39 protein-coding genes and 10 pseudogenes are annotated in these 54,199 nt (G+C 71.2%); 19 read left to right on the top strand and 30 right to left on the bottom strand.

Going from position 1 to position 54,199, the window contains the following annotated elements; translation table 11 throughout:
- Positions 1-93: 93 nt before the first annotated feature.
- From ACFRKB_RS23590 to ACFRKB_RS23580, 3 pseudogenes are all read right to left on the bottom strand, one after another.
- Positions 94-402, bottom strand: a pseudogene (locus ACFRKB_RS23590) (transposase); the annotation flags it as partial.
- A gap of 177 nt (positions 403-579) precedes the next feature.
- Positions 580-1,576, bottom strand: a pseudogene (locus tag ACFRKB_RS23585) (tyrosine-type recombinase/integrase); the annotation flags it as partial.
- Positions 1,577-1,684: 108 nt separating this feature from the next.
- Positions 1,685-2,038, bottom strand: a pseudogene (locus ACFRKB_RS23580) (NAD(P)-binding domain-containing protein); the annotation flags it as partial.
- A 330-nt stretch (positions 2,039-2,368) separates the two neighbouring features.
- On the opposite strand from ACFRKB_RS23580, the gene ACFRKB_RS23575 reads away from it, so the two are divergent.
- The 5 genes from ACFRKB_RS23575 to ACFRKB_RS23555 all read left to right on the top strand — a co-directional run bounded on the left by ACFRKB_RS23575 (position 2,369) and on the right by ACFRKB_RS23555 (position 7,509).
- On the top strand, positions 2,369-3,598 hold the full coding sequence (locus ACFRKB_RS23575) for a helix-turn-helix domain-containing protein (RefSeq protein ID WP_383108339.1): 1,230 nt from the start codon (positions 2,369-2,371) through the stop codon (positions 3,596-3,598).
- Positions 3,599-3,776: 178 nt separating this feature from the next.
- Positions 3,777-4,100 carry a hypothetical protein gene (locus ACFRKB_RS23570; RefSeq protein ID WP_383108338.1) on the top strand — a complete coding sequence of 108 codons (324 nt, stop codon included), beginning with the start codon at positions 3,777-3,779 and terminating at the stop codon, positions 4,098-4,100.
- Positions 4,101-4,490: 390 nt separating this feature from the next.
- Entirely contained in the window at positions 4,491-5,711 is a 1,221-nt protein-coding gene (locus ACFRKB_RS23565; protein ID WP_383108352.1) for a hypothetical protein, read from the top strand.
- Positions 5,712-5,830: 119 nt separating this feature from the next.
- Positions 5,831-7,153: a UDP-glucose dehydrogenase family protein gene (locus tag ACFRKB_RS23560; RefSeq protein WP_383108336.1), complete on the top strand. Its 1,323-nt coding sequence runs from the start codon at positions 5,831-5,833 to the stop codon at positions 7,151-7,153.
- A 26-nt stretch (positions 7,154-7,179) separates the two neighbouring features.
- A complete protein-coding gene (locus tag ACFRKB_RS23555; RefSeq protein ID WP_383108335.1) occupies positions 7,180-7,509 on the top strand; it encodes a MazG-like family protein in 330 nt (109 codons plus the stop codon).
- Positions 7,510-8,206: 697 nt separating this feature from the next.
- Here ACFRKB_RS23555 and ACFRKB_RS38965 read toward each other — a convergent pair.
- The 3 genes and pseudogenes from ACFRKB_RS38965 to ACFRKB_RS23540 all read right to left on the bottom strand — a co-directional run.
- Positions 8,207-8,538, bottom strand: a pseudogene (locus tag ACFRKB_RS38965) (tyrosine-type recombinase/integrase); the annotation flags it as partial.
- A 313-nt stretch (positions 8,539-8,851) separates the two neighbouring features.
- The gene (locus tag ACFRKB_RS23545) at positions 8,852-9,190 is read right to left on the bottom strand and encodes a thioredoxin family protein (RefSeq protein WP_383108333.1); all 339 of its coding nucleotides are present in this window, start codon (positions 9,188-9,190) and stop codon (positions 8,852-8,854) included.
- A gap of 80 nt (positions 9,191-9,270) precedes the next feature.
- Positions 9,271-10,689, bottom strand: coding sequence for a DEAD/DEAH box helicase (locus ACFRKB_RS23540; RefSeq protein ID WP_383108331.1), 1,419 nt, complete (start codon positions 10,687-10,689; stop codon positions 9,271-9,273).
- Between the two features lie 190 nt (positions 10,690-10,879).
- Between ACFRKB_RS23540 and ACFRKB_RS23535 the strand changes: the two genes are divergently transcribed.
- A complete protein-coding gene (locus ACFRKB_RS23535) occupies positions 10,880-11,098 on the top strand; it encodes a hypothetical protein (RefSeq protein ID WP_383108330.1) in 219 nt (72 codons plus the stop codon).
- Between the two features lie 87 nt (positions 11,099-11,185).
- The gene (locus ACFRKB_RS23530) at positions 11,186-11,401 is read left to right on the top strand and encodes a DUF6243 family protein (RefSeq protein ID WP_383035962.1); all 216 of its coding nucleotides are present in this window, start codon (positions 11,186-11,188) and stop codon (positions 11,399-11,401) included.
- Positions 11,402-11,821: 420 nt separating this feature from the next.
- Here the strand turns inward: ACFRKB_RS23530 and ACFRKB_RS23525 are convergent.
- Positions 11,822-11,946, bottom strand: a pseudogene (locus ACFRKB_RS23525) (IS5/IS1182 family transposase); the annotation flags it as partial.
- 169 nt (positions 11,947-12,115) lie between these two features.
- On the opposite strand from ACFRKB_RS23525, the gene ACFRKB_RS23520 reads away from it, so the two are divergent.
- Entirely contained in the window at positions 12,116-13,234 is a 1,119-nt protein-coding gene (locus ACFRKB_RS23520; protein WP_383108329.1) for an SMI1/KNR4 family protein, read from the top strand.
- Positions 13,235-13,875: 641 nt separating this feature from the next.
- Positions 13,876-15,885 carry a zinc ribbon domain-containing protein gene (locus ACFRKB_RS23515; protein WP_383108328.1) on the top strand — a complete coding sequence of 670 codons (2,010 nt, stop codon included), beginning with the start codon at positions 13,876-13,878 and terminating at the stop codon, positions 15,883-15,885.
- A 30-nt stretch (positions 15,886-15,915) separates the two neighbouring features.
- Here ACFRKB_RS23515 and ACFRKB_RS23510 read toward each other — a convergent pair whose 3' ends face one another.
- The 14 genes from ACFRKB_RS23510 to ACFRKB_RS23445 form a co-directional block, all read right to left on the bottom strand.
- Positions 15,916-16,629, bottom strand: a complete 714-nt coding sequence (locus ACFRKB_RS23510; RefSeq protein ID WP_383108327.1) for an NADase-type glycan-binding domain-containing protein — start codon at positions 16,627-16,629, stop codon at positions 15,916-15,918.
- Between the two features lie 670 nt (positions 16,630-17,299).
- On the bottom strand, positions 17,300-17,863 hold the full coding sequence (locus ACFRKB_RS23505; RefSeq protein WP_383108325.1) for a phage tail protein: 564 nt from the start codon (positions 17,861-17,863) through the stop codon (positions 17,300-17,302).
- Complete coding sequence (locus ACFRKB_RS23500; RefSeq protein ID WP_383108324.1) at positions 17,860-19,821, bottom strand: putative baseplate assembly protein; 1,962 nt, start codon at positions 19,819-19,821, stop codon at positions 17,860-17,862. The genes ACFRKB_RS23505 and ACFRKB_RS23500 overlap by 4 nt, the downstream gene beginning before the upstream one ends.
- The gene (locus ACFRKB_RS23495; RefSeq protein WP_086168218.1) at positions 19,821-20,243 is read right to left on the bottom strand and encodes a GPW/gp25 family protein; all 423 of its coding nucleotides are present in this window, start codon (positions 20,241-20,243) and stop codon (positions 19,821-19,823) included. Before ACFRKB_RS23495 ends, ACFRKB_RS23500 begins: the two co-directional genes overlap by 1 nt.
- Positions 20,243-20,560 (bottom strand): PAAR domain-containing protein, encoded by a 318-nt coding sequence (locus ACFRKB_RS23490; protein ID WP_383108323.1) that lies wholly within the window; start codon positions 20,558-20,560, stop codon positions 20,243-20,245. The genes ACFRKB_RS23495 and ACFRKB_RS23490 overlap by 1 nt, the downstream gene beginning before the upstream one ends.
- Positions 20,561-20,586: 26 nt before the next feature.
- Positions 20,587-22,410 carry a VgrG-related protein gene (locus ACFRKB_RS23485; RefSeq protein WP_383108322.1) on the bottom strand — a complete coding sequence of 608 codons (1,824 nt, stop codon included), beginning with the start codon at positions 22,408-22,410 and terminating at the stop codon, positions 20,587-20,589.
- On the bottom strand, positions 22,407-23,129 hold the full coding sequence (locus ACFRKB_RS23480; protein WP_383108320.1) for a CIS tube protein: 723 nt from the start codon (positions 23,127-23,129) through the stop codon (positions 22,407-22,409). The genes ACFRKB_RS23485 and ACFRKB_RS23480 overlap by 4 nt, the downstream gene beginning before the upstream one ends.
- Positions 23,130-23,196: 67 nt before the next feature.
- Positions 23,197-23,622: a phage tail protein gene (locus tag ACFRKB_RS23475; RefSeq protein ID WP_383108319.1), complete on the bottom strand. Its 426-nt coding sequence runs from the start codon at positions 23,620-23,622 to the stop codon at positions 23,197-23,199.
- Between the two features lie 41 nt (positions 23,623-23,663).
- A complete protein-coding gene (locus ACFRKB_RS23470; protein WP_383108317.1) occupies positions 23,664-26,579 on the bottom strand; it encodes a hypothetical protein in 2,916 nt (971 codons plus the stop codon).
- Positions 26,580-26,583: 4 nt separating this feature from the next.
- Positions 26,584-26,742 carry a DUF6760 family protein gene (locus ACFRKB_RS23465; protein WP_330289746.1) on the bottom strand — a complete coding sequence of 53 codons (159 nt, stop codon included), beginning with the start codon at positions 26,740-26,742 and terminating at the stop codon, positions 26,584-26,586.
- Positions 26,739-27,230 carry a hypothetical protein gene (locus tag ACFRKB_RS23460; protein WP_383108316.1) on the bottom strand — a complete coding sequence of 164 codons (492 nt, stop codon included), beginning with the start codon at positions 27,228-27,230 and terminating at the stop codon, positions 26,739-26,741. Before ACFRKB_RS23460 ends, ACFRKB_RS23465 begins: the two co-directional genes overlap by 4 nt.
- The gene (locus ACFRKB_RS23455; RefSeq protein ID WP_383108315.1) at positions 27,227-27,667 is read right to left on the bottom strand and encodes a phage tail protein; all 441 of its coding nucleotides are present in this window, start codon (positions 27,665-27,667) and stop codon (positions 27,227-27,229) included. The genes ACFRKB_RS23460 and ACFRKB_RS23455 overlap by 4 nt, the downstream gene beginning before the upstream one ends.
- A gap of 59 nt (positions 27,668-27,726) precedes the next feature.
- The gene (locus ACFRKB_RS23450) at positions 27,727-29,286 is read right to left on the bottom strand and encodes a phage tail sheath family protein (RefSeq protein ID WP_383108313.1); all 1,560 of its coding nucleotides are present in this window, start codon (positions 29,284-29,286) and stop codon (positions 27,727-27,729) included.
- Positions 29,287-29,761: 475 nt separating this feature from the next.
- A complete protein-coding gene (locus tag ACFRKB_RS23445) occupies positions 29,762-31,702 on the bottom strand; it encodes an eCIS core domain-containing protein (protein ID WP_383108312.1) in 1,941 nt (646 codons plus the stop codon).
- A gap of 536 nt (positions 31,703-32,238) precedes the next feature.
- On the opposite strand from ACFRKB_RS23445, the gene ACFRKB_RS23440 reads away from it, so the two are divergent.
- Positions 32,239-34,443 carry an eCIS core domain-containing protein gene (locus ACFRKB_RS23440; protein WP_383108311.1) on the top strand — a complete coding sequence of 735 codons (2,205 nt, stop codon included), beginning with the start codon at positions 32,239-32,241 and terminating at the stop codon, positions 34,441-34,443.
- Between the two features lie 199 nt (positions 34,444-34,642).
- Here ACFRKB_RS23440 and ACFRKB_RS23435 read toward each other — a convergent pair whose 3' ends face one another.
- The 4 genes from ACFRKB_RS23435 to ACFRKB_RS23420 form a co-directional block, all read right to left on the bottom strand.
- Positions 34,643-36,694: an AAA family ATPase gene (locus ACFRKB_RS23435; RefSeq protein WP_383108310.1), complete on the bottom strand. Its 2,052-nt coding sequence runs from the start codon at positions 36,692-36,694 to the stop codon at positions 34,643-34,645.
- A 203-nt stretch (positions 36,695-36,897) separates the two neighbouring features.
- On the bottom strand, positions 36,898-37,605 hold the full coding sequence (locus tag ACFRKB_RS23430) for a Pvc16 family protein (RefSeq protein WP_383108308.1): 708 nt from the start codon (positions 37,603-37,605) through the stop codon (positions 36,898-36,900).
- Positions 37,602-40,820 (bottom strand): hypothetical protein, encoded by a 3,219-nt coding sequence (locus ACFRKB_RS23425; RefSeq protein ID WP_383108307.1) that lies wholly within the window; start codon positions 40,818-40,820, stop codon positions 37,602-37,604. The genes ACFRKB_RS23430 and ACFRKB_RS23425 overlap by 4 nt, the downstream gene beginning before the upstream one ends.
- A gap of 146 nt (positions 40,821-40,966) precedes the next feature.
- On the bottom strand, positions 40,967-41,659 hold the full coding sequence (locus ACFRKB_RS23420; protein WP_383108306.1) for a helix-turn-helix transcriptional regulator: 693 nt from the start codon (positions 41,657-41,659) through the stop codon (positions 40,967-40,969).
- A 234-nt stretch (positions 41,660-41,893) separates the two neighbouring features.
- On the opposite strand from ACFRKB_RS23420, the gene ACFRKB_RS23415 reads away from it, so the two are divergent.
- Positions 41,894-43,216: a COG1470 family protein gene (locus ACFRKB_RS23415; RefSeq protein ID WP_383108305.1), complete on the top strand. Its 1,323-nt coding sequence runs from the start codon at positions 41,894-41,896 to the stop codon at positions 43,214-43,216.
- Positions 43,217-43,931: 715 nt separating this feature from the next.
- Here ACFRKB_RS23415 and ACFRKB_RS23410 read toward each other — a convergent pair.
- Positions 43,932-44,374 (bottom strand): annotated as a pseudogene (locus tag ACFRKB_RS23410) (PIN domain-containing protein).
- Positions 44,375-44,582: 208 nt separating this feature from the next.
- Between ACFRKB_RS23410 and ACFRKB_RS23405 the strand changes: the two are divergent.
- The 3 genes and pseudogenes from ACFRKB_RS23405 to ACFRKB_RS23395 all read left to right on the top strand — a co-directional run.
- Positions 44,583-45,050, top strand: a complete 468-nt coding sequence (locus ACFRKB_RS23405) for a DUF5990 family protein (protein WP_383108304.1) — start codon at positions 44,583-44,585, stop codon at positions 45,048-45,050.
- A gap of 642 nt (positions 45,051-45,692) precedes the next feature.
- The gene (locus tag ACFRKB_RS23400; protein ID WP_004986771.1) at positions 45,693-45,896 is read left to right on the top strand and encodes a cold-shock protein; all 204 of its coding nucleotides are present in this window, start codon (positions 45,693-45,695) and stop codon (positions 45,894-45,896) included.
- A gap of 241 nt (positions 45,897-46,137) precedes the next feature.
- Positions 46,138-46,812 (top strand): annotated as a pseudogene (locus tag ACFRKB_RS23395) (DEAD/DEAH box helicase); the annotation flags it as partial.
- Here ACFRKB_RS23395 and ACFRKB_RS23390 read toward each other — a convergent pair.
- Positions 46,811-46,981, bottom strand: a pseudogene (locus tag ACFRKB_RS23390) (DEAD/DEAH box helicase); the annotation flags it as partial. The pseudogenes ACFRKB_RS23395 and ACFRKB_RS23390 overlap by 2 nt on opposite strands.
- A 195-nt stretch (positions 46,982-47,176) precedes the next feature.
- On the opposite strand from ACFRKB_RS23390, the pseudogene ACFRKB_RS23385 reads away from it, so the two are divergent.
- The 3 genes and pseudogenes from ACFRKB_RS23385 to ACFRKB_RS23375 form a co-directional block, all read left to right on the top strand.
- Positions 47,177-47,489, top strand: a pseudogene (locus ACFRKB_RS23385) (SCO5918 family protein).
- A 641-nt stretch (positions 47,490-48,130) separates the two neighbouring features.
- Entirely contained in the window at positions 48,131-48,484 is a 354-nt protein-coding gene (locus ACFRKB_RS23380) for a MerR family transcriptional regulator (RefSeq protein ID WP_350960020.1), read from the top strand.
- 190 nt (positions 48,485-48,674) lie between these two features.
- A pseudogene (locus tag ACFRKB_RS23375) lies at positions 48,675-49,010 on the top strand (restriction endonuclease); the annotation flags it as partial.
- A 17-nt stretch (positions 49,011-49,027) separates the two neighbouring features.
- Here the strand turns inward: ACFRKB_RS23375 and ACFRKB_RS23370 are convergent.
- Positions 49,028-49,717 (bottom strand): TetR/AcrR family transcriptional regulator, encoded by a 690-nt coding sequence (locus ACFRKB_RS23370; protein WP_383108302.1) that lies wholly within the window; start codon positions 49,715-49,717, stop codon positions 49,028-49,030.
- Positions 49,718-49,826: 109 nt separating this feature from the next.
- Here ACFRKB_RS23370 and ACFRKB_RS23365 point away from each other — a divergent pair, with 109 nt between their 5' ends.
- Entirely contained in the window at positions 49,827-50,390 is a 564-nt protein-coding gene (locus ACFRKB_RS23365; RefSeq protein WP_383108301.1) for a hypothetical protein, read from the top strand.
- 318 nt (positions 50,391-50,708) lie between these two features.
- On the opposite strand, the gene ACFRKB_RS23360 is transcribed toward ACFRKB_RS23365, so the two are convergent.
- Positions 50,709-51,845 (bottom strand): NHL repeat-containing protein, encoded by a 1,137-nt coding sequence (locus ACFRKB_RS23360; protein ID WP_383108300.1) that lies wholly within the window; start codon positions 51,843-51,845, stop codon positions 50,709-50,711.
- Positions 51,846-52,175: 330 nt separating this feature from the next.
- Positions 52,176-53,216 carry a helix-turn-helix transcriptional regulator gene (locus ACFRKB_RS23355; RefSeq protein WP_383108298.1) on the bottom strand — a complete coding sequence of 347 codons (1,041 nt, stop codon included), beginning with the start codon at positions 53,214-53,216 and terminating at the stop codon, positions 52,176-52,178.
- Positions 53,217-53,327: 111 nt separating this feature from the next.
- Here ACFRKB_RS23355 and ACFRKB_RS23350 point away from each other — a divergent pair, with 111 nt between their 5' ends.
- A complete protein-coding gene (locus ACFRKB_RS23350) occupies positions 53,328-54,068 on the top strand; it encodes an NIPSNAP family protein (RefSeq protein ID WP_383108297.1) in 741 nt (246 codons plus the stop codon).
- The last annotated feature ends 131 nt before the right edge of the window (positions 54,069-54,199 follow it).

Below are 54,199 nucleotides of genomic sequence, written 5' to 3'. Positions count from 1 at the left end.
GTCAGACCCCCACCCTGCGGATACCTCATACAACCGGCATACCGCGACGATCAACAACAGTCAGCCCCTACGACAACCCGCCTTCAAGGTCAGTAATCGCCGGGCCCTCTCCCGGACCTGGCAGCGCATGAGTTCATGGATGACCCGGTCGGTCCCATCGTCCCGCCAGGCGGCGAAGTAGTAGTAGGTCGCGCTCTTCTGCGGCAGGTCGTGCGGGAGATAGGCCCACTGGCAGCCGGTCCGCCCCTGGTAGAGGATCGCGTTCACGATCTCCCGCATGTCGTAGGCGCCCTGGTGGCCGCTGACTGAGCGGTGCCGGTCCTTCCATGCGGTGATCACCGGCTCGATCAACGACCACTGCTCGGCCGACAAGTCACTCGGGTACGGCTTGCGTTCACTCACCCGGTCACATCACCAGATCAACAACCCCGGACCGGCAAGTTCCGCCCCACCGCCACACCATCAGGCGACAGCAGATCCACTCAAAGAATCACGAACCGCCCACTTAGAGCCATCTCGCTTCATACACTCGGGCGCGGGCGGTGCGACAGCGCACCGCACCGCCGCTGTCAGATCCCCTCAGACTTCATGCACCTGCGATGCCTCAGCTACCGCCTTCTGCCTGACGGCACAAACCTTGGCATCAATACCTTTCGCAACCTCCTGCTGCCGCTCCCCATCGGAGTGCTGGTAAATCAGCGCAGCCTTCTCCGAGGACTGGCCGGCGCGGACCATCGTGTCCTTGAGCGTGGCGCCCGACTGGGTGGACAGGGTATGGCCGGTGTGCCAGAGGTCGTAGAAGCGGAAGCCCTCCGGCAGGCCGACCTTGGCCCGAGCCCTGCGCCACTTGCGGCCGAAGGTGGATCGGCGGAAGAGGGCTCCCCTCTCCCCGACGAACAGGAGCCCGTCGGGTTCCTTCTCGGCGTATCAGTCGAGGTGACGCTTCACTTCGATGCGCAGGAAGGCGGGGAGGAAGACGGTTCGCCTTCCTGCGGCCGACTTTGTGTCGCCTTCGACGCGGCGACCGGTAGTCAGCTCGGGTGCGGCGTCACGGAACTTGACCGCGAGGGGTTCGAGCGTGACGTCGGGGCGCCGAAGGGCGGCCTGCTCCTCCGGGCGCATGGGCCCGTAGGCACCGAAGTAGACCATCAGCCGCCACCTCGGTCCCATGGCGTCGGCGAGCGCGTCGACCTGTTCGACAGTGGCCGTCGGGCGTTCCTTGGCTTTCTCGCTGCCGGCGCCCCTGATCCGGCAGGGGTTGCGACGGATCAGCTCGTCGTCGGTCGCCGTCTCCATGATGGCCTTGAGGAGACGGTAGGACTTGGCGACGGTCGTCGCACCGGTAGCCCCCAACCGCTCGGCCCGCCAGGTGCGCACACCTGCCGGCGTGATGGCGTCCAGGTTCGCCGTGGCGAATGCGGGCAGCAGGCGCAGGCGCAGGAGCCTTCGGTACAGCTCCTCCGTGGTGGCGGAGAGCCCGCGCTCCTCTAACCCACTTCATGGCGTACGTCTCGAAGTTGATCGAGCCGGCGTCGGGATCAACCCAGTGCTTGCGCTCGATGTCGGCCATCTTCAGGGCGGAAGCGGAACCGATGGCCTCGCCTGCCCGGCACACATCCAGCGAGGAGTCCGTGAACAGCGGCTCCACCAGGTCGACGGCGGAGCCGGCCCCTGCGAGATAGAGCCGTGCCGTACGCCCTCCACCCGGCGGCGGACCGAAGACGGCACCATCGACGACCTCGGAGCCGGGGCGGATCTCCTCCACGATGCGCTGCACGCGCTGGGGACTGATGGCATTGACATCGACGTACACCCCAGCGAAGGCGTGCGCAGCCACGGCCGCTGCCACGTCCTCCGCCGCCTGCGGTGGGCAGACCGAGAGAACGACCGCGCTACGGGACAGCGCTTCCGCAAGCGAGTCGCAGGCCGTGGCGCCGGCCTCCCTCGCGCGTCGCCACGTGTTCTCGCTGCGGCCCTTGGAAACCCACAGCACGTCGTGGCCGCCGGCGACTACCTCGGCGGTGACCGCCGCGCCCATGGATCCCGGTGCAAGACGGTCACGACGGTCACTGGCTACCTCCGGCGAAATGCAACGCGGTGTGTTCCTCATCAACATGATCCGCTGCCGTAGAGCAGCAACGGCGGAGGACTCAGCACCTGGCTCGGCCGAGCCAGTCGCCGATTAGGCAAAAGTTCCTCCTGCCTCGTGTCGGCCCTTCATGGCGAAGCAGAAAACACAGCTGTGGCACCCCTGTCCCGGCAGCTCGTCTCACGCGCAAGCCGCGTCATGGGTACCGTGCTGGAGACGAACTCTGTACGGACAGACCGGCGATCGCGCCGGATCGTCCGGCGGCCGGGAGGTGTCCTGATGCTGGAGGAAGCCGAGGAGATCGGCAAGCGCGTCCGCAGGGCGAGGCTGCGGTTGGGTATGCCGCAGGCCGACCTGGCGACGGCCCTGGGGAAGTCGCAGGGCTGGGTGTCGAAGATGGAGCGTGGCTTGATCGAGCTGGACCGGGTCGGGCTGCTCAACCAGGTGGCCGCGGAGCTGCACGTCCATCCGAATGACCTGATCGGGCGCCCGTACAGCAGCTCCCCCGACGACAACCAGTGGCAGGTTGCCGCCTCGTCGATCCTGCGCGAGCTGCGCCGCTACGACCTCGTCCCCGTCTTCGACGGGGCTCCGCGGCCCGCGTCACATCTGTGGCGTGAGGTGACCCGGCTGCACCGCCTGCGGGACACCGCCTCCAACGTGGCGATTCTCCGGGTTCTCCCGGACCTGTTCCGCGAGGCGCGTGCCCTGGCGGAGGAGTCGGAGGGGCACGAGCGGGAGGAGGCGTATGCCGTCTACGCCGTGTGCTGCAAGTTCGCACACACCGCCGCCCACTCCCTCGGGCACCCCGAACTGGTCGCCATGGCGTGCGAGCGGGCCGCATGGTCGGCCAGGTTGTCGGGAGATCCGGTGCTGCCTGCCGTCGCCGACTGGATGAGGGTCTGGGACATGTGGGCGACGGCTGACTGGGCCGACGCTCTGACGCTCTCGGACAAGGCGATCACCTCGGTGGAGCAGGAGTACGACCGTGGCGAGCCGCTGGCCGTGCGGGCCTGGGGCACGCTGCAGCTTCGGGCCGCGGTCTCTGCCGCCCGAGCCAGCCGCGCCTCGGAGGCCGAGGACCGGATCGGACACGCGAAGGCTGCTGCCGAGCGCATGGACGCGTATGTCGGGGCACCGGTGTACGACCGGCATTCGCTGACGTTCTCCGCCGGGAACGTGCAGATCCACGCGATCAGCGTGGCCCTGGAAATGGGCAAGCAGGGCAAGGCACTGGAGATAAACCGCCGTACCAGCCCAGTACTGGTCGGGTCACTGCCCAACTCCCGGCAGGGTCACCACCACATGGACGTCGCGCGCGCCTGGCTGTGGGACGGGAACCGGGGCAAGGCCCTGGCCGAGTTGGAGACGGCTGAGCGGATCGCGCCCCAGCTCGTACGGAACCACCCCATCGCCCGTTCGACGCTTCGCAGCATCGTCCACGCGGAACGAGCAGCCACGCGGGAGAAGCTGCGGCGCATGTCCGACCGCTTTCACCTGGACGGATAGGGGTCGTATTCCTCCGGCTCATATTCGAGGGTTGCCCTGTCCCTAACTTCAGGGCATGACGCGACGACGTTCTCCCCACCTTTCCTCGCAGGGATCCGGGTTAGGTACCGCAGCTCCCTTCGTTCCCCGGCTTGGCGACCTCGCCACCGACAGCGCCCGCGAGGACCGTGTGGGGGTCGTGGTCGCTCTCCCTGGTGAGGGCTCCGCCACGACCTACCACCTGCGCCCGCCCGGGGGCGGGGCCCAGTGGTCCGCGCCCGCCGACGGGACAACGCTCAGGCCCGTGCCGGTGAAGGCCACCCACGCCACGCTGCTGGCCGGCCGGGACGCGGTCTACGACCCGAGGGCCCGGCAAGGGTCGGTTCCCGTCGAGTTCCACTTCGATGACGGCTCGACCCTCAATGGCGCCCTCATCCTCACCACGGCGGAGCTGGAGCGGTTGTACGCGCAGACCAGCCGCCTCTTGGATGCACACGAACGCGCCCTCGGCGGCACCTCGTGACCGGGGCGCGGCGCCGCCATGCCCGAATCGCCGCGTCCAGAACCGCACGGGCCGACCACGAAGGTCGAATCGCGCTCACGTTCCTGGCCGTCGCCGGCCTGGTCGGCCCGGCCTGGGCACTGCGTGAGCACGCCGGCCCGCTCCTTGAAGGAGCTGGCCATCGGCCCACGCCGTCGCACCGGACGCGAGCCTCCCCTCCGACCGCTGAGGCCGCTCCTGGCACCGACGCCGTCTGCCCGCGCTTGACCGCCGGAGCCTCCCACGCTGCTCTCTCGTCGAGCGGCGCTGAAGAACCGCCCGGCTCAGCGCGGCTTCGGCTGCCCGGAGCGGGACGGCCTGCACCCCGTCAGCCATCTGGAACATCCACGCGTGATTCTCCAGGGAGGGATCGTGGACATCCCGTACATCGTCATCGACCAGCTCGTCCCCGACCAGCAGCAGGTCTGGAAGACGTACTTCGGCGACGCCGACCGCCCCCGCTACATCGAGGAAGGCATCTGGCGCCGCACCCAGGAGAAGGCCACTGCCGGCCAGTCCGGCTGGGCGGCCTCCGACGACGCACGGCGGCGGATCATCCACTACCGGTACCGGTACGGCCTGGTGCCCACCACGGCTGCGCCGGCCATCGGCTTGACCGACCTGTACCTCTATCACTCCGCATCCGCCCCGGCCGACGAGATCGACACGCACCACGACGCCCTGTGGGATTCGCTCGCCACTGGCGGCTGGAAGGAGGCTCCCGGTGGATTCTTATGGACACGGCGGGATCTGAAGTGCCGGATCACCGAGCACGACGTCCACCCCCAGGACGCCGCTGCGGGCCGCACCCTCCCAGCTGGCTACCGGAGCCTGGACGTGCAGATCGCCTCTGTGTCCTACGCGCCGCCGCCCGCTGTCCGGCAACTGCCGTGGAACGTGCTCTCCACCGGAATCCGGTTCAAAGACCGCCCCGGCACGCCGACCCGCGTACCGGACCTATCCGTCCTCGCGGACCTACGACCGTTCCAGGTGGAGATCGGATGCGGTACGTCGGTCGAGGCGGGCATCCCGCTCCTGCACCGGCTCCACGAGATCTACCGGGTCACCGACCGCCAGGGCCACGAGCCGCGGGAGCACCGCTTCACCCTCTCCCCGACAGCGGACACACTCCTCCATGAGGTGCTGACGGAGCCGGAGGAGAAGACGGCGGAATTCGTGGAGATGTTCCGTGCCTGCTTCCTGGCCGAGCCGACCCCAGCCATGTGGGCACTGAAGGAACTGAAGGACGCCGGGCACCTCGTCGGTCCGGTCATCACCAACAACTTCGACGTGCTCGCCGCGCGGGCCGGGCTCGACGAGTGCTTCATGCGCCGCTACGACCAAGCCGTACCCGACGTCGAGTGGGTCGACGGCGCCAAGGCACTCCTCGTCGTCGGCCTGCACGCCGACCGACGCAAGGTCCAGGCTCGCGCCCGTGCTCGCGGCATGCAGATCGTCTACCTGGACCCGGAGGGCTTCTGGCACGACGGCCAGTTCATGCCGTACCCGCTGGAGGGGCCCCAGGACGGTGACCTGGTGTGCCGGGCAACCGCCGCTGAGGCGTTGCCCGCACTGGTCAATCTCCTGAAGTAGCACGCTGGTTGATTTACCTGCACGAAGAGGGCCGCGCCGGGTGGTGACGCTAGCGTGACGCACCCGGCCGGCCCGGACTCACCGGGCGGGCGAGAGGCAAGGAAAGGAGCGTCGACCCCATGCGCGTATCCGTCATCGGCTGCGGTCACCTGGGCATCCCCCACGCCGCTGCCATGGCCGAGATCGGCCACGAGGTCATCGGCGTGGACCTGGACCAGGCGAAGATCGACCGCCTCAACGCCGGCGAGTGCCCCATCTACGAGGAGGGCCTCCCGGAACTCCTCGCCACCCACACCGCATCCGGGCGACTGCGGTTCACCACCAGCCTCACCGAGGCGGCCGAGTTCGCCGACATCCACTTCCTCGCCGTAGGCACGCCCATCGACGCGGACGGACGGAGCTACGACACCGGCCAGGTCTTCGGGGCCGCCCGCGCCCTGGCCCCGCACCTGACCCGCCCGACCGTGATCATCGGTAAGTCCACGGTCACCGTCGGCACCTCACGCGACCTCGGCGCTCTCCTCGCGCGTCTCTCCCCGGCCGGTGAGGACGTAGAGGTCGTCTGGAACCCGGAGTTCCTCCGCGAGGGCCACGCCATCGACGACACCCTGCGACCCGACCGGATCGTCGTCGGCGTCCCCTCGGCCCGCGCGGAGGACGCCGTACGCCAGGTCTACGCACCTCTCCTGGCGAACGGGATCCCGCTGTTCGTCACCAACCCCGCCACCGCCGAACTCATCAAGGGCGCCGCCAACGCCTACCTCGGCATGAAGATCTCCTTCATCAACGGCGTCGCCGACATGTGTACCGCCGCCGGAGCCGACGTCCAGCAGCTCACCGAGGCCATCGGCCTCGACCCCCGTATCGGCCGCGGCGGCCTCAACGCTGGACCCGGCTACGGCGGCGGCTGCCTCCCCAAGGACGTCCGCGCCTTCACAGCCTCAGCCAGCACCCTCGGAGCCACCGAGGCAGCAACCCTCCTGCGGGCGGCAGAGCAGGTCAACGAATCCCGCCCCACCGCTGCGCTGAAGCTCATCGAGCAGACCCTCGGCCACCCCGTCGACGGCGTACGCGTCACCGTCTGGGGAGCTTCCTTCAAGGCTGGCACCGACGATGTCCGCGAATCCCCGGCCCTGGCGATCGCCGCCCTCATGCACCAGCGCGGTGCGACCGTCACCGTCCACGACCCGCACTCCGTGCCCACGGCACTGCACCGGCACCCGGAGCTCGACTACGCCGAAGCCCTCGACAACTCCGTCCAGGGCGCCCAACTGATCGTCCTGGCCACCGAGTGGCCCCACTTCCGAGAGGCCGACCCCAAGGCCCTCGCCCCACTGGTCGCGGACCCGATCCTTGTCGACCTCCGCAACCTCATCGACGCCGACGCCTGGCGCATGGCCGGATGGACCGTACGCCAGCTCGGACGACCCGCACAGGAATAGCCGAACCCATCGATCGGAGGTCCAACGTGGACACCCTGTGGGACAACATCGAGAAACTCTCCGCCGTCTGCCGAGCGGCGGGCGCCCATCTTCCCGACGAGGAGCTCAAGGCACTCCAGGTCGGCAAGGTGGCCGAAGAGGCTGGCGAGGCCATGCACGCCCTCCACGGCCTGAAGGGCCTCACCACCTGCGGCGACGACCACACCTGGTCCGAGGTCCAGAACGACCTCGTCGGCGCCGTCATCGCCGCCCTCCTGGCCATGCACTACATCGACCCCACCAGCGCCCGCGCCACCATCGATGAAATCCTCCACCACTGCACTCGCAGAGGACGGGAAACCCCTGCTGCGGCCTGAGAATGGAACGCCGTCGGCCGCGCGCGCCCACAAGACGCGGTCGGCGGCCATGCCGGGCACAAGGTTGCGCCAGGTGCCTGAGCCCGGGCTGCCTGCGCCCGGGCACTCCTGCGGTCGCCCCGTTCTGGCCCGGCTCCACCGGCCGCGAAGCTGGAGCGAGCATCGTGATCGGGAGGAAGCCTCTGCGACTGGGCGACCACTTTCGGCTTCTCCAGCCAAACATGCAGGCCAGAGCCACTACAGCCGTTCAAGAACCGTTGATTCCCAAGCTCAGAGCGCGAGTTCGATTCTCGTCACCCGCTCCATGAAAAAGCCCCAGGTCAACGACCCGGGGGTTGTTTGTTGTCTCGTCCAATTCGAGGGCCGCACACCACTTGTGCACCACATCTGGCGGTCAATTGGCGCAACGAAGCGAGCCTCGGAGATCTGTCGAATATCCATTCGGGCATGTTCTCGAATCCTGAGACCGACTTTGTGTGGCATACACCATATCTCTGGCCGTCCTGAGCTACTGAACGTTGCGACTGTCGATCACGGCATAAGCGTTCCTGTGCAGCCAACACTGCTGCTGGGAAGCTCATTTGGGGGCGGACCAGGGCCGCCTGGCAGACAGAACCGGGCACTCTACGTAGCGGTACGCAGGTTCGGGGGCTGACGCCGCGTCACGTCAGCCCCCGAGCGGTCGGTCAATCCAGCGTCAGGCCCGGCGTACCGCTTTCGCACCACTTGCCTCGTCGACGGCCATGTCATGCCGTTCCGCGCGCACGCGGGCGTCGAGTCCGGCCGCGACCTCCTTCTGCCGCTCCAGCGTCGAGTGCTGGCAGATCAGGGCCGCCTTCTCCAAGGACTGGCCGGCGCGGACCATGGCGTCCTTCAATGTGCCGCCCGACTGGGGGACCAGGGTGTTCCCGGTGTGGCGGAGGTCGTAGAAGCGGAAGCCCTCGGGCAGGCCGAGTTCGCGCGGGCCTTCCGCCCCTTCGTCCGGCAGTTCCGCCCCGCTGTGCTCAACACTGTCGGCTGGCTTCGCTCTGGCCAGGGCTCTCCGCTACCGTTCGACGGCCTGTCTCCTGAGGCAACACACCGCCGTCTCATGCTCCGTGCCGGAGATGCCGACGAGACCCAAGCCGAGTACGAGTTCCGTCGCCGGTTCCGGGTCCTGGATTGGGGCCCCGACCGACAACGTGACGGCCCACCTCTTGTGTGGCCGGGGCCGTTCCTGCTCACGCTGCAGTTCCGGCGTGGGGAACACCTGATCAAGCACCCCAAGGACGCGGGCTGCGGCCACGATGGTGCCCGGGCCGGCCGCTGCGGGCACAACCTCGCCGGCCGGTATGCGGCCTGCTCACAGGTGGGCGTCCAGGACCTCCCCGAGCGCTGCCCTGGACATCGGACCACTCCCGGCCGCCATCGCCTCGCCCCGATCGATCAGCACGAAGGAGGGCGCGCCGGTGACGCCGTACCGCCGTACCGGGCCGGGGCACCTTGCGATGTCGGCCCGCACGACGATCAGTCGGCCCTGGTAGACGTCGGCCACCTCCCGCACCAGGGCATCCATTTCCTTGCATTCTGCTGCGGCCTTGGGCCACACCCCGTGGAAGTACGCGAGCACAGGCACGTCCGCCCTCGCCAGGATGAACTCGAACTCGGCTTCCTCACGGGGTTGTTGGACCCTGTTCGCCATCGGCACTCCTTGACGCTCCACTCGATGCGAGGCAGTGGATGCCTCCTTGTGTCTCCCGACCGCGACGGCCGTACCGCTCGTCAGTGGGCCCTGCGCGCTCGGGCGGCCTTGCGGGCCTCCGCCATCGTGCGCGCCTCCACGGCCTTGCGGGATTCCTTCGGCGGGCGGCCCGCGCGGGTACCCAGACCCCGGAACGCCGCGTTGCCGGTCTTCGCCCCGTCCTGCACCGGCGGGCGCTTCGCGCCTGTGATGCTGGTCAGCCTCTCCTCGCCGGAGCGAACCTGAGCGACCGTGGGCCGGATCCCGGCATCCGACATCATCCGGTTCACGTCCCGGCGCTGGCCGGGCGTGACCAGCGTGACCACGCTGCCGGACTCCCCGGCACGCGCGGTGCGCCCGCCGCGGTGGAGGTAGTCCTTGGGGTCGGAGGGCGGATCCACGTTGACGACGAGGTCCAGGTGCTCGACGTGGATGCCACGGGCAGCGACGTTGGTGGCCACCAGCACCGTGATCTCGCCGTCCTTGAACTGGGCCAGCGTGTGCGTGCGCTGCGGCTGCGACTTCCCGCTGTGCAGAGCACCCGCCTGTATGCCGCTGCTCCGCAAGTGGCGGGTGAACTGGTCCACACCGTGCTTGGTGTCCAGGAACATCAGCACCCGCCCGTCCCGGGCCGCGATCTCGGTGGCTGTCGCGTACTTGTCGGCGGGATGGACGTTCAGTACGTGGTGCTCCATCGTCGCTACCGAGCCCTCCGCCCGGTCGACCGTGGCCAACACCGGCTCACTCAGATATTGCCTGACCAGTTGATCGACGTTGCGGTCGAGCGTCGCGGAGAACAGCATCCGCTGCCCGCCGGGGGGCATCCGGTCCAGGGTCTCCGAGACCTGCGGCAGGAAACCCATGTCGCACATCTGGTCCGCCTCGTCCAGCACCGCGATGCGCACCTGGTCCAGGTGACAGTCCCGCCGGGCGACGAGATCGGCCAGCCGTCCCGGCGTCGCCACCACGACCTCGGCACCCGCCCGGAGCGCCGCCACCTGCCGGCCGATCGCCAGCCCGCCGACCACAGTCACCGAGCGTAGCCCGAGCGCCTCCGCGTAGGGAGCCAGCGCCTCGCTCACCTGCTGCGCGAGTTCCCTTGTCGGCACCAGGACCAGCGCGAGAGGGCGCTTCGGTTCGGCGCGCCGGCCCGCCGTACGTGCGAGGAGCGCAAGCCCGAAGGCGAGGGTCTTTCCCGAGCCGGTCCGCGCGCGGCCGAGGACATCCCGGCCGGCCAGCGCGCTCGGCAGAGTGGCCGCCTGGATCGGGAATGGCTCCCGAACCCCGAGCCCCGCCAGCACCCCCATCAGCTCGGCCGGCAGTTCCAGCTCCGCGAAGGAGCCGGCCGGTGGGAGGCCAGGCGCCAGTGTCCCCGGCACCGAGAGCTCGCCCCGCAGGGCCCTCCCCCGGTCGGACCTGCCGGGTCCGGAGCGACCGGAGGCCGACTGCTTCGGCTTCATTAGGGGTTCCTCGTTTCGGCGCCCTGAACGGACCTGGGCCCGTACCTTGTCCGGCACGGGCCCAGGCTCTCTGCAAGCGTGGCCCAACCTTACCAGTGCGGGCCTCGCGCCAGCCGTCCCGCGGCCTGGCCGGGCACCCGCCCCGGGGATCGTCACGCGCCGAAGGCCGGTAAGCCCCTCGACATCCGGGATGCTCTTGCGGAGCGGTACAAGGGTTCCTGCCGTAGGTGGCCGGGCGCTGGACGCGATCGCCCCGCGGCTGGAGACCGTCGCGGGCACGGTCGGAGCGCGGGCGATCGGGGAGTTCGGGATCGATGTCTCGCGCTTGCACTGGGACATGGCCAGCATGTCCGTGCACGGCGCATACTCGGCCGAAGGCCAGGACGCCGATTTACGAGTGAGAGCGTGATGGGCCCCTGCTGACGTCCCTCGACGTCGCCGCGCCCGTCCCCACCGATGAATCCGTAGATCACTTCACATCATTCCGGGAGAACCCATGACCGTGAGCAAGAACATCAACAACCCGGTGGGCATGGGCGGCGGCCAGCGCAAGAGGCTGTCCCGCGCCGAACGGCAGAACAACGGTCCGCACCGCAACCTCGACCGCAAGGGCGCCGCCGACCAGAAGGCAGAGCTGGTACGCAAGATGCGCGAGAAGACAGGCGCAGCCGAGGGCGCCGAGCAGACGGGCGACGACACCGCACAGAGCTGACGCACCACTGTCGCAGGGCGGCACCGCACGGGGCAGGGCCAGGGCCGCGACGCACGGTTCGGGCCCCGCTGCCGTACCGGGGTCTGCGGCCGTACCGAACGCGGCCGCTCCCGCTCAGCTCTCGGCCGACCGCCCCCACCGTCATCTACGGAACCTGATAGCTACCTACCTCGGCCGCGCAGACGAACCGGGCATGACCGTCTCCAACTGAACACGGCTGTGGACGTCACCCGACCCTCGCAGCCCTCCACGCTCGGGTGCGCCTACGCCGGAGCGGGATCGCTCGTGGAACGGGGTCAACGGTGCGGCTGCGCGGGGCAGTTACGGCCGGTTCGGAACAATCACCAAAGCCTATGAATCAGTAGCTGTTCACGTTGCCTCGCGGTGCAGCTGGATGAGTCCTTCGATGAAGCCCATGCGGGCCCGCCGACCGGCGCTCGGACGCCGCCGGCGAGAGCCGATCGCGCAACGTGCTGCCGCAGACGGGTGGACAGGAAGCGTAGGGCAGAACTGGACACGTCGACACCCGACGGGTAGACAAGCACGCGAAGCCTCCGGCGGAGACGGTTCTCTTGGTCGAAAACCCATCTACCAGGGGTTTCACCACATTGTCAGCCCAACCACCCTGTCCTTGCGGCAGGTTGGAAGTAACTCACGTGCTTCCTCGCCCTCCCGGTCAACACCCGTTCGTTCCCGGTAAAGGTCCATAGACCCGTGAATGCCTCAGACCCGCACGTCAACGCCTTCGCCGAGATCTTCGGCGATCCGCCGGCCGACTACGCCGTACCTGTCGACTGGGCGGCAGTCGAGTCCTGGTTGGGGACGAGCCTGCCCGCCGACTACAAGGCCATCGCCGCCGCGTACGGCCCACTCGACATCGGCGCCTGGCTCTGGCTTCACATGCCATGCGTCAACCGCGGTTGGTTCGACTACGGGGCCTGGGTCCAGCAGACTCGGCGTAACGCCCCCGGCGTCCTTCCCTTCGGCGCCACCCGTACCGCCGATACCCTCTACTGGGACACCACAGCATCCGACGACCCCGACCAGTGGCCGGTCGTCATGCACTGGCAGGACGACGAGAACGCGGGCCGCGACCCCTGGCGGCGCTTCGCGTCCGCCCTCGTGCCGACGCTGGCCCGGCTCGTGGCCAACGGCATGCGCCCGGTGGCCGCCCGAAGTGGCATGCAAACCGACCTGGAGCGCACCCCGTGGACACCGCCGCCTCGGCGACCGGAGCCAACCGCTCAGCAGCGGGCGGCGCTCACCGCAGGCAGCGGGCTGGAGACTTTGATCGCACTCGTCCCGCCGCCGGAGACACCCGCGCTCGGTAAGCACAACTGGGACTGGCTGTACGAACGGCTGGGGACACGTCTGCCCGGCGAGTACGTACGACTGATGGAGCGGTACGGGGCCGGCTCCTGGTGCGGCTGGCTGCGCTTCAACATCCCCTTCGACGAGGACCAGTACGCGCTCGCACCGTGGGCCGAGTGGTACACGGAGACCTACCAGGAGCAACGAGCCGAGTTCCCTCAATATCATCCCCTGGCTGTCCATCCCGAGCCCGGGGGATTTCTGCCCTTCGCCGACTCCATCGACGGCGACCATCTGTGCTGGCTGACCGAAGGTGCCACACCGGACGACTGGCCATTGATCGTTGTACCGCGCCATGCCGACCAAGGCCCACCGCTCAACACCGACCTGACCAAAACCCTGCTGGAGTGGCTGCGCGGCCGGTTTGCCACCGAGGGCCTGCCCCCGCTCGGACGCCGCGACGAGGACCCCCTCGACTACATCGAATTCGAGCCCTACGACACAGAACCAGCCGCTGTCTGAGCGGCGGCCCCGTCGGCATGCCTCTCGCAAGAGAGACCGCCACACGCGGGCCTGTACGGGTGCCGCGTGCCACAACGTGCCATTCGTAGGGGTAAACAGCGGTCACTACGGACATCATCCGGCAGTCGGCCAGGAGCACATCCGCACAGCGTTTTGGCTGGTCAGAGGCATCTGCAGGGATCAAGTGCTGGGTGATTCCCAAGCTCAGAGCGCGAGTTCGATTCTCGTCACCCGCTCCAGATTGAAACCCCAGGTCAGCGACCTGGGGTTTATTTTTTGTCTAGTCCAATGTGGGGGTGGCGTGCCCTCTGCTTGCCCTAAGCGGAAGCCTCCGTATCGGTGCCCAACTGGCTGGCTGGCCAGGCGTGGCGCGCGCCTCGCGGCCCGGGAAGAGCCACAAGTGCAGCTCTGGGGTAGGTCTCCTGCCCGACGCTGCATCCGCCCTACTCCCCCCGCCGCATCTCGCGCAGGTCCAGGGTCCGTCAACAGTGGATCGATTGGCCTGGGTTTCCTGGGTCTTCCTGGTTTTCGTGGTTCGGCGGAAGCGTCGTACGGGGGTGCGTAGCCCGGACAGGAGTTTGGTCGTTGATGTGATCGTCGGGCCAGGAGCAGGGCGAGGTGTGTAAGGGGGGTGGGTGGGGATGCGGCGCAGGGTTGTGGTGGGTGAGGGGGAGGTGCAGCAGGTCGCGGCGGCCTGTGCCCGCGCGCTGCGGGGTGTAGATGCGGTCAGTGGCGAGCAGCTCGACCAGGCGGCTTTGGTGGAGCGGGCGGGCTGGCTGACCGCTCTGGTCGGATCACTGGCTTCAGGTGTGGTCCGGGAGCACTGGAGCGGTGACGATCTGGCCCAACTCGCCTCTGGTATCGACCGGTCGGGCGCATCGCTGCCGTCGCAGGGGCGGATGGCGTTGCGGCGTCTGGGCTGGACAGTGACGGTGCCGGAGAGTGTGTACGTTCCCGACCGGGTGGTGCGCATCGCGCAGGAGCAAGCGGGGCTGCGTTCGGCCTGGTGGCGCGCCGAGATCACCACCGCGCTGCCGGCGACCTGGCCTGCCGGTCCGGCCCGGCGTACCGAGGCGGAGTGGGAGGCACTGCGCGCCGCGCTGCCCGAGGGCGGGGTGGCGACCAGTGTGCTGCGGGCCCGTACCCGGCAGATCGCCACGTTCCACGCCCGCTACGGGCGGCTGCCTGTGGATGTGACCGAGTGCGAGCAGGCGCCGGGCGCGGGCGGGCAGGTGGGGCTCGCGGCAGTCGACAAGCAGCTCGCCACTCCGGAACGCTGCTCGGAAGACTCAGCTCGGTACGCGGTGTTGACACTGCGCCTGCCCGTGCGGCCCGCGCCCGCCTGCCGGGGCGACTGGCACCCGGTCCGCATCCGGTTCCGGCTGCCGCCCCACGTGCCCCACACCGCGGTGCTGTGCGCGCCCACCCTGCGCATCCGCCAGGGTCGACTCCTTCTCGACGTGCCCTACGCCCAGGCGGTTCCGAAGCCGGAGCGTGCCGGGCACCGGACCGCGGTGGCGTTCGACTGGGGACTGAACACCCTGCTCACCGGAGGCACCCTCCACCTCACCGACGAAGCCCAGCCCCGCGTGCTCACCGACGGGCACCCTGTCGTCCTCCGCGCGGCCGGAGTCCTGGCCAAGGCCGACCGGCTGCGCACCCTGAGCGAGCACATCAGCGCCCGCATCGACCGGCTGCGCACCCTGATCACCTCCCGGCAGGAGCCCGGTGAGCGTCCGAGTCCGCATCTGGTGGCGAAACTCGCCGTCCTGGAGAGGGAGCGGGAGCGCGTCGCGAGGCGCCGTACCCGGCTGAACGCTGCGCTGGCCCGGGCGGCAGCCCGCTTCGTCGTCGATCACGCGAGCGCCGCCGGAGCGAGCGTCATCTACCTCGAAGTCCTCCGCGACATGGAGGCGCGCGGCAAGGGCCGCACGCTGAACACCCGCCTGTCGCAGACGGTGCGCGGCGCGATCGTCACCCACGTCCGCCACCAGGCCGCTGCCTTGGGGATCGCGGTGGTCATCGTCCCGCCCCGGGGCACGTCGAAGCACTGCCCCCGGTGCCTGACCCCGTTCCGTCACCACAGAGCCCCCAACGACCGGGCGGCGGGCTGGGCCTGGGCATCGTGCCCGAACCCGGCGTGCGGCTACAGCACTGGGCGAGACAACGCCGCTTGGCAGCGCATCGGCGCCCGCGGCCTCACCCACCAGCACAAGACCAGCCTCGACCGCAGCAGCGGCACCTTCGTGATCCGCACGGTGGTTGAGGCCTTGGACCGTGCCAGAGCGGTCCAGCAGCAGACGCAGGACCGCACCAAGAGCGGCCGCACGAACAGACGCCCTGCGCCCGGGAAGCGGCGCAGGGGCCCCGCCCCACCCGGTAACCGTGCCTCAACAGCGCGTCCGGGTGGCAAGCGTCCGGCGGGGCGGACCCCCACGCACCCGACCCACCGCAGCCGGCGGTGTTCACGCCAGCAGGGACCGATCAGGATCGGCATCCCCACCTGGCCACACCGGCCGGACGGGGCCAGACTCGGGGCAGGCTTCCACCGCCACGCCCACACCACCCCCGTCCGAAGGCGACCGTGGCCGAGTCACCCTCCCAAGCGATCCCGAACACCCGGGATCACCCAGGAAACCCAAGCCGATTAGAGACGCTCCGGATCGCGGGGTGGCGCTGAGTCAGCTTCGCTGGAAGAACTCCACCTCCGCCAGGGCCAGGTGACGGCCCGGGGCCAGGCCGACGGCCGAGCGCAGGACCAGGCGTATCGTCTTCGCGTCGCTGATCCCGGTGGGGACCGTCTGCGGGCCTGGTTTGTCGCTGAGGGTGAGCTCCTTGCGGTGCTTCTCGCCGTCCTGCGTCGTCACCTCCAGGTCCAGTCGGAGCGCGCGTGCCTGGCGGGCGTAGTCCTCCGGAGACGCGGACGCGCCGTTGGTGATGAGCAGCTCGAACAACCGGAACGGCTTGCGGAAGGTGTAGGTCACCGAAGTGCCCGGCGCGGGCGCGCCCCAGTATTCATTGCTCACCCCGTCCGTGGTGTTCGTCGCCGGGTGCCCGGGTACCTCGGCGCTCGCCTTGATGTCCACCGGGGTCACGGGCTTGGGCTTGCTCAATTTGTCCCGGGTGTCCTCGTACAAGGCGCGTCCGGCCGGCAGCAGCAGGAAGCCACCCGCGCACAGCGCCACCACCACGGCCAGGATCACCAGGAGCCGCACCGCCCGGCCCGAGCTCGCCCGCACCCGGCGGCGCAGCGGCCACACGGTCCGCCACCACGGCAACGGGGCGGGTTTCGCGGCGGGGTTCAGCGCAGTCGCGCAGCGTCGGCAGAACCGGCGCTCCGGCGAGTTGAGCGTGCCGCAGGCGGGGCAGGGCACCCCCGCTGCTTCGTCCGGCACCGCCGCGGGTCGTACGACGGGACGTGGTGCCACCGGCTTCGCAGGGCGTACGGGCACGGGGTCGGGCGTCGGCACGGCCGGGGCTTGCGGTGGCCGGGGCGCCGTTCCGGATGCGGCGGGTCCGGACCCGGCCGCCGTTCCGGATGCTCGCGCTCCGGACCCGGAAGGCCCTGGTGTCGCCGCCGACGCGGGTGTCGTGGTGGCGGGGGCTTCGTCGGTGCGGGGGGTTTCGTCGTCGCTGGTGGTCGAGGCGGGCTCGGTGCGGACGTCGTCGGGTCCGGCCTGGGGCGGAGGGCTCGTGGGCCCCTCCTGGCCGGGGTCGGTGCCAAGACCCTCGCCGACGCCGGAGCGCGAGCCCGCGGCAGGCGTGGCGCCCGCCTCGCTCGCCTCGCCGCGGCCCGTCAGCCGAGCGCGCAACGACGAGGTGCGAGGAGGCACAGCGGCCGCGGGTTCGTCCGCCGGGGACGCTGAGGGCGCCGGGGACGGTGACGGTGACGGTGACGCGTCCGGCGGGGTGGGGTCCGGTGAGGCCGGTGGTGCCGAGGGGGCGCTCGGGGGCGTGGGCGGGGCCGGCGTGGTGTCCGACCAGCCCAGGTACGCGCCGCAGTTGCCGCAGAAGTCGTCCGCGGAGCCGTTGGACGCCCCGCACGCGGGACACACGCGCATGGCGTCACCTCCCTTCGTCGGCGGGCGGGCCGGGCAGGACCTCCACCCGGCAGACGGTGTGCGCCGGGCACATGGCCCGGACGGTCTCGCGGACCCGGTCCGGGTCCACCCGCGCCTCGCGGCCCGGCCACACCCGGACCAGGGTCCCGGAGGGGGACTCCGGCGGCAGGTCGGCACCGGCGGTGCTCGACCACGCCGCGCCGCCGTCCCCGGTCACCTCGACGTGCACGCCGAGCGCGAGCCGCAGGGCCTCGACCAGGCCGCGCTTGGTGCCGCGCCACCGGTGCAGCTCCACCGCGCGGACGACCGCCTCGCGGCGCAGCTCCACGGGCCACCGCGGGTCGTCGGCGGCGCCCACCCACGACGCCAGCCAGGTCAGGAAGTCGGTCGGAGTCACCCGGGGGTCGAGGTAGGCGGGCAGGTTGTCGAGGGTCGCGAACACCGGGGCGAGGACGGTGTCGAGACCGGCGGTGAACCGCTGCGCGAAGTCGTCGTCGGCGTACAGGGCGGGCAGTTGCTCGCCGATCGGGTACCTGCTCGGCAGGCCGGGTACGGCGGCGCGGCTCATCCCCGTGCCTCCGACTCGACGGCCGTGACGATCACCTGGTGCTGGTAGGAGAAGACCAGCGCGCCCGCGGCCACGTCGATGCGGTCCGACGGCGCGCCGCGCCGCCCGGTGATCGGGTCGGCGGCGAGCAGCCGGATCTCCTCCACCAGCGCGTTGCCGGTGGCGCGTTGCAGCACGCCGAACACCTCCCCGTACTGCACCGGCCGCCCGAACGGCCACCCGGTGCCGTCCGGACCACCGTGCAGCGGGTTGAGGTGCCGGAACAGCGCGGCGAGCGCCGCGTCGCGCACCCGGTCGGTGTCGCCCGGCGCCGCCGCGAGCCGGGCCACCACGGTGACGCCCTGGTAGACCGGCGGCTCCACCACCAGGCGGGTGCCGATCAGGCGTCGCTCGTCGAGGCTCGCGGTGATCGCTTCGAGTACCTGGTCCGCGGGGATCAGCTGCTCGAAGCGGAGCCGGTCGTCGCCCTCGTCGGCCACCGCGTCCGGCACCACCAGGATCCGCACCGCGCCCGCACCGTCCGCGGCGGGCAGACAGCGAACCCGGCGTACCGAGGGCGCCGCCTGGCGGCTGATGATCTCGTAGTCCTCGGCGGTCACCGCGCGCTCCTGCATCCGCAGCACGTCCGGCGCCCGCAGCTTGGCGTTGGCGACCGTCTCACCGGCGACGCCGCCGCGCGCCGCCTCCCGGTTGGTGACCCGGGCGACGTACGGAACGGAGCTGCGCAGCACGGAGATCGCGCCGCGGGCGACGTTGCCCGCCGGGCCGCCGCCGGTACGGTAACGGGCCACCCGCACCTGGGCACCCTTGGGCGGCACGGCACCGCGCTGCCGCAGCGTGCCGTCCGGCTCGCGCAGCGCCGGGGGGAAGCTGAACTCGCCGGTGGTGGCGTCCACGCGGACGTGCCGGTCGGCGGGCCCGGAGCGGCCGAAGTGCTCCACAACCTCCCAGCGGCGCCACCCCTCGGCCGAGGACACCTCCACCACCGGGGGCTCGCCGTCGAGGAGCACCGGCGGGCGGCCGAGCCGGAATGTCTGCCCGGCGACCCCCTCCGAGGCGCCGAGCGGCACGTCGGTCACCGTCTCCGCGTGCTCGACGGACATGGTGCCGCCCACGGTGAACACCGCCGCCTCGCGCACCGTCGGGGACTCCGAGTAGAACGGCTGGCCCGACTCCGCCTCGGTGACGCGGCAGCGCAGCCAGCCGGCCCGTGACCCGCCGATCACCGACGCCGTGTGCCCGGCCGGTACGTACACGATGACCTCGCCGGGCTTGTTCAGCCCGCCGGTGGTGTCCGTGCCGGTCTCGCACACCTGCCAGCGGCCGCCGTCCCACGCCTCCCACACCAGCGGGGGCTGGCGCGGGTCCACGCCGATGCCCTCCACGCGGCTGTCCAGGCGCACCGCGACCACGCAGCGCGGCACCGCCGTCGGCAGGCCGAACAGCAGCGCGTCGCCCGGCTCCGGTGCCGTCTGGAAGCAGGGCACGTCGCGGCCCTCGGCGAGCGTCCTGGTCCGGTCGGTCTGGTCACCGGTCCGGGGCGCGGTCACCAGGCGCGTCAACTCGCTGGGAAAGATGCGCAGTTCGTCCGTGGTCGTGAACACCACGGCCTCCTCGGTCTCGCCGCGCGCGGTGGTCACCTCGGTGCCCGCGGGCAGCGCCACCGTGTCGGGCTGCGGCGCCGACAGCCAGAAGTCGACCTCGGCCCCGGCCGCGGCCGGCGGGAACAGGCGGATGCCCAACAGGTCGAGGAACGCGGTGTAGTTCTTGTCCGGGACCCGGTTCAGCCGGTACAGCAGCTGGTCCACGAGATGGGCGAACGTCTCGATCAGGGTGACGCCCGGGTCGGAGACGTTGTGGTCGGTCCACTCCGGGGCGCGCTGCTGCACGTACCGCTTCGCCTCGTCGACGAGTTGCTGGAACCGCCGGTCATCCAGGTTCGGGGAGGGCAGGGCCATCAGTCCGCGACCAAATCCTCGGCCCCCTCCTCGGAGGGGATCGTGTAGAAGGGAAAGACCAGGTTGCGCCGGTCGTTGGTGGAACGCACGGTGTAGTGCACGTCGATGTAGAGGGTGCCGTCCTCGACGGCGTCGAAGGCGACCACCACGTCGTCCACCGCGACGCGCGGCTCCCACCGTTCGAGGGCCTCGCGCACCTGCTGCGCGACGCGTCCGGCGGTGGCGCCGTCGCCGGGGGCGAAGACGTAGTCGTGGATGCCGCAGCCGAACTCGGGGCGCATGGGGCGCTCGCCGGGCGCGGTGCCGAGCACGAGGCGGATCGCCTCCTCGATCTCCCGCTCCCGTTCGACCATGGCGATCCCGCCGGTCGGCCCGACCCGCATCGGGAACGCCCAGCCGCGCCCGATGAACCGCTCGCTCATCACTCGCCCCCGATCAGGACGTTCGGGGCGCCGGTCTTGATCTTCGCCCTGCACGCGGTCTGGTCGTCGACCCGCGCGGCCGGCGCCCCGCCGATGAGTACGGTGCCCGCGGCGAGCGCGGTCGGGTCGGGCGCGATGACATTGGCCGGTCCCATGGCCGCGTGCTGCGGGATCGGGCAGGTGTGCAGGCTGCCCACGACGGCGGCGGGACGGCCGCCGATCAGTACGCGTGCCACCGCGGCGGCGACGCCGGGCGGCGGGGTGGCGATCACACCGCCGTGGTCGGTGAGGTCACCGGTACGGGCTGCGCGGGGCATGTGGTGCTCCAAGAGGCTAGGAACGGTCAGTTGATCCGGATGAGGTTGGCCTTCAGGACGCCGAGCCGACCGCCGTCGACGGTGACGTCCGAGCTGCCGGTGACGCTCACCGAACGGCCGCCGATCTTCACCCCGGCCGTGCCCTGGATGTCCACGTTCCGGCCCGACACGCTCACGTCGCCCCGTCCCGCGTCCAGGGTGATGCCCGTCTCGTCGAGCAGGACGGAGGTGAGGGGTTGTCGACCCCTGCCGTACACCGTCAGCTCGATCCGGTCCCGCCGGTCGTCCAGGAACACTTCGAGGCGCTCGTCACCGGTCATCAGCCGCACCCCGGAGCGACCCGGTGCCCGCGCGTCCAGCAGCTCCACCCGGTGCCCCGAACGCGACACGACGGAGCGGCGGTTGACCTTCCCGGTGGTCCTGTCGATCAGCGGGACGTCGTGGGGCGACGGCTTGTCGATGCCGTTGTAGAGCCCTCCGATGACGTACGGGCTGTCCAGCAGGCCCTGTTCGAAGCCCACCAGGACCTCGTCGTTGACCTCGGGGCTCACCACGCCTCCGCCGCCCCTGCCGCCCCACTGCACGGTGCGCACCCAGTCGGTGGTGTACTTGTCGTCCAGCCAGGGGAACTTCAGCTTCACCGCGCCGCTCTCGGCGCCGCCCGGCTCGCGTACGTCCGTCACCACGCCGATCGCAAGGCCCGGTATGCGCGGCCCGCGGCTCGGCGCGTTGGCGCCGGTCACCAGGCCTGCCAGGGAGCGGTCCGGGCTGGCGCTCACCCACACCGTCGTCCGGTACCCGCCGTGCGGCTCCAGGACGTGCTGCACGGCCGTCGCCGTGTACTTGCCCGTAAACGCCTGCCCGACGTTGCCGAGCGCCACCGGCTTGCCCGCCCGCAGCCGGGGGTTGCCCTCGGCCACCGCTTCCAGCTCCCCGAAACCCGCGCTCACTTGGGCGGCCGTCGCGTCCGCGACCGCCGTCGTCTCCGCCAGGGTGCGGTACGGGGTGTCCGTGACGGTCAGCTTCGCCGACTTGCCGAACCGGGCGGCGAACGCCGGGGGAGTGCCCGGCACCACCGTGTCACTGTCCACCGACGCCTGCCGGGACACCAGCGGCTGCTTCGTGGTGACGTTCCAGCCGCGCACCTCCACCTGCGACGCGCCGTCCGCGGCCGACAGAGAGGCCCGCAGCGCCAGCAGGTTCCGCCCGTACTCCAGCACCATCGGGTTCCGGGTGGCCGAGGTCGACGGCGCGGGCGCCCCGGACGCCTTCTGCGGCTTGGTGAACTGGAGCAGCCCCTTGTCGTCGACGCTCACCTGCGCGCCGCTCTCGGCCGCCAGGTACTGCAGGAAGTCCCAGTCGGACACGTTCGCCTGCGAGAGCTGTTGGTAGGTGATCGGCGCGGCCTGCACGGTTCCGCAGGTCAGCCCGGCCCCGGCGGCCACCTGGCGGACGATGTCCGCCGCCGTCATGTTCCGGTACGCCACCACCTTCCGGCCCCGCTGGAGGCGGTGCGCCTTGGAGTAGCCGCGTACCACCGTGAACGAGCCCGTGCGGTCCCGGTCCACCTCCAGGGCGGTCACCTCGCCGTTGAACAGCCGCTCGCGCGCCTGCCCGGACACGGTCACCACCGACACCCTGAGCGGGGTGCCGATGGTGATGCCGGTCGCCTTCAGGAACTCGTGGTCGGGGTCGCGGAAGGTGAGCACCGCCGCGCCCGGCAGCCCCACGTTCTCGTCCACCACGCAGCTCACCAGCTGGGCGGCCCAGACCGGCGGAAGTTCGGTGGGCGTCTCGATGACGGGGTCCGCCGCGAACGCCCGGCCGCCCCGCTCCCCGGTTTTGCTCACAGCTCCTCCTCACCGCCCGCGTCCCGCAGCCCCGGCACCACCAGTTCGGTGCCGGGCACGAGCGCCATCGGGTCGTCGATTCCGTTCGCCTCCGCGATGACCCGCCAGGCCGTCGCGTCGCCGTACTCCCGCCAGGCCAGCAGGGCCAGACTGTCGCCCGCCACGACGGTGTGCGTACTGCGGGCGGTGCGCGCGCCGGACGTCGGGTTCTGACCCGCCGGGTCGACGCTCGCCTCCTCGATCGACAGCGCGCAGGTGGCGCGCAGCGGCTTGCCGTCCACGTCGAACAGCGTGTACGTCACCGACAGGCTCGACAGCACGCCGTCGAACGAGGTCGTCCGCGCGGTGCCCCACTCGAACCGCACCCACGGGCTGGCCGGCTTCTTGCGGCGCAGGCTGACCGGGGTGGGCACGCACGCCTTCATCAGCTTCTCCACCGCCCGCTCCACGGAGTTGTCGTGGGTGGCGGTGGCGTCCAGGAACACCTCCAGGCTCAGCTCTCGCGGGCCGCTGCCGACGAACTCGGGCAGCGCCGACTGCCCCGCCATCCGGGACGGGGTGCGCCGCCACTCGGTGGTCTTGCGCAGTTCCAGGGTGGAGGGGTTGAACTGGAGGTTGAGCCGCGCGATGGTCCCGCCGGGCTTCGCGCCGACCGAAGCGGGGGGCTCCTTCAGGGTCAGCTGGGCCCTGGCCCGGTTGGAGCGGACCGCTGGGGACATGCCGGGGCCTCCTTTCCGGGGCTTCCGGGGGCGGATACGTGGCTCGGGAGCGGTTCATGAGGGTGGGTCAGGACGGGCGCAGGCCCTCGTGGGCGATCTCCAGGGTCTCCACCGCCGGCTCCGAGCTGGCGGGGTCGAAGGACGGCCCCTGCCAGCGCACCGGGACGATCCCGAACACCTGCCAGCTGATGATCCGGGTCAGGTCCGGTTTCAGCGCCACGATCTCGCCGTCCTTGGGCTCCACCCGCTTCAGCGTCTGGTCGAACCAGCGGCCGATCTTCGCCGTGTCGGCGGTGACCGGCCGGGTGAGCGTGATGTTCGACCAGGTCACGCGTCCGGGCAGCTGCCAGGTGAAGCCGTTGTTGCCGCCCTCGGCGTAGCTCTCCATCTCGACCTCGGCGCCCATGCCGGAGCAGGTGTGGAAGGCGCCCAGGTCGTTGCCGCCGATCGCGAGCCGGAAGAACACGCTCGTCGCGAAGATGCTGTCCGTCATTCGTCCGTCCTCCGTTCCGTGATCTCATCCGTTCCGTGGCCTCAGCGGCGTCCGTCGTGGGGGCGGCCCGTGCGTTCCCGGCCGCGCCGCAGTTCGGCGCGCAGCAGCCGGGCCACCGGGTCGAGCAGGCGGCGCGCCAGGTCGTCCAGGTCGAGGCCGGGATCCGGCGGTGGCTCGACATGCCGGGCCGCGCCCTTGCCGGACGCGGACGCCGACCGCGGGCGGCCGCGCGCCGGTACCGCCTTCGCCGGCACGCCGGGGGGTACTACGTCACCGACGCCGGAGCCGGCGCGCTGCACCGGGGTCGCCGCCTTGCCGGTCACGCCGCCCCGCGCCGCGCTCTTCCGCCGGACCACGGGGACGGTCCCCGCCGGTGCCGGTGCCGACGCCGGCGTGGCCGACAGGCGGTCCGTGAGCGGCGGCGCCTGCGGGGCGGTCACCGGCAGGCGCCTCGTCAGTACGGCGGCGGACGGGGCGCGCGCCCCGGGCCCGGGTGTCTCTGGGTGGAGTGGCGGTGTCTCCGGGTGGGGCGGCGCGGGCCGGACGACCGGGACTCGCTGAACGGAGGCCGCGGAGCCGGTGGTTCGTACGCTCGGGGCCTCCGGTCCGGGGTGGCCGGCCGCGGCCCGCTGGATCCGCGGCGTCGCCGGGGCGAGAGCGGACCGGCCCGGCGCCGGCCGCGCGGCCTCACCGGCGGGCGGCGCGGGGGTGCCCTGAGGGGCGGTCGGTGCGCCGGAGCGGGAGACGGTCTGCTGTGCCGGGGCGGTCCGGGTGGCGGCCGGTGTGCCGGGCCAGCGCGCCGCCACCACGGGACGGCCGCCGGAGCGGGCGGCGGCGGGCGGTGCCGCCCCTTCCGATTCCGAGGGCCGGGTGTTCAGGGAGAGCGGGCGCGCGGCGAGCAGTGAGAGGGTGCGGGGTGCCGCCGGGGCGGAGTGCGCTGCGGAGCGGGTCACGGTGAGAGGGCGCGGGTCGGCCGACCCGGCGGGCCGGGCGCCCGAGGCACCTGACGTGCCTGATGTGCCTGACGTGCCTGACGTGCCTGACGTGCCTGACGTGCCTTCGGCCACGGTCCGGGCGACGACGACCGGGCCCGGGGCGGCGGGGCCTCGGTGCCGCTGCCCGCCGGAGCCCGGCCCGCCGCCGGACGCCGAGCCGGGTCGTCCCGCGTCTCCTGCCTCGCCTGCCTCGCCTACGGCAGATGCCGGTGCCGGGCCCTGGGACGCGGTGGCCGGGGACGGCGTCACCAGCGGCGTGGTGGGTCCGTTTCCGTGGTGCGCGGAGCTGGGCTCCGAGGTGCTCCCGCCGGCGGAGCCGGCTGCGAGGCGGCGCTGCACATCGCCCGCTCCCAGCAGCGGTGCATCGGGCGGCGCCGGAGCGACTCCGGATCCCCGGTCCTGTCGTACCGGAGCACGCCGGCCATCCGGGCCGGACGCGGTGGCACCCGGCAGGTCGGCGCTCGGCGGCAGCGCGGGCAGCGGTGCGCCCAGGCCGCCGCGCGCACGTGCCCCGGTGCGGGCGGGGGGCCGGTGCGGGGTGTCGGCCGGTGCGGCGGGGCCGTGGGCCGTTCCCTTCGCCCCGCCGTCGTGCGGGCCCGGGGCGCCGGCTGTGCCGTCCGCGCGGCGCTGGACGACGGGAAGCGCCGTACCGGACGCGGCTCCGGCGCCGGGCGCGGGGTGCGGGACGGCGGCACCCTCCGCCAACGGTGCTGCCGTGGAGGGCAGTTCACTCAGCGGGGCGCCGATAGGCGCGCGGGTGGCCGCGCCCTGTGCGGGAGTGGTCGAGCGCGCCCTCGTCCCGGCCGGTGCGGTCGTGGTGGAAGGGCGGCCGGGTGCGCCGGTGTCGTTGCCGGGAGCCGGGGTGGTGGCGGGCCACAGGGCGGAGACGCGGCGCACGGGTCCGGCCGGGCGCCGGGCGACGGTCAGGGAGGGCCCCGCCGGGCGGAGCCGGACGGCCGGGTGGGACACGTCGGCGCCGGAAGCCCGGGATGCCTCCGGCTGCCCGCCTCCCCGGGCGGGCCGTGGCCCGGTCGTCCCCGCCGCGACGCGCCGGCCGTCCGGGCCGGAAGGCGTACGGCCTCCGGAGCCGGTCGGCGACCGGGACGGGCGCCCGGAGTCCGGCCCGGGCGCGCCGGACGGTGTCTTCGGAGCGGACCCACCGGAAGCGGGCCGAACCACACCCCCGTCGGCGGCAGCTCCCGGGACCACCGACGCACGCCGTACCAGCGGAGTCTCCGGCGCGGCCGGCCGGCGGCCGCTGCCAGGCTCCGCTGCCCGTTGGACAGAAGGAACAGAGGGAACAGAGAGAGGTGACGAGGAGGGTGACGAGGAGGGTGACGAGGAAAGCACGGCAGGAGAATCCGCGGACGTGATGCCACGACTCCGCAGAGCGTCGCCCGAACGTCCCTTCCGCGCAGCGCTGTTGCCGCCGGGGCGCGCCACCACGGGCTCCGGACCGGACGAGCCCGAATCGGACAGCACCGAACCGGATGACGCCGTACCGCTGGAGGCCCCGGCATCCGATGCACCGTCCTGCGGCCCGTCCGCCCCCTCCGGCCGCAGCGCCCGGAGCAGCAGCGGCCCCCCGCCGGTGCGGGTGGCCTGCGGGGCGGCCGGGCGCGCGACGCCGCGCACCAGGCCGGTCGGGGCGGTGGACAGCAGCGCGTGGCCGAGGCCCGAGCCGAACGACGGGTTCTGCCAGGCGGCGAGGCCCGCCCGGAAGGCGAGGCCGTCGCTGACGCCGAGCGGGGCACGGGACACGGTGAGCTCCGGCGGTGAGGTACGGCGCCAGCCACCGTCCCAGTCGCCGGGCACGGAGGGAACCGGGGCGCCGGGCGCGCTCCGGTCCGGGCCCCCGCCGGACGGACCGTCCGCTCCGGCTCCGGAGCGCTCCGTACGCCGCGGACGGTCCGCGGCGTCCGCCCCGGCGGCCCGGCGGCGCAGCCTGTCCCACCATGCCATGCGCTCAACCACCTTCGTTCACACGGGTGTTGATACGGGCGATCTCGGCCACCCACTGCCGGCGCTCGCCGTGGGTCAGGTCGAGGATCTCCTCGCGTTGCCAGTGGAAGTGATAGGCGATGTACGCGATCTCCTCCCGGAGCCGGGGAAGGGCGTACGTCACGATTCCCCCAGGCGCCCACCCGAGAGGTCGATCTCGAAGCCGCCCTCGCAGTGTGGGCAGGTCACCGCCGCGCGGGTGTGGCCCTCGCTGTTGACGCGACGGTAGAAGTCCTGGAGGAAGGCGACGTCGGTGGCGTACATCCGTTCCACGATCCCGGCGTGCACATCGGTGATGGAGCCGATCCGGGTGATCACCTGGCTCAGCAGCACCACGCTCAAGTACGCCGGGTTCTCCTTGACCCGCAGGTCGATCTGGGGCCGCAGCTCGTCGCGGGCCGTGGCCAGGCGCATCGCGCCGTAGCGGTGCACGGTGCCCGCCTCGTCCACGTACCCGCGCGGCAGCTCGAACTCGAACTCGGTGCGCAGCCCGTGGTCCTCCCGGGACCGCGGGGCGGCGGGGGGTGTCGCCGCCTGCTCGGTCTCCGGGGCGGGCGCCGTCACCTGGAGGATCTCGTCCAGGTTGCCCGCCGTCACCGTACGGCGCCTCATTCGACGACGATCTCCTCGAACACGATCGTGACGGTCTCGGTGGCCGCGGACGACTCGCCCGCGCTCAGGGACGGGCCCTCCCATTTGGAGGCCCAGCCCTGCATCAGTTGGATGCGGCGGACCGTGGTGCCCTCGGAGTCCTTGATCTCGATGGTGAGGTTCTGCCGTGCGGCGTCCACGGCGCCGTTGTTCAGGGTCTCCTTGATCCACTTGGTGAACTCGCTGCTCTGGTCGAGTCCCCGGGTGATCGTGACCTCGCCGGCCTGCCGGGCGCCGGGCTGCTTGCGGATGATCTGCTTGCCCTCCGCGCTGACCTGGCGGACCTCGACGACCTCCTCCTCGACGGTCAGCCCGCTGATCTCCTGAATCGACTCGACCTGGTAGCCGCCGAGCTCCACGCCGAAGACATGGGTGGAAAGAGCATCGCCCGTTGCCATGACTGTCTGTCACCTTCCCTTGCTGACCCGCGGGTCACTCGTCTCGCTCGTCGATGAGGTCACTCGTCGATGAGGCTGGTGCTGTCGGAGAACTGGGCCAGCCGGAACACCACGAACTCCGCGGGCTTGACCGGCGAGACGCCGATCTCGCAGACGACCCGCCCCTGGTCGATGGACTCCTGCGGGTTGTTGTCGCGGTCGCACTTCACATAGAACGCCTCGTCGGCGGTGCGGCCGAACAGCGCGCCCCGGCGCCACTCCTCGTTGAGGAACGCCGTGACGTTGCGCCGGATGCTCGACCAGAGCCGGTCGTCGTTCGGCTCGAAGACCACCCACTGGGTGCCCAGGAGGATCGACTCCTCCAGGTAGTTGAACAGGCGGCGCACATTCAGGTAGCGCCAGGCCTGGTCGGAGGAGAGGGTGCGGGCGCCCCACACCCGGACGCCCCGGCCGGGGAAGGCCCGTACGCAGTTCACGCCGATCGGGTTCAGCAGGTCCTGCTCGCCCTTGCTGAGCCGGAGCTCCAGGTCCACCGCGCCGCGGATCACCTCGTTGGCGGGCGCCTTGTGCACGCCGCGCTCGGCGTCGCTGCGCGCCCACACACCAGCGATGTGACCGCTCGGCGGAACGGTGGTATTGCGGCCGACGGCCGGGTCGAAGACCCGCACCCACGGGTAGTAGAGGGTGGCGTACCGGGAGTCGTAGCCCGCCTCGTCGTTGCGCCAGGTGCGCACCTGCTGAGCGGAGAGCCCGGGCGGGGTGTCCAGGACCGCCACCCGGTCGCCCATCTGCTCGCAGTGCGAGATCACGGCGAGCTGTACAGTGCGCACGCCCTCGGCGTCGATGTCGCCGCGCTGGTGGGCGCTCATCAGGTCCGGCACCGCGACCATGGTGATCTCGTCGATGGTCTCCAGGCCACCGAACCCGGTGCGGGCCCCGGCGTCGCCGACGTACTCGGCCGGGTCGAGGCGGGCCACCTCGCCGGAGCCGCCAGTGGCGGGCGCGGCCGGGGCGTCGGCCAGCGTCACGGTCTGGTTGGCGGGCCTGTTCTGAGCGGCGCCCTGCTGCTCGGTGACCTCGATCAGCTTGGAGGCGCGGGCCTGGTTGACCAGGTACCCCTTGACGTTCTTGCGGGTGGAAACGTCGTACGTCTCCGCCACCTGCTCTCCCTGGCGGACCAGGACCTTGAAGCGGTCCTCCGGCGGGTTCTCGCCGCCCGCGTCGGCGATCTCCACCGACACCCCGGAGACACCCGGACGGGCCGCGACCAGGAAGCCGCCCAGCTCCACCGGTTCCGCCGCCGTGGTCCCCCGCCGCCGGCCGCCGTCGGACGCCGGGGCGGGGGCGTCCTCGGCGGGGCCGCCGATCCGCACCACGTACGCGGTGCCACCGCCGTTGGCGAAGTACCCGTAGACCGAGTGGGCCAGGTACGTGCCCTCGGTGAAGCCTCCGAACTGCTGGGTGTACTGGTCCCAGCTGGTGACCAGCGTCGGCGCGTGGAACGGGCCCTTCTCGGCGAACCCGACGAACGCGGCGACGGCGGTGCCGACCCCTTCGATCGGTCGGGCACCGGACTGCACCTCCTCCACGTACACGCCCGGGGTGAGGTACGTCGGCATGCTCGCTCCTTCGGGTCCTTGCGGGTTCATGGACTTACGGGCCTATGGGCTGACGGGTCACCTGTGCCCAGGGCGAGTCTGTGTGGCGGGTCCGCCACGGCGACAGGGGCTCACGGACCTGGCCGGGGGCAAGACCGCTGCCTTTCCGGACCCCCCGCGTGGACCGTCCGGGCATCACCCGGTCTTGCCCGCGCGCTGCCCGTGCGGCCCTGGACGCCCGTTGACCCACGCGGTCGACTGGGGGTCGCAGCAGGAGTACGCCGACGAGGAAGCAGCGAGTGCGGACGTCCAGGCCGCGCACCGAGCGGACCGAGGCTCCGAGGTGCCGGGACGCCCCGCCGTCCGGCAGTCAGGGGTCCTTGACGAAGTACTGCTGGTCGGTCACCAGCAAGGCTGCCATCGCGGCCCTGACCTGTCCGGCGGATCGTGGCGGGCTCGGCGCCCGTCCGCGTGACGTGCGGTCCGGCCCTGGGCGCTACTGGTTGTTGACCTGACGGATGAGGTCGAACGCCATCAGTGCCAGCCGGGTCCACTCCTGGTAGGGCACGCGATTCCGCATGCGGCGTAGCTCCACGATCGGCATGTTTCCAGGGTCAGTCTGCGCTCCATAGGAGCCCATCGACTCGAACTCCTCGGCGAGCCGGTCATTGTCCGTGCGACCCCAGTCGTGATTCTGGTAACCACCAGCGGACATCAGATCCTGCCCGTCGACCATGCCACGCAGCCAGATCCTGCGGGTCACATGCTGGATGTTCACCGGCGCGCCGCGGCCGATGTTCCCAGCGAAGACGGGGGCGTCCGGGGTGGGCAGGCCCGCCGCCTGCACCGCCGCATTGACGAAAACGTCCGGGTCGGCAGCGAAGTTCTCCCGCTCCTCCTGCGGGAGCTGGGCGTACATCGCGGCGAAGTCGGTGCGGGCGAGCATCGGCGCGATGGCCTTCACATAGTCCTGATCGCGGGAGAGGTCACCTCCGATGAGATACGTCGCGGTGAGTGTGAGCAGGCCCCGCAGCTGATCGCTCGGCTCGGCGGGTGCCCGGTTCGGGCCGGCGCCGGGGACGAGGAACCCGTTGCCCAGGAACGCGTTCACCCGCTGCAGTGCCGTGGCCTGGACATTCCCGAGGTCCTGTTGCGACATCGGATTCAGGGTCGCCTCAGCCCCGGCAGGCTGCGGCGGCCCGGTGATCGCGCCGATCAGCTGCGGAATGCGGGACAGATGCACACCGGCCGTCGTCTGCGGACTGGCAGCGAGCCCCAGTCCTGACACCTTCACCACGTACTGCGGGTCCGGAAAGCCCTTGAAGAGTTTTCCGACCGGGCCGCGCTGCTTGCCCGTCGCCTGCTCCGCCCGGTCGGGCACCTGCGCCGCCGTACCGCCGACCAAGCCGGCCAATTCCTCGCCGGCGAAGAGGCTCTGCCCCCCGTCGAGACGAGCCGCTACCCCGCTGATCAGCCCCATCGCCCTGATAAGCCGTTCCCGGCCCTCGTCGGTCTCCGGGAAGACGGCCGTGACGAACTCCAGGTCGGAGCCACCCAGGCTCGCCTCGTCGGCTTCCATCGTGAAGAGATCCCCGACGGTGACGATGCGCTCCTTCTTCCTCAGCCCACGGCCCATGTACTCGGTGGAGTCGGGGGCCCCCGCATCGCGCCCTTCCCAAACCCCCCGGGTGCGGAACTGCTTGATGTATCTCTCGCCCCTGCGCTCCGACTGGCGCAGACCGGGATCGGCCGCCAGTGTCTCCTCAGCCGTCTCGAACTCAAAACCCACCGCCCGCTGCACCATCCCGGCGGCGGACTCGTGACCGGGTCCGTCGGCGTGCGGGGCCGCCGCACTCGGCACCGGACCGGACAAGGCACGCCGCGCGTTGTCCTCGGCCGCACGCTCGAAGCGGTCGCCGGGATCACTGATCCGGAAGCCGGCCCCGTTGTCCGTGCCGAAGACCGGGCCGGAGCGCTGCTGGACCACATGGGTCAGCTCATGCGCGAGAGTGTGCCGGTCGCGGCCGCCCGGTCCGATGACGACGTGCTCTCCCGACGTGTAGGCCCGCGCGCCGATTTCGGTGGCGGACCGCCGCGCCAGCGGTCCGTCATGGACGCGCACCGAGGAGAAGTCCGCGCCCAGCCGGGCCTCCATGTCGGTGCGGGTCTGCGCGTCCAGCCGACGCCCGGCGGAACGGAGCACCTCGGGCAAGGCCGAACGCTGCACCGGGGCGGTCTCCGCCGCCGGCTCGGCACTCACCTGGCCCGCGCGGGCCAGCAGACGCGTCACCGCCGCGTTGCCCACCACGCGCTGCAAGGCGAGGACCGACGCGGGGGACCGCAGATCGGCCGACGCCGGCGTCCGGCCGGGGGTGCGCAGCGGAGCGCGGTGCGCCGGATGGCGGACGGGCTCGGTGCGATGTGCGTAGGCATGCATGACAGCGGCCCTCCGCGCTCAGGACATGGTGCGCATCACTTCATTCAAGGACCCTCGCCCCTACGGGGCAACACTCGCCGGGCACGCCTCAGGGCAGTACCGATGCCCTTGTGGTCGGCTTCCGCTGCCCGCATGACCGACCGGGGCGGGCCACGACCCGCTCCTCAGGCGTCGCTGACCTCCGCCAGATACGGCCCGAACTCGCTCTCCAGGACTAGGGCCTGTCCGGGTGCAGGACCGCTGCCTTCCGAACCCCTGGGCCGACCATGCGAGCGTCGCCCGCCCTTGCCCTCGCACTGCCCGTGCGGACCTGGACACCCGTTGGCCCACGCGGTCGACTGGGGGGGGCGCAGCAGGAGTACGCCGACGAGGAAGCAGCGAGTGCGGACGTCCAGGCCGCGCACCGAGCGGACCGAGGCGCGAGGAAGGGTCCCGCCATGTATGCGAAGGAACAGCCGGAGAAGGGCGCTGGTCCACGTCACGTGGCGAACCCGCCGCGGCAAGCGGGTGCGGGAGTGCCACCTGCCGTCGGGCACATGTCCCCGCAGGCGGCCGCGGCCTTACAACGCACCGTCGGAAACACGGCGGTGGCGCGGATGCTCGAAGAGCAGCGGGACGGCACCCGTGCGGACGAACAGCCGGTGCAGCGGTCGGCGGTGCACGGCGTGCTGCGCTCGACCGGTCGGCGGCTGGACGGGCCGCTGCGCGCCGAGATGGAGGCTCGGCTCGGCACGGACTTCTCCGACGTCCGCGTGCACGCGGACACCGAAGCACGGCGCTCGGCAGCGGAGGTCGGGGCACGGGCGTACACCTCCGGCAGCCATGTGGTCATCGGCCAGGGCGGCGGGGACAAGCACACGCTGGCGCATGAGTTGACACATGTGATCCAGCAGCGCCAGGGCGCGGTGGCGGGAACCGACAACGGATCGGGCCTGAAGATCTCCGACCCGTCCGACCGCTTCGAGCGGGCGGCGGAAGCCAATGCCAGGCGTGTCATGTCCGGTCCGGCGCCCACGCATCACGACGTCGGCCCCGGCCTGCGGACAGCGGCGCGGACCGTGCCCGCCCCGCAGGTCGCAGCACCACCCGTCCGGGGGGCGGGCGGCCCGGGCCGGGAGAGCCCGGCCGAGGTGGCGGCGCTCCAGAGCGCGGCCGGCAAGCAGGCGGCGACGGCGATCGTCCAGCGGGCCGGGGAAAGCCAGACGGAAGCGGACGCCCCCGCGAGGGAGAGCACGCCGCCGGCCGACGAGGCTGCCCTGCAGGCCTCCCAGGACCCCGATGCGGTGATGGTCCGGCTCAGCGCGTCGATCGAGGCTCACACGCTCCAGGAGAAACGGAAGTTCAACTTCTGGGAACCGCACAAGAAGTGGCCGGAGCACTGGCTGCCGGAGAATACCCGGATTCGGTGGGTCCTGGAACGGCGGCTTGACCTCGGGATGGCCTTCCAGCAGGACGAACTCAGGGACATCGAGACCCTTTCGGCGAAGAGGCCGGGCTGGCTGAACAGTGTGGGCATCGGCACCCTGGCGGAGGGCAGGCTGATCGCCGAGGGCAAGGCCGGGATGGCCGGCGCGGGCAAGAAAGCGAGCGGCAAGGGCAAGGGTGGGAAGGACGCGCAGGCCGAGGCCGCGGAGCGGGAGCGCGCCGACTACTCGACCTGGCTGAAGCTCAGCCCGGGACGCCGTATCCTCGCCGCGACCCTCGCCTTCCAGACACAGGCGCCGGCCCCGGGAGCCTCCACGCCGAGTAATCCGGCCTACACCCTGGGCCGATTCATGCGGACCAACGAGCTGGGGCCCGACGATCCGGAACGGGAGACGCTGGAGAACGAACGGGACGAGCAGATCCGGGAAACGGCCGTCGACACCCTGTTCCCGGACGGCCTGCGCGAGGAGCAGAAGCACGAGTCCGCCGGCGAACACGCGACGAAGGAGATGAAAGGGCGGGACGACTTCGCCCGGAGCATCCTCACCAACGTCCTGCTCATCCTGCGGCACGGTCTCCAGGTCGCGGGGAAGGACGACAACTACGTCGACTACAAGGAGGGCGACGTCATCCGGGCGCTCGCCCACGGCGGACGCGTCAACATCCGCATCCCCGCCCTCCGCAAGGGGGAGAGCCCCCATCAGCTGCTCGACTTCCTCGGCGTCACCGAGGAAGGCACCCCGCACCAGCACACGCTGAAGCGCGGCTACGCCACGCACCGCTCCTCCATCGGCAAGAACAAGGACGGTGAGCCCGGCAGCTTCAAGGAGGAGGGCGGCGTCGGGGCGGCGGTGAAGAACAAGGTCTCGGAGTACACCCCCGGCATGACCACCGCGGAGCTGCTGGCGGTCAACTTCTCGGGCGGCGGCTTCGGAACCAAGGACTTCAACGGCGACGTCGTCCTGCCGAACGGCTCCTACGGCCACATGCTCCTGGTGTTCACCGCGCCGACCGGTGACAGGGACGGCGCCCTGCTGGTCGGCCTTGAGACGGTGGAGCCCGGCGCCCGCAGCCCGGTCGGTTATCACCACGGCGTCAGGTCCACGGAGGCGACCGCCAACCCCGAGTCCGCGCTGCACGGCCACAAGCAGGACAAGATCGGTGCCACGAGGGCGGAACTGGGGAAGATGGGCGGGGAGGACTGGCACGGCTTCCTCCAGACGATCAAGCAGGACTGGGTGGACAAGCTGAAGGCAGCCAAGGACACCGCCCAGAAGCGGAAGCTGTACGAGGAACTGGTCGGCCCGCGGGAGTAACGGGAGTAAAACGTAGTGGGGGCGCGCACTGATTGCCGGGCAGCCTTCATGGGCTGTGCCTGCGACGAACTTCCCGGCAAGATGGCGGTCCGCACCTCCGAGAACGGTCACACGGTCGAATTCACGGCAGTCGAGTGGACCGACTTCCCTAACCGGTGCCAAGCTGGGCGAATTCGACGTCACGCCACGCGGCCCGCCCTCAGGCGCCGATGACCTCCCCCAGGTACGGGCCGAACTCGCTCTCCAGGACCAGCCGTCCCAGCTTGCGGTACTCCTGCGCGACCGCCGTCACCACCTGCCGCATGGTGAGCGGCTCGCCGGACTCCGCCGCGAGGTAGGCCGCGGTCACCGCGCAGGCCCGGATCGAGCCGCCGGCCAGTTCGAAGCGGTCCGCGCAGAAGCCGAGGTCCAGGTCGCCGGCCCGGGGCAGACGATCGCCCAGGCACCGCTCCCACAAGGCGAGGCGCCGGCCGGCGTCGGGCACCGGGAAGTCGGCCACCACGTCCAGGCGGCGCGTGAACGCCTCGTCCAGGTTGGCCCGCAGGTTGGTGGTCAGCACCGCGATCCCGTCGAACGACTCCATCCGCTGGAGGAGGTACGCCGACTCGATGTTGGCGTGCCGGTCGTGCGCGTCCTTCACCTCCGAGCGCTTGCCGAAGATCGCGTCGGCCTCGTCGAAGAGCAGCACCGCGTTGACCGCCGACGCCTCGGTGAAGATCCGCTCCAGGTTCTTCTCGGTCTCCCCGACGTACTTGTCGACGACCGTGGACAGGTCCACCACGTACAGGTCCATGCCCAGGTCCGCCGCGACGACCTCGGCTGACATGGTCTTGCCGGTGCCCGACTCACCGGCGAACAGCGCGATCACGCCGCGCCCCCGGCCGCCGCCGGGCCGCATCCCCCACTGCCCGAGCACCTGCTCGCGGTGGCGGGCACGCAGCGCGAGTTCGCGCAGCCGTCGGTGCGTGGTCGGCGGCAGCACCAGGTCGTCCCAGCCGACGCCCGGCTCCACCCGGCGGGCGAGCCGGTCGAGTCCCGCGCCGTTCTGGGCCCGTACGGCGGTCTGCAGGTCGTCGGGGCGGACCGGGCGGACCGCGAGGGCGGCCGTGCGCACCGCCACGTCGGCGGCGCGGCGCACCTGCCCGGAGTCCAGGCGGTGCGCGGCGACCGCCCGGGCGAGCGCCTCGGCGTCGCCGGTCACGGAGCCGTCACCGGCGGCACCGGCGGCCCGGTCGAGGGCGTGCCGCCAGCGCGCGGCCTGCCGCTCGGGAGACGGCGCCGGCACGGTCAGGACGACGGGGGTGTCGGCCGCCCAGGCCGGGTCCCAGCCGACGGTGCCGTGCGTCAGCAGGGGGATCCCCCGCAGCGCCGTGCACAACGTCCTGAGCGTGCGGGCCCGTTCGGCGGGTTCCGCGGGCAGCGCTTCCAGCGGGCCGAGGACGACCCCGGCACCGGTCAGGCGGGCTTCGCGTGCGGCCACCCTCGCCAGCTCCGGTGCGTCGCCGGAACGCCGGGCGAGCGCCGCCGTGTCCAGGACGAGCGGGCGCGGTCCGGCCGCGCGCAGGGCCGCGGTGGCCAGGCCCTCGGCGTCGCCGCCCCGGCTGCGCAGATGCACGAGGCCCACGCCGGTCCCGGCAGCGGCAGCCGTCCGGTGGACCTCCTCCGCCTCGGCGGTGGGGTCCTCCCAGACCTCGCCGAGCACCCCGGCGAGCCGGGCGTCGGGCCGCCCGCTGCCGAGCAGGTGTCCGGTGACCCGGTCGGGAACCACCAACACCCGGGACAGCGGCGGCCGTTCCGGCTCGGTGACCTCCACCAGACCGCCCTCGATCAGCGGCGCTCCGGGGGCGAGCCGGAACCGGGCGGCTGCCGCTCCGGCGAGTCCGCACAGCTCCAGGGTGAGCCCGACCGTGGGCCGACGGCGCGTCAGGTCGTCGTTGAGGTAGCCGTAGAGCCGTTCGAACCGCGCGTCCAGGTCGGGCGCCACCGCGACCAGGAGCAGGTCCATGTCCAGCGAGGACAGACCGAACCGCCCGGCGAGTCCGTCGAGGACGGAACCGGCCGGCGGGTGCCAGGGTTCGTGGGCGGGTACGTCGAGGCCGCCCGGCTCGTCCAGGATGCGGGCCGCCGCCTCGGGGGTGAGGTACTGCCCCCGGTACGGGTCGTCGGGGTCGGGGTCGGCGGCGCGGCGGACCGCCACCGCGTGCCGCACCCGCTCCTCGACCACACGAAGCCGCGTCCACAGGTGCTCCACGTCGGCTGAGACGGCTTCGGCACCGGGTCGAGCGGAGGGCTGGGCATCGGACTGAGCATCGCGTCGAGCGGCGGGTGATGCGTCGGGTCGGTCGGCGGCATCGGCTTCGGGCCGAGCGGCCGGTTGGGTGCCAGGCCGGACAGCAGCATCGGCGCCGGGCCGAGGGTCGGGCCGGTCGGCGGCGACCGGTTCGGCTATGTGTGTCACGGCTGGCGGTCCCCCCTGCGGCGGCGCCGGGCGGGCGCGGGCCCCCGCTCGCGCGGGCCGGCGAAGCCCTCCGGGCCCGGGTCGCTCGTCTCCGTGTAGCGCAGCCGACGCCCCGGCGCCGCTTCCCCGCCCTCGCGCCGGGCGGCAGAGCGTACGACGAGTCCTTCGGTGACCGGCGGCCCGACCTCCGTGCTCACCCCGGCGAGCGGCGCCCGCACCCGCACCCCGAGCGACGCCTTCAGCTCCCCGCCGAGCGCCGACCACACGTCGGAGACGGACGGTCCGTCGAGCCCGGCCCCGGCGGTGTCCAGCCCCACGGTCAGGCCCAGCTCGGCGAGCGTGCCGGTGAGCAGCCGGGCGGGCAGCGTGCCGGTGGCCACCAGAGTGGTGAGCACCTGCGAGAGCAGCCGGTGTTCGTCCTGCGGGCGGCTCGCCCACGCCGTGACCAGGTACGTCAGCTCGAACCAGCGCGGCGGGGTGCGCCGCGCCACCAGGTACCCGTCCGTGTCGTACACCTCCCCGGCGCCGCTGCCGCGCCGGCCGGCGTCCTCGCGGATGTCGTACAGGAAGACGCAGACCGTCGGGGCACTGCGGCGCGCCGCCCAGTCCCGGGTGGGGGCGTCGAAGACCACCTCGACGCCCGATGCCTCCAGGCCGGACTCGCCGAGCAGACGGCGTAGCCCCTCGTCGACCTCGTGGATCACCGGCGGGTCACCTCGTCGGGCGGCTGCACGCTGCCGCTGACCACCAGGAAGTCGGTCTTCACCGGTGAGAACCCGGGGCCCCTGGCGGTGATGACACGCGGTCCGGTCTGGTCCTTGGCGAGGATGAGCAGCTGGCCGATGAACGTGCCGTCCGGCTCCGGCACGGTCGGCGCCGCCGCCGCGGTGATCCCCGGCTTCCAGCTGAACCGCACCGGCACTCCCGGCGGGAAGTCCTTGCCGCGCACCGAGGTGACGAAGCCGGGCTTGCCGACCTCCGGCACCGCGACGATGCGCGGCTGGAGGATGCGCAGCCGCTCCCGTGCGGTGTTGTCGTTCTTGTTCGCGTCCGTCCCGGTAGTGGTGAGTACACCGGTGACATTGCCGGTCAGCGCCTTGTCCGGGCTGAGCACAACCCGTACGACGGTGCTCGCGCCCGGCTCGAGGTCCGGCAGCGCACACACCCAGGAGCGGTCGCAGCCCGGCGGCGGCCCGTTGTTCGGAATGCCCGTGGGCAGGCCGATACGCAGCCGCAGCCCGGTCGCCGGCGCGGCGCGGCCGTTGCGCACGGTGTACGTCACCACGACGCGCCCGCCGACGTATCCGGGGTTCGGCTGGGCCGTGACCCGCACGCCGGGCCCGGCCTCGGGCTCCTCCGGTTCCGGGGGCACGGTGGGCGGCGCGGTGGTGGGCGGCGCGGTGGTGGGCGGCGCGGTGGTGGGCGGCGCGGTGGTGGGCGGCGGCGGGGTCGTCGGGGGCTGCGTGGCCTCGCGCACCGGCACCACGGTCCGGCCGGCGTTGTCGCTGGGCCGCGGATCCAGGACGGTGCCGCTGACCGACCAGTCGACCGGCGCGTCACCGGGGGTGACCCCGGTGAGGGTGACGTCCACCGGAACAGAAGCACCGGGCGGCACCACGCCCACGTCGCACTGGAGGGAGGCGGCATCGCAGGTGCCCCCGGGCCAGGTCATCCCGGTGATCCGCACGCCGGACGGCGGCGCGGCGGTCAGGCGGGTGCCGGGGGAGGCGGCGGGGCCGTGGTTCACGACGTCGACGGTGACCGTGGTGGAGTCGCCGGCGGTGACCTCCGGAACGGTGCCGGGCGCCTCGACGGCAAGGTCCACGGACTGCTGGACGGTGGGTTCCTTCTGCCGGCCCGGGAGACCGGTGGTGAGCGGCGTGATGTCGCCGGACTCGACGTCCAGCAGGCTCAGCTTCTCGGGGCTGTTGACCTCGCGCCCGGCGCGGGAGCTGTACACCAGGCCCGTGCCGTCGGCCTTCCAGGCGGCGTCCCGCGGCTGGAAGGGGCCGGTGTTCGAGGTGTCCGGCAGCTCGCGGCCGCAGGCGCCGGGCAGGTCACGCGCGGCGGCGGGCAGCAGCACCTGGCAGTCGTCGCCCGACAGGGACGTCAGCAGGATGCCGCTGCGTTCGTCGACCCGGCCGGCGCCGCTCTTGCGGTTGAAGGCGATGCTGAGTCCGTCCGGGGAGAACGCCGGACTGTCGTCAATGACCTCGCAGTCGCCCGGGCAGTCCGTGGCGCTCAGATCGCGCTGCTGGGCCAGGTTGTTCACCGGCACGGTCCAGACGTGCTTGTTGCCGCCGCCCCCGCCGATCTCCATGGTGCGGGTGAAGGCCAGCGTCGTGCCGTCGGAGGACCAGGTGGGCTGGGCGTCCTGGCCCTGGAGCTGCCCGGCCGGCGAGGTGATCTCGCCGATGATCGCGCCGGTGGCCACGTTCGCGATGAGGATACGGCTGTCCCCCGCGGCCTCTCCCACGCCGCCCGGCGAAGTCCGGGTGAAGGCAAGGTACTGGCCGTCCGGGGAGAACGTCGGGTCGGTGTCCCAGTCGTTCGGGCCACGACCCGCGAGCGGCAGCGGCGCCGCGTTGGAGCCGTCGGCGTCCACCATCCAGATCCGCTCGATCCGCCGGCCCTCGGCGTCGTTCTCGAAGCGGGTGACGACGATCCGGCGGCCGTCGGGCGTGTAGTTCTGCCGCTCGGTCCACGGGTCGTACTTGTCCCCGGGCTGGAACAGCGGGTCCTTCGCGGGATCGGTGTTGGTGTCCGCCGCCGGGTCCTCATTGAGGATCGTCAGCCCCAGGTCACGGGGGTCGGACCCGTCCATCCGGGCGTCCTGCAGTGTCACCACGTGCGCGCCGGAGAGGTCCTCGCCAGGGGCTGCCGCCGTGGTGCGCTCCACCACCACGCCGCCGCCGTCGAGCGGGCCGAGCCAGGTGGGCGAGAGGACCTCCCGGTTCTCGTTGAGCACCAGATCGGGTTCCTGGTCGGAGTGCACGGGCGAAGTGAACACATGGTCCCAGTCGCCCTCGCAGTCACAGGTGATCTCGGGACTCAGGAACAGCACCCCGTCCCCGTCGGGCTTCCACGCTGCCCCGTGGGCACGCCAGGTTGCGTACGCGCCCCCGAACAGCGGCTCGTCGCTGGTCCCGTCCGTGATCCGTAGCCGGGGCACGGACTGTCCCTCGACGGTGGTGGTGGCGGTGTACGCGATCCAGTTCCGGTTCTCGTCGTCGTTCACCGGGTTCCACGCCGGCTCGGTGGCCGCGCCGTTCGCGGGATCGGTGATCCGGGTTGCGGTGCCGCCGTCCAGGGGCCGTACGTAGATCTGCTGTCCGGCCAACGGGTCGCTGTCGCTGGAGTACGCCAGGCGCTGCCCGTCCGCGGAGACCGTCGGGGACTCCTCGTCGGAGGGGGTGTCGGTCAGCCGCGTCAGGCCGGTGCCGTCGGTGCGCACCAGCCACAGGTCGCGCTGCGTCCCGCCGTCCAGGCCGCTGGATTCGGCCGAGTCGAAGACCACGGCCCGGCCGTCCGGCGCCAGCCGGGGGTGCGCCGCGTCCATGCCGCTGGTGAGGCGGCGTACGGGCCCGTCGGCGGACCGCAGGTAGATCTGCGGGTTCTTCTCGTCGCGGCGGCTCGCGAAGACCAGCTTGTCGCCCAGGGCGGACGGCTGGACGTCGAAGTGGGCCGGGCCCTCGCCGAACAGCGGTGTGCTGGAGGTGTCGGTGGCGACCTCGCCGAGACTGCGGTGCCGGGTACCGGCGTACGCGACCCGGGTGTCCGCGGCGTCGGCCGCCCGTGGCGCGGACTCGGCGGTGCCCTGCCCGGAGGCCGCCGTCACCCCGAGCAGCGGGATCAGCAACAGCAACGACGTGCCGAATCTCCCCAGGCGGTACCGCCCGCCGGGGCCAGCGGATCCCATCACGGTCTCCCTCGCAGTCTGGTGCGGCACCTGGATGCGCCCCCGCCACCCTGCGACAGCCACGCGCGGCACGGCAGGGCTGCGGGGCCGTACCCGGGGGAAGCGCGCGGTGTGCTTTCGGGCAGTGCCGGGGTCCCCGGGTGTCGTCAGATCAGCCCGTTGCGCAGCGCATGGCCGACCGCGTGGGCCCGGTTGCGCACCTGCAGCCGCGTGATGATCTCGTGCAGGACGTTCTTGACGGTCCGTTCGGAGTACGCGGTCTTGCGGGCGATCTCCGCGGTGTCCAGGCCCTCCGACACCAGGCGCAGCATGTCCGCCTCGCGCGTGGTCAGCGTGGACAGGGACAGACCCCGCGGGTCGAGCGCCGAGCGCTGGAGGCTGCCCACGTGGCTGAGCAGCTTGCCGAGCAGGTCGCCGGGCAGCACGCCCTCGCCGTTGGCCATCGCCAGGACCAGGTGGAGGAGTTGGTCCTGGTCGGCCTCGGCGCGCCGCAGCACGGCCGCCACGCCGCACTCCAGGACGCGTTGCAGCGCGCCGGGCCCAAGGGTGCCGACCACGAGGCCCGTGCGGGTGTCGGTGTTGTGCCGCAGCCGGTGCAGCAAGGCGGTCACATCGTCGCCAACGCTGTCAACGACCACCAGCGACACCTGGGCCCGCTCCGCGTCGTCGTCGGCGAGCAGGTCGACCTCGGGGCGCTGGCGCAACTGCTGAACGACGCCGACGCACAGGACCGGATCGGCGGCGTAGACGGCCACGGTCACCCGGTCCGGGCGACCGGGGCGAGAGGCCCAGTGCGTGGAGCCGGCCTGGGCGGGCTCACGTGATGTGACTGTGGACATGGCTGGACTGTTCTCCTCTGCGCATAACATGGGGCTTGCCTGTTCCATGAGTTCGTGAAGGGGAGGGTGCAGGGGCAGGGCGACCACCGGAAGGCGGCGCGCGGGAGGCGGCGGGCCACATCAACGGCTCACGGTTACAAGGAAGTTGACCTTGACTTCCCGGGCACCGCGACTGCCCGGGCGTTGCCCTCGCGCTTCTCGTGGCGCCCCCGGGCGCGGTCCTAGCGTGGTGGTGTGACGCCTTCTGCAGCCTCTTCCGGTCCCGGCGCGCCCAGCCTCGACATCCCGGAGGTCACGGTGGCCCCCGGCGGCACCGCCACCACCAGTCTGACCGTCCGCAACGACAGCGACATCGTCGAGGCGTACAGCCTGGAGGTCATCGGGGACTGCGCCTCCTGGACCGCCGTCGAACCCGCGCGGGTCTCTCTCTATCCCGGCACCTCCGAAACGGTGACGATCCGTCTGGAGCCACCACGCTCTCCGGAGATCCGGGCCGGTGACATGCCCCTCGGTGTGCGGGTCCTGCCGACCGAGCACCCCGAGTCGGTGCGGGTCCCCGAAACCACCGTGCACGTACAGGAGTTCCACGAGCTGCGTACCGAGCTGGCCCCGCGCCGTCGGCGCGGCTGGCTGCGCGGCCGCTACCGGCTGGCGGTGCGCAACCAGGGCAACACCCCGGTGCAGGTGGGCTTCACCCCCGGCCAGGCGGGCGAGGAGCTGGGGTTCGTCTTCAGCCCGGCGGAGCCGAAGCTGGAGCCCGGGGAGTCGACCGAGGTCGGGCTGCGGGTCCGCACGGGCAAGCCCGTATGGTTCGGCGCCCCCGTGGTGTGGCCGTTCACCGTGGACACCGCCGAATCCGGTGACCAGGAGGAGCCTCAGCGGGACGAGACCGCCGTCCGGGCGCCGCTGGACGCCGAGTTCGTCCAGATCCCGGTCTTTCCCAGGTGGCTGCTCGTGGTGCTCGCGGCGCTGCTCGCACTGTTGCTCGCCTGGTTCGCACTGGTCCGCCCGGCGGTGCGCAGTGCCGCCAAGGAAGCAGCCAACGAGGCGGTCCAGGCGCGTCCCACGCCCGCCGGGGAGCAGGGCGGGCAGACTCCGGGCACCGGTGGCGGCGCCGGTTCGGACGCCAGTCCCGGCGGCCAGGAGACGGGCGCACCGTCCGGACCGGGCGGCGACGGTACCTCCGTCGGCGACGGCCTGCAGAGCTCGGAGACCATCGACGTGCAGACGTCCGGTGGGGAGACCAAGACCGGTACCTACCGGGTGCCCGAGGACAGTGTCTTCGAGGTCACGGACATCGTTGTCGCCAACTTCCAGGGCGACGAAGGAGTGCTGACGATCACGTTCGGCAACCGTAAGATCACCACGATCGCGCTGGAGACCTTCCGTAACCAGGACTATCACTGGGTGACCCCTATCAAGATCCCTGAGAACGACACCGTGACCGTCGAAGTGACCTGTGAGAAGCCGGGCACACCGGCCACCGGCCGTCGGGCGCAAGGGTGCCACGAGGTCCTGAACGTGAGCGGTGTGCTCAGCCGCACCACGCAGCAGTGAATCGCGCCTCACGCCCCGAGACATTGTTGATCTGTGTAGGCGCCATTTGCAAAGAGCGGTATCTTGCTCCGTCTGGAAATCGATAACCCGGGTCTGAAAAACGGCACCCGGCCCTGGACGGAAGCATCCCGCCCCGACGCCCACACCCTGTCCGGCGACCGGACCACAGCCACCGATCCGTACCGGACCAAACCGTTCGCCGAGTGGAAACAGGGAGCCGTCGCAGGTCCCCCTCCTGTACCCGTCCGGCCTCCTGCGGCAGCGAGCCCGCTCATCCCGGGCCGGCCCCTCATCCTGGCGAGGGGGGTCTGCGGGCGGTTGTGTCGTCCAGGCAGCTCCGGTGGGTCAGGCGGTACGACCTCAAGTAGGCGCCGTCGCTTCCCAAGCTGAGAGCGCGAGTTCGATTCTCGTCACCCGCTCTTCTTGAAGCCCCAGGTCAGCGGCCTGGGGCTGTACTTGTCGGTGAGCCATTGTTGCGTTTTCACAGCGCCCCTGCGCCCCGAGATTGGGCACACAGAGGGCACGGGTGCCTTGAGATGGCAGCCGATCACGTCGCGGCGCGGCAGTGACCTGGGCTTTCACGCAGATGAGCGGGAGGTGAGCCCTCAGCCCACCGTTCCCGGATGGCGGCAGACATCCGCCCTGCACGCGCTTCGTTGTGGGCGATGAACAAGTTCCTTGCGAGAGCAGGCACTTGACCACGGAGGATCCTGCGTCAGAGCGGGAGGTCGTCGGGGAGTACCCGGAACGCCTTGTGACGGCCCAGCGGGCGTACGTCCCGGAAGTCTCGTCGGTGGAGGGTGAGAATCGCGCCCGTATCGTAGTCGGCGGCAACCGCCACGTTCACCGCGTCGGCGCGGTCGAGGTCCAGCGCGCGGTAGGGGACACGGACGGACTGGGCGGCGCCCAAGTGGTCCCCGGTGATCTCCGGCAGGACGACACGGCCCCGGCTCATCCAGCGCCGCAGGTCGTCGACCGCGCTGACGGCAGTCTCCCTGCCGGGCTCACGCGTCGCCACGCATCCAGTTCGGCCAGCAGGAGCGGAGACATGACCAGCAAACCCACCGCCATGATCGCCTCGTTCGCCGCCCCGTGTTCCGGATGAGCCGAGTCCAGGGCTGCCAGCAGCCCGGACGTATCGGCCATGACGATGATCACGCAGCGGTTTCTGGTCCGGAGTCGGTCTCACGCCGAACAGCGCCGGTGGCCGCGGCACCGACACCTCGGTCTTGGGACGCTGCGGGAGCGGGGGGCGAGAGGCCGCCGTAGAAGGGTCGGCACTGAGTGACGGGGCACCGCTGTCAGGGCCCACCCCGGTTCGAGGTCGGCTGACCTCTGCGCGGACGATGGCGGGATGATGGCCGCTATGCGCATCCGCATCGACGCCGTCGACCTGCCCGGCCTCACCAGCCCCGCCCTTGTCGGCGGCGAGATCCCCGCCCACGGCAACCTTCACGTCGCTGTGCAACGCCGCGACCGTCCGGACGAAGTCCTTGAGCCACAGCCCGGCGACGGACCGTCCGCGACATGGACCCTGGAGTGCACCGCGAGCGCCTCACCGACCGGCACCGAGGTCAGAGGCCCCTACGTGCAGGACCGTCTGGGCCGACGGTTCATCTATCTGGCGTGGGGCACGGTCGACGAGTCGGGTACCTTCACGATGTTCCGCCGCGCCAAGCTCATGCTCGACGTCATCCCCACCGACGTACTCGCCGCAGCCGCACGCGACGGGCTGCTGGTCGGACACCTCGGCCTGACCGACGCGCAGGGCGGGCCCCTGTGCGCACGCGTCGAGCCCCCTCACATCACCTGGACCGCCGCACGCACCAGCTAGGAGCGGTTGCATACCGCCCCTCGCAGGCATCGCTTGCGCGCCGTGCGCGGTCGAATATCACCGAGGTGAAGCCGGACGGACACGGGGATTCTCGTGGCGGCCGGCGCGGCACTGTTCGATGTGGTAGCCGTTCGAGCGGAGCGGCGGCCGGCAGCCCGGCGAAAGTATCTGACCGGCGAACCGGCCACCCGCCCGGTGGACGACATGGGGATGCCCACACGAGCCGCCGTGGCTACGGCCGTCGGCATCGTGTTTTTCCGGGCCGTTGTGACCTTCCTCGCGGTAGGGGGGTCTCGGCGGGGTGCCCGTTTCCCCATCCGTCAACGACGATGGCAGCGGCACATGGCGCGTCGACGGAGGTCGTGGCGCTGTGGCCGGAAGCGTTCGACAGGAACGCTTCATCCGCGCGGATCAATATCTTCATCCGCGAAGTGAGAAATAGGCACGGTGCACGGCGAGTATTCCTCGATCACGGACCCGAGCAGAATTACTGACCGAACAGGGTCGCTCGCACCGTGCTAACGTCGTTCTCAGTTGCAGGTGTGGTTGCCAGAAGGTTCATTTCCCGACGGTCCAATCAGCACGGCGACGCGGAATCCGCACAGGGCGGATTCCGGGCTTCGTCTCCGAAGGAGAAATGACATGGCTACTGGCACCGTGAAGTGGTTCAACGCGGAAAAGGGCTTCGGCTTCATCGAGCAGGACGGCGGCGGCGCCGACGTCTTCGCCCACTACTCGAACATCGCCGCCCAGGGCTTCCGTGAGCTGCTGGAAGGCCAGAAGGTGTCCTTCGACATCGCGCAGGGCCAGAAGGGCCCGACCGCCGAGAACATCGTTCCCGCCTGACACAGGCAGCAACGCATACTTCGTAGCTGGGGCCCGCACCTTGAGGTGCGGGCCCCAGCTCGCTGCATTTCAGGGCGCGTTAACGGGAAGGCCCCACCTAATCACCGAGCGGGGACGAATTACCCTTCGATCAACTCAACGCCCGGCGTCTCCGGCTCGTTCTCGCGATTCTCTGCGCCTTTCATTTTGCTGCGGAAATTCCTTGCTACGTGCCTACGCTCCACATCGAGGAAGGTTCCGCTTGAACCGCGCACGCACCGCACGCACGACCCGTACCTACGAGCGCTCCCGGGGTTCTGCCGCCGAGCGCTCGAGGGCTCCGCGGCGTACCAGGGACTACGGACGTCGCCCGGCCACACCCCAGGGCGAGTTCGCGCTGCCGGTGACGATCACGCCCGCGCTGTCCGCCGTCGAGTCGTTCGCCGACCTCGCCCTGCCGGAACCGTTGATAGCCACGCTCGGCCACGAGGGCGTGACCGTACCGTTCCCCATCCAGGGGGCGACCCTGCCGAACTCCCTCGCCGGACGTGACGTGCTCGGCCGCGGCCGTACCGGCTCGGGCAAGACCCTGGCCTTCGGCCTCGCGGTGCTGGCCCGTACAGCGGGTCGGCGCGCAGAGCCAGGGCGGCCGCTCGCCCTGGTCCTGGTCCCCACCCGCGAGCTCGCCCAGCAGGTGACCGACGCGCTCACCCCGTACGCCCGTGCCGTGAGGCTGCGGCTGGCGACCGTGGTCGGCGGGATGTCCATCGGCAGGCAGGCCGGTGTGCTGCGGGGCGGCGCGGAGGTCGTCGTCGCGACGCCGGGGCGGCTCAAGGACCTCATCGGCCGTGGCGACTGCCGGCTGGACGACGTCGCCATCACCGTCCTCGACGAGGCCGACCAGATGGCGGACATGGGATTCATGCCGCAGGTCACCGGCGGGGGCGTTCTGCGACGGGCGCGGTGATGACGACGGGGACACCGGAAGGGGCCTGGGCCCCGGTGATGCGGCTCAGTTCCGCCTCACCCGAACGTACAGGGGTGATCCGGGGGCTGATGCCGGCCGCGGCCATCAGCCGGTTCATGCCGCGGCGCTGGCCGGGGGTCGCGCAGTGTCTTCCGCGGCTTCCTCGTCCCGAGGCCGCCGCGACCGCCCTGCCCAGGGGCGCGCCACCGGACGAGCCGGGCGGCGCAGGGCGCAGCGGCCCGCCTTCGACCCGCGGGCCCCGGCCGTCCTCGCCCTCTCCCGCTGATCCACCTCACCCCGATCAGCTCGTTCTCCTTCTCTCTGTGAGGGCATCATGCGCTGTGTCATCGCCCGGTATCCGTTCGACCTGAGCAAGAGCGGAGTGCTGGCCTCGATGAAGGGCGTCACGCCTGAGATCGTTACGGGTGAGTCCGTGACCATCGGCCGCCGCCGCTACCCCGTCAAGCGGGTGGGCGAGGTCGTCACCCGACAAGACCGCCGCGACTTCACCAGCAGCGAAGTCATCCGGGGCCATGACCCGCCTCGGCTTCACCTGCCATACCCGCCCCGACGCCGCGCCCGTGCGGGTCTCCGCTCCGCTCCAGACCTCGTCGGCACTGCTCGGCGCCGCCTGCCTGGACGGATGAGGACGGGCGGCAAACCGCCATTCGGATTCCGGTGAGGGCCCTGCCGACACGTGTCGGCAGGGCCCTCACGGCCGTCCCGCTGTCCGCTGTCCGCTGTCCGCAATGGATCGCCGGCCACTGAGGTCAGCGCCACCTGACGGCCCGGCCCGAGAGGCCGCGCGGCAGTATCGCCGCCCACGACGACTGCGCCACCCGTCATTGCAGGTCACAGGCTACCTATCCCGTATCTATCCCCTCGGGCAGGTGAAATCTACTCTTGCCAGAGTAGACATTGAGCTCTGACATGGTTAGCCTTTTCACGTCGACACAGGTCAAGGGAAACCCGGCAGACACGAACTGGCGGGTTGCAGTACATGAAGTTCGCAGAGCAGTGCAGTTCTGGTTCAAAGGAAGGACGGAGGACGCAGACGCCATCAGGATCGCCCGGCCCGAGACGCACTCGGCCGGGTACCGCAAGACCCCGGATTGGAAGGTGGTCCCCGGTCACGCAGCCGCGATCCCCGTACACCCCCCTTGTGCAGGGCTGGTAGCGGGAAGAAGGTCGGCAGAGCATTAGGGCCGACGGATGGTGTTGAATTTCCTTCGGGGCCCTGGTGCCGTACGGCATCAGGGCCCCTCGACGCGTTGCATAACGAGGTGACATGACAGCAGACAACCCCCTCAGTGATCGTCTGGACGACGACGACTACCCCGCGTACACCATGGGGCGGGCCGCCGAGATGCTCGGCGCCACCCCGGCTTTCCTCCGAGCCCTCGGTGAGGCTCGTCTGATCACTCCTCTCCGCTCGGAGGGCGGACACCGCCGGTACTCCCGCTACCAACTGCGGATCGCCGCGCGGGCCCGCGAGCTCGTCGACAAGGGCACCCCGATCGAGGCCGCGTGCCGCATCGTCATCCTCGAGGACCAGCTTGAGGAAGCTCAGCGCATCAACGCCGAGTATCGTCGGCGCGCCGAGCAAGAAGCGCCCGACGCTTCCTTTCCCGCTTCCAGCTGATCAAGCGGGCGCGCTCCGGTCGGCTCGCACATGCGCGACGCCCGACCGCCCATGAGCGCCCGCCTGGGACAGTAGGCTCTGTTCCCCGGTCAGCCTCCCCTGCGGGCGGCGACGCCTGCGCGGCCTGTCCCTCACCATGATCTCGCCCGGGCGGGACTTGGTGCCGTCCGGGGCCGGGGCAGGATCAGTTCAGTTCGAATACGCCGTACGAGACTTGATGTACCGAGACGGCTGCCAGGACGCACAGCAAGTTGGCAGGGGCGGCGACAAGGGAGCCGATGTGAAGGCCACCGATCCCCACGGCCGTCGCTGGGTGATCCAGTGCAAGCATCGCAAAGACGGCTGGTCGGGATCAGCAGTCGGCGCGCCCGACCTCTACGTCCTCAACGGCACAGGCCGCCAGGTACACGGCGGCGACGTCTTGGTCATGCTCACCAACGGCCGCTTCTCCAAGCCTGCCCTCGAATTCGCCGAGTCCCAGAGCCTCCACCTCGTCGACCGCCACCTCCTCGCCCAGTGGGCCAGCGCCCCTTGCGTCCCGGGTCACACGGTGGGTGGCGAGCACTCGATGTCGGCGACCGCTGTGACCGCGGAAGGCGCCTGGCCCGGTGCGGAGCCCGCGGGCTCGTCGAGCCTGCGGGCGGTGTGGATCCGGAGAAGTCCTTCGATGCCGCGCAGCAGGGTCTCGCCGGCCAGGTCGGGGTCGCCGAGGTAGCCGGCGCTCATCGCGCCGTCCCGGAGCATGACGAAGTGCCGCCCGGCGTGCTCGGCCTGTTCGGCCGTGATCGTGGCGAACAGTGCGGTGACCGTCTGCAGGAACCATTCGCGGTGCTGCACGACGGCTCGGTGGACCGGGTTGCCGGGGTCGGGGAATTCCGCTGCCGCGTTGAGGAAGGCACATCCGCGGTAACCGGGCGAGCGGATCTGCTCGACCAGGGACGTACCGATGCCTCGGAGGATGGCGTCGGTCGGCACGTCCGTGGACATCAGGGAGCCGATCTGACCGCGGATCGCCTGGTCGACGCTTCCGATGTAGGCGAGGGCGAGGTCGTCCTTGCTTCGGAAGTGGCGGTAGAAGGTGGCGTTGGTGACCTTCGCCTCGGCGACGAGGCGGTCCACGCCCACCGTGTGGATGCCCTCCGCGTAGAAGAGCTGCCCGGCGGTCCTCAGAAGCCGCTCCCGGGCCGCCGAGACCCGCCCGCCAGTGCCTGTGCCGGCTTCCGTCCGTGTCATACCGCCCATGGTAGCGGGTAGAACGCTCTCTCTTGTTTTCGCCGAAGGGGTGTGCCAGGCTGCGGCCAGGAGAGAACGTTCTCTCTACCTGCACTCACTGGAGAATCCCATGGCATCCACCGCCTCCGCCGAGCACGTCACCGCCACACCCGCCCTGCGTCGGCTGTACGTCATCCGCTTCGCCTTCGCCGCCGCGTGGGCCGTGCTTCTGATGGTGTCCGGCTCGGACCTCACCCTCGGAGCCCAACTGCTGCTGGTTCTCTATCCGGCCTTCGACGTGGCCGCGGCTGTCGTCGATGCCTGGTCCGGGCGCGCCGGCGGACCGGTCAGGGGCCTGTACGTCAACATCGCCGTCAGCTCGCTCGCCGCCATCGGTATCGCGGTCGCCGGCACCTCGGGTGTCGCCGATGTGCTGCGCGTCTGGGGCGCGTGGGCAGTGCTCTCCGGGCTGGTCCAGCTCCTCGTGGGCGTCGCGCGCCGGCCGATGGGCGGACAGTGGGCCATGATCATCAGCGGCGGTATCTCGGTGCTGGCCGGCGCGACCTTCTTCCGAAGCGCCTCCCAGGACGACCCTTCGCTGACCGCCCTCGCCGGCTATGCCGCGCTCGGAGGGATCTTCTTCCTCGTCTCGGCGTTCCGCCTGTCCCGCCCGACATCGATGCCGTCTCGGTGACCATCTCTCGCCGCAAAGCCGTTGGGCGAGGACCGCCTCGTCATGGGTGGGCCAGGGGTGGCGTCCGGCCACTCGGCCGCCGACCCCTGGTTACGAGCCCCATGGACGACGTCGTGCCCCGGGACGGCGCCCCGGCGTCGGACGGCCCTGTGGAATGGATGAAGGCCCAAGTCACCGACTTGGGCCTCCTTCGTTGTCTCCTGCCTGAGCGCCTCGGCGACCTCCGTCTCGGGGCGCGCGGTCAGCCCCTCCCCGGTCCGAGCCGGAAGCGCTGACTGCCTGTGCCTGCACAGGGCCGGATCAGCCCCGTGCAAGCGGTCAAGATCGGCTCAGCAGGTTCAGCGTGTTGGTTGCGTCGTCGACAAAGTAGACCCGGTCGGGGTTTTCGGCGACCGCGAGCCCGAACAGCGCGCCCGCTCCCGGCGGCATACCGCTCCTGTCGAGCGTACGCACCGCCACTTGGGCGCCGCCCGGGGTGGTCTCGACGATCTTGCCGTCACCGTCGTTGACGGTGAGGATGTGGCCGTTCGGAGCGATTGCCAACCCGAGCGGGCCGTTGAGGTGCCGGTCGGTGGTGACCACTCGGCCGGTGCCGTCGCTGGTGTCCCGCTTCACCGCGTCCGGGATCGCGGTGATGCGGTTGTCCTCGGTGTCCGCCACGTAGAGCGTCCCATCCCGCAGGCCGACACCCGTCGGCCCGATCACGAGGGCCGTCGGGTCGGTCTTCTGCGCGAAACCCGAACCGATCACGGTCGTGGCCACACGGGTCGGCGGCCGGTCGTCGTGGCGTTGCAGGGTGATCCGCAGCACGGTGCCCCGCCGCACGACGTCGCCGCCGCCGGCGACCGTACCGTTGAGCACGTTGGTGACGAACAGTTCGGTTTTGTCGTCGTGGCTTGTCGCGGTCATGTCCCAGGGACCGTTGATCCCCTTGCCACTGAGGGTCTCGCGGACCTTGCCGTGCTTGTCCAGCACGATCAGGCACCCGGCCTTCGCCGTGGCGGAAGTGCCATCGGCCGTCGGCAGGCTCCCCACCACCACCCAGCCGCCCGGCAGGATGGACAGTGCGGTCGTCAGCCCCACGCCCCCGGGGCACGGTCCTGGCAGCTTGCTCGGGTCGATCTGAGCGAACAGTCTGGTCTCGCCCTTGGGACTGATCTGCACGAGCGTGGTCCCCGTGCCCTGCTGGTTCGCGGCGTTGTTGAAATTGCTGACCAGCACGTCGCCGCGCCGCAAATCACCGGTGGTCTTCTTGACCAGGGCGGTGCCGTACGGGTTCAGGTCACCGTTCTCCGGAACCGTCGACGCGACGGTGGAGACGGTGTGCAGCGGCCCGAGGAACGGCTTCCCGTCCCCGCCCACCGGCGCGGCGGATGCCGTCTGACCCACCGTCACGATCGCTGTCACCGCGGTGATGGCCACCGCCGCGAGACGCGAACCGAAATCAAGCCTCATCAGAGTCCTACCTCCTCAGCGTCGTGGGGCCGTCCTGCGGCCCCATCGACGGTCACAGAGAGTTGCCGGTCATCACATAAACGAACCCCGTGGCACATCGCACGTCAAAGAGAGCCGGATGTGTGACCCGGGCCGCTGATCGAGGCAGGCCGCCGGTGCGCCGGAGTGACGGCCGAATGTCCGTGACGAGACTGTCTCGGCCAGAACGGCAGCTCATCGTTCCCTGTCACAGCGCGCCACCCGATCTCACGGATCAGAAGGCCCAGGTCAAGCCCCGGGCCTTCTCCGTTCCACCGCGTGCCCTCGGGTCTTCGTGCTGTCCCAGCCGAATCAGGCACCGTGCGTCACGTCTGCGCCAGGTCGCCCGGATACCCCTGCCTCGGTCCCGCCCGGGCAGATACGTCCATAGGTCCGGGCGAGTACGCACACCGCGTCGGCCATGGCCCGACGCAGTTCTTCCGGCGCGACGACCTCGACATCGATTCCGAGCCGCAGCAGCTCGCCACACGCGTGCTCCGTGCTCTCGGTCGGGATGACGGCCTCGCTCCAGCCGTCGCCGCCAACCGCGGTTGCGGTGGCGTCGAATGCCCGTACCACCTCAGGGGGGACGTTGGCAGCCAGCCGCTCGCGCCCCCTCGGTGAGAGTCGGACGGTGGCGGTGCCCGTATAACGACGCGTGTGGAAGTCGTCCAGGTAGGACGACCAGTACTCACCCAGGACGAAGCCCTCCGGCCGTTCGAAGCGCTCATCGCTCAGAACCGCGTCGAGGACCTGGGTGATCCGGTAGGTGGCGGTCCGGCCCCTGGCGGCTGCCACGAGGTACCAGGTACCGGACTTCAGCACCAGGCCATAGGGATACAGCCGACGGTCCACCTCTTGCGGTTCGCGCCAACGGCGGTACCGCACATCCACCGCTCGCCGGCTGAACACCGCGTCCACGAGCAGAGGCAGATACGGGGTCGCCTCGGCTTCTCGATACCAGCCCGGAGCGTCCAAGTGGAACACCGCGTCGGTGCGCATCGCCTCTTCGCGCATGCCTGCGGGCAGTGCGGCCAACAACTTCAGCCGCGTCGCGGCCACTTCCTCCGCGAGCCCCAGATCGGCGGCGGGCGTGGGCAGTCCTGCGAGGAACAGCGCCCTGGCCTCGCGCTCGCTCAAGCCGGTGAGGCGGGTGCGGTAGCCATCGAGCAGCTGATAGCCGCCGGTGCGGCCCTGTTCGGCGTAGACCGGGACCCCGATGGCCTGCAGACGGTCCAGGTCGCGGTAGGCGGTGCGTACGGAGACCCCCAACTCATCGGCCAGCCGTCGTGCCGACATGCGGCCACGGGTCTGGAGCAACAGCAGCATCGACAGCAACCGGTCGGCGGACATACGAGGATTCTGCTCCGAAACACTGACAGGCCCTGGCACACCTGGGCCCTACCGTCGGCCCGGGTCGGTCCAGCCGGCTCGGAGTGTGTGAGAGAGAGAACGGAGTCCGCTGTGCCCGGAACCGACCCCGCCGGCCACCCTGCTGTGTTCGAGCTGCGCCAGTACACCCTGCGCCCCGGCCGGCGGGACGAACTCATCGAGTTGTTCGACAGGGAGTTCGTCGAAACGCAGGAAGAGACCGGAATGATCGTCCTCGGCCAGTTCCGCGACCTCGACGATCCGGACCGTTTCGTCTGGCTGCGCGGCTTCACGGACATGGAGGCCCGGCGGCAGGCCCTGTCAGCCTTCTACGGCGGGCCGGTCTGGGCCGCGCACGGCCCCCGGGCCAACGCCACCATGGTCGATTCCGACAATGTCCTGCTGCTGCGGCCCGCACCGGCCTGGCGCGGCCTCGCGGTGCTCCCGTCCGAACGGCGGCAGCCAGGCGCAGCGGCAGTGGACCGGTTCGTGGCCGCCGCACTGTGGCACTTCCCTCCGAACACCCACGACGGCACCGGACTGATCCAGGACGGCCTCGTTCCGCTACTGCGGCAGACAGGGCCCGCACCACTCGCCGTACTCACCACGGAGACGGCAGCCAACACCTTCCCCAGGCTCCCGGTCCGCACCGGGGAGAACGTCGTCGCGGTCTTCACCTCGTACCCGGATGAGAACGCTCACCGCCGCCACCTCGCTGATGCGATGGCCCATCCCCTCGTACGGAACGAGATTCTTCCGGACATCGAGCGGGCGCAGAGCGCAGCACCCCGGTTCCTGCGGCTGGCGCCCACCGTCCGCTCACTTGTCCGCTGAGGGGACGGGGCGCCCTCTCTCACATCTGCCCCGCCGGGGCGCCGAGCCTGGGGCCGACGGGCGGGCCCGCCCGGACCCGCCCGCCCCCCCCCCCCCCCCAGAAAAACAACGTTTTAATTTTTTTTGACCCC

The sequence above is a fragment of the Streptomyces scopuliridis genome, assembly GCF_042790125.1.
Lineage (GTDB): Bacteria > Actinomycetota > Actinomycetes > Streptomycetales > Streptomycetaceae > Streptomyces > Streptomyces scopuliridis_A.
Note: the sequence above shows the minus strand (reverse complement) of the source record. Positions and strands in the feature narration are given on the sequence as shown.

Bases quoted from the DNA above. Each gene is read 5' to 3' on its own strand.
- ACFRKB_RS23365 (WP_383108301.1), top strand. From the start codon at position 49,827: ATGGCATCCACCGCCTCCGCCGAGCACGTCACCGCCACACCCGCCCTG.
- ACFRKB_RS23500 (WP_383108324.1), bottom strand. From the start codon at position 19,821: ATGGCCCTGCCCTCCCCGAACCTGGATGACCGGCGGTTCCAGCAACTC.
- ACFRKB_RS23425 (WP_383108307.1), bottom strand. From the start codon at position 40,820: ATGGGATCCGCTGGCCCCGGCGGGCGGTACCGCCTGGGGAGATTCGGC.
- ACFRKB_RS23360 (WP_383108300.1), bottom strand. From the start codon at position 51,845: ATGAGGCTTGATTTCGGTTCGCGTCTCGCGGCGGTGGCCATCACCGCG.
- ACFRKB_RS23460 (WP_383108316.1), bottom strand. From the start codon at position 27,230: ATGAGGCGCCGTACGGTGACGGCGGGCAACCTGGACGAGATCCTCCAG.
- ACFRKB_RS23355 (WP_383108298.1), bottom strand. From the start codon at position 53,216: ATGTCCGCCGACCGGTTGCTGTCGATGCTGCTGTTGCTCCAGACCCGT.
- ACFRKB_RS23470 (WP_383108317.1), bottom strand. From the start codon at position 26,579: ATGGCATGGTGGGACAGGCTGCGCCGCCGGGCCGCCGGGGCGGACGCC.
- ACFRKB_RS23440 (WP_383108311.1), top strand. From the start codon at position 32,239: ATGTCCCCGCAGGCGGCCGCGGCCTTACAACGCACCGTCGGAAACACG.
- ACFRKB_RS23445 (WP_383108312.1), bottom strand. From the start codon at position 31,702: ATGCATGCCTACGCACATCGCACCGAGCCCGTCCGCCATCCGGCGCAC.
- ACFRKB_RS23495 (WP_086168218.1), bottom strand. From the start codon at position 20,243: ATGAGCGAGCGGTTCATCGGGCGCGGCTGGGCGTTCCCGATGCGGGTC.
- ACFRKB_RS23475 (WP_383108319.1), bottom strand. From the start codon at position 23,622: ATGACGGACAGCATCTTCGCGACGAGCGTGTTCTTCCGGCTCGCGATC.
- ACFRKB_RS23420 (WP_383108306.1), bottom strand. From the start codon at position 41,659: ATGTCCACAGTCACATCACGTGAGCCCGCCCAGGCCGGCTCCACGCAC.
- ACFRKB_RS23515 (WP_383108328.1), top strand. From the start codon at position 13,876: ATGCGGCGCAGGGTTGTGGTGGGTGAGGGGGAGGTGCAGCAGGTCGCG.
- ACFRKB_RS23400 (WP_004986771.1), top strand. From the start codon at position 45,693: ATGGCTACTGGCACCGTGAAGTGGTTCAACGCGGAAAAGGGCTTCGGC.
- ACFRKB_RS23490 (WP_383108323.1), bottom strand. From the start codon at position 20,560: ATGCCCCGCGCAGCCCGTACCGGTGACCTCACCGACCACGGCGGTGTG.
- ACFRKB_RS23535 (WP_383108330.1), top strand. From the start codon at position 10,880: ATGCTCTTGCGGAGCGGTACAAGGGTTCCTGCCGTAGGTGGCCGGGCG.
- ACFRKB_RS23480 (WP_383108320.1), bottom strand. From the start codon at position 23,129: ATGTCCCCAGCGGTCCGCTCCAACCGGGCCAGGGCCCAGCTGACCCTG.
- ACFRKB_RS23370 (WP_383108302.1), bottom strand. From the start codon at position 49,717: ATGACACGGACGGAAGCCGGCACAGGCACTGGCGGGCGGGTCTCGGCG.
- ACFRKB_RS23380 (WP_350960020.1), top strand. From the start codon at position 48,131: ATGACAGCAGACAACCCCCTCAGTGATCGTCTGGACGACGACGACTAC.
- ACFRKB_RS23545 (WP_383108333.1), bottom strand. From the start codon at position 9,190: ATGGCGAACAGGGTCCAACAACCCCGTGAGGAAGCCGAGTTCGAGTTC.
- ACFRKB_RS23560 (WP_383108336.1), top strand. From the start codon at position 5,831: ATGCGCGTATCCGTCATCGGCTGCGGTCACCTGGGCATCCCCCACGCC.
- ACFRKB_RS23450 (WP_383108313.1), bottom strand. From the start codon at position 29,286: ATGCCGACGTACCTCACCCCGGGCGTGTACGTGGAGGAGGTGCAGTCC.
- ACFRKB_RS23455 (WP_383108315.1), bottom strand. From the start codon at position 27,667: ATGGCAACGGGCGATGCTCTTTCCACCCATGTCTTCGGCGTGGAGCTC.
- ACFRKB_RS23505 (WP_383108325.1), bottom strand. From the start codon at position 17,863: ATGAGCCGCGCCGCCGTACCCGGCCTGCCGAGCAGGTACCCGATCGGC.
- ACFRKB_RS23530 (WP_383035962.1), top strand. From the start codon at position 11,186: ATGACCGTGAGCAAGAACATCAACAACCCGGTGGGCATGGGCGGCGGC.
- ACFRKB_RS23540 (WP_383108331.1), bottom strand. From the start codon at position 10,689: ATGAAGCCGAAGCAGTCGGCCTCCGGTCGCTCCGGACCCGGCAGGTCC.
- ACFRKB_RS23405 (WP_383108304.1), top strand. From the start codon at position 44,583: ATGCGCATCCGCATCGACGCCGTCGACCTGCCCGGCCTCACCAGCCCC.
- ACFRKB_RS23575 (WP_383108339.1), top strand. From the start codon at position 2,369: ATGCTGGAGGAAGCCGAGGAGATCGGCAAGCGCGTCCGCAGGGCGAGG.